The organism is Paenibacillus sinopodophylli (assembly GCF_005930355.1).
Classification (GTDB): domain Bacteria; phylum Bacillota; class Bacilli; order Paenibacillales; family Paenibacillaceae; genus Pristimantibacillus; species Pristimantibacillus sinopodophylli.
The window spans coordinates 519,312-576,982 of record NZ_VDBO01000001.1 but is presented as its reverse complement, the minus strand read 5'-3'; the positions used below and the strand labels follow the sequence as shown (position 1 = coordinate 576,982).

Below are 57,671 nucleotides of genomic sequence, written 5' to 3'. Positions count from 1 at the left end.
CAGTCGAAGTAATGTCCTTCCCAACGTGCTTTTGCCACATCCGGATTCTCCAACAAGACCATACGTTTCACCCTCATATAACTGAAAAGAAACATCATCAACCGCCTTAACCGGCTTAGAACGCCAAGCGCCTGGCTGCTTCGCGGAATAATACTTCTGCAGACCGCTTACCTTCAGCATGGGCTCTGGCTGTTTTTCGACAACGTTTATGGTCATGGACTCATGCCTCCTCTCTCTGTAGCTTCTCTGAATGCCAGCAGCGTGCCATCGAGCTTATACCAGGCTTCGCCTCTAATTCCGGCATGTCAGATAGGCATTGATCTTCTGCATACAGGCAGCGAGGAGCAAAGCGGCAGCCTTTCGGCAGTTGATGCAACGCAGGCACAAATCCGCGAACAGCTTCGAGCGGCTTAGAGCGATCACGATCAATATGCGGAATCGAGTGTAACAGGCCAGCCGTGTATGGATGCTGAGAATTACTGAATAAGGTAGCAACATCTGCTGTTTCGACGATCTGGCCGGCGTACATGACAGCTACTTTATGACAAACCTCCGCTACAACGCCAAGATCATGTGTAATCAGAAGTACACTCATGCCAAGTTCTTTGTTTAGTTTCACAAGCAAATCCATAATTTGGGCTTGTATCGTGACGTCAAGCGCCGTTGTCGGCTCATCAGCGATGAGAAGCTTAGGTTCACAGGCAAGAGCAATTGCAATCATAACCCGCTGGCGCATACCGCCAGATAGCTGATGCGGATATTCGTACACGCGTCGCTCTGGCGAAGGAATACCTGTCAATTGAAGTAAGCCAATCGCCTCAAGCAGAGCAGCTTTTTTTGACGTTTTTCGATGGCTGCGTATCGTTTCTGTAATTTGCTCGCCAATCGTAAGGAGTGGATTTAAGGAGCTTAGCGGATCTTGAAAGATCATCGAGATATCATTACCTCGCACACCTCTCATTTGTCGCTGACTTAGCTTAAGTAAATCAACACCGTTAAACCTCACTTCCCCTTCATAGCTGGTTAATGCTTTCTCATCAAGCAGTCTTAGAATGGACTGAGCAGTTACACTTTTCCCACAGCCTGACTCGCCTACAACACCAACGATTTCTCCCGCTCCGATCTTTAGAGAAATGCCATCGACTGCCGAGACTATGCCAGCTTCAGTATGAAAGCTTGTTCGTAATGATTGAATTTCCAGCAAGCTTTGGTTTGCCAACGGACCTTCCTCCTTTAAGATGCTGATTGGGCAGAGCCGCTTCTTTTTCTAGTTTTGCGACTGCGCTTTGTTTTGCCATAAGGGTCCAGCATGTCACGGAGGCCATCTCCGAACCAATTCATTGCCAGCACGCATATAATCAGCGCAAAACCGGGGAACAAAGTCATCCACCACGAATTATAAATAAAGGCCTTGCCTTCTGAGAGCAGATTGCCGAGGCTCGGCATTGGCGCAGGTATTCCTGCCCCTAGAAAGCTGAGTGCCGCCTCAACGATGATCGACTCTGCAAATACGAATGACCCTTGCACAATAAGCGCAGGCAACGTACCCGGCATAATGTGAAGCCATACAATCCGAGCCCTAGAAGCGCCTATCGCACGCATGGCTTCGATATAAGTCTGTTCCTTCACAACTAATGCGGAAGAACGAACGATTCGGGCAACTGCGGGAATAAATACGATGCTCAGGCAAATAATTAAGTTTGACACATTCGGTCCCAGCGCAGCCATCATCGCCATAGCGAGCAGCACGGCAGGAAATGCAAATATGCCATCCATGATTCTCATAAGCACTTGGTCAAGACGCCGATAATAAGCAGAGTACAAGCCTATCGCTAAGCCAGCGGTTGAACTTATTATCGCAACGGTTAAACCAACCTGTATTGAAATCCCCATCCCGCTAAGCGTTCTGCTGAACACATCACGGCCAAGATTATCCGTACCGAAATAATGCGTCAGGCTGGGCGGTTTAAGCCTTTGAATGACATCGACAGCCTGAGGCTCGAAGCGTGCAAGCCACGGCGTCAGTAAACTTGCTGAAATGAGCAGAAGCATCAGCCATCCACCGATTACTGCAGTACGGTTCGCAGTAAAGCGTCTTACCCGCTTGGATTGTATCATTCTCTTCAGGCGAGCTTGCTGCTTTCTTTCGCCCCATGCTGAATCAGTCAACGTATCTTCCTCCTGCTGCACATTTTATTGCAATCGAATGCGTGGATCGACAATTGCGTACATCAAATCCACAATTAGATTTACTGCTACGTATACAATGGCAATAAAGAGTACCATGCCTTGTATGACGGCGTAATCCCTGCGTTCCACAGCATGAACGAGCATCTGTCCTAAACCGGGTATATTAAAAATCGATTCTATCACAGCCGCGCCAGCCACCAATGTTCCGAATGAGCCGCCAATCACGGTCAGCACAGGAATAAGTGCGTTGCGAAACACATGTTTGTAAATAATTTTATTTGGATGCAGGCCCTTCGACCATGCTGTTTTCACAAACCCTTCGTTAAGCACCTCTAGCATGGAAGCCTTAACAATACGGGCTGTCAATGATGACATAACGATTCCAATAGAAAGGGAAGGTAAAAACATGTATCTCAGAAATGTGCCTAATCCATCCTGCAAGGGAACATAACCTGAAACCGGAAGCCATCTCAGCTTGACCGCAAAGATGAGTACGAAAAACAAACTAAGCAGAAACCCAGGAACAGATATGCCAAGCAGCGAATAAGCATTCAACACTTTATCCGCAATGCCCCCACGATTCACAGCTGCCCTGACGCCAAGAGGAATGGCAATCAGGACTGCGATGAATTGGGCGAGAATTGCGAGTGACAGCGTCGGTGCCAAGTGTTCGGCAATAGCAGTAGACACAGGCTGCTGTAGAAAGAAGGATCGTCCTAAATCTCCTTGTATGGCATGCCACATCCAGCGGCCATATTGTTCAACTAAAGGATAATCGAGACCCATTTGCTCTCTCAGCTCTTGAATCGTAGATTCATCAGCACCGTCTCCGAGCATAACTCGCGCGGGGTCACCAGGAATCAAATAAATAATAAGAAATACGACGATTGACATAACCAAGACTACGGGGATCAATGCTAATAGTCGTCTCAATATAAAGATGGGCATTTAAGATTTCAATACCTTCACGTTGCCAAGATTCGGATAGCCTGCATATAGAATCAAACCTTGCAGCTCTTCGCGAATGGCATAATAAGTGAAGGTGTCTCCGATTTTGGATACGGCCAAATACTCCCATGCATATTGCTGCAGAGCATCATTCGCCGCTTTAATATCTTCCGGTGTAATAGCAGCCGTTGAAGCCTTGAGCAATTCAGCCAGCTTTGCATCATCGGCAAAACCGTACGTTGGATTAAAATAAAGCAATTGAGATGGTGTCGTCGGTACGGTAAATCCGCCAACATAAATATCCCATACCCCTTGATCAGCGCGCTTTGTCAGCATAGTCGCATAATCATACGTATCAACCCGTGTCTTGAAGCCAATCTTCTCCAGCTGCGATTGCACAACGAGTGTGGCATTGTAGAACTTGCCGCCTAGATCCTTCGTAGTGAGGAATACGATTTCCCGTCCATCATAGCCTGACTGCTGCAGAAGCTCTTTCGCTTTGTCTGGGTTATTCAAGTTGTATTGGTCGCTTCCAGCATCGGAATGCCAAGTCGCATTATCTTTGAACATGTAGCTGGAATTCAATTCAAACAGCTCAGGCGATGATACGGTGCCAAGTAGAATCTCTTCCACATTCAGTGCGTTATTGACCGCTTGTCGGTTAGTCAGATTAGAAAATACCGGCGATTTTTTGTTGTAAACCACGTTATAATCACTTGAAATGGACTTGATGACTTCTATGCCTGGTTGTCCTTCAACCTGTGGCAGATCATCTAGGCTGACATCTACAAAGCTATATTCACCCGTTACAAAGGAATTAAATCGTGTCGCAGTATCTGTTACTAGAGAGAAACGTAGTTTCTCAATCTGCGGCTCTTTTTTACCGGAGAAGCCGTCAGGCTCACCTGCAGCCGATTGATAATCCGCGAATGTTTCAACATCGATATATTGATCTTTTTTCCATTCAACGAATTTGTACGGTCCAGTTCCGATATATTCAGTAATGCCTTCCGGCGCAGCGCTGTCGACTACTTCTTTCGGCATAATAGCTGCAAAATTAAGCACATGGCTGAGTTGAGCGAGTGTATCGTTCTGAGGCGCGTTTAGCTTAAGCGCCACCGTATAATCGTCAACTACCTCAAATGAGGATTCGCCGAAGGAGTTTTTCGCACGCGGTGCTTTATCCTTCCAGCGGTTCAAAGATGCGGCCGCATCTTCAGCCTTCATCTCTTTGCCATTATGGAATTTGATGCCTTGGCGCAAATGGAAGGTATACGTTTTACCATCTTCACTGACATCGGTTGATTCTGCAAGCATAGGAACAGGCTCAAGCTTGGAATTAAAAGCATACAAGCCTTCGAATATATTCAGAATGACCGCGCCATTGCTTCCGCCGACAGACAAATGAGGATCAAGTGTAGATACTGCTTGACCTAATGCGAATTTAAGCTCTTTCTCGCCCTCTTGCTCCGTGTCATTGCTTCCCGCTTGGTTATTGTTTTCCGCAGGTTTGTTCGTCTCTGTTGCCGTTGTATTATTGGTAGAGCATCCGTATACAAACAATAATGCGCTTAACAATAAAATAATGAACGTAGATTGACGTAATTTCGTCATATAAATCCCCCTCAGCAATTATACATATATTTCCGATCGTTTTTATCGGATTAATATTTAACCATCATAAACGATCGGCATTGAAATGTACATTACAACCTTTTAATCGATCAGTTTACTTTTTTTAATAATAGTCCTCTTCTATTCCTACTTGTACAGAAGCTTATCTGCTACACGAAGGAATAGGTTGATACCATTCACTAAGGATGATTCATCAATCGTAAACTTGGGATGGTGATGAGGAAACACGATGCCCTCTGCTTCGTTTCCAGCCCCAATGTTGACGAAAGTGCCCGGTACGCGCTGTTGGTACGCAGAGAAGTCTTCCCCTCCCATGCTAGGTGGTGTCGCAATCACGAGATCAGAACCTACTAACTCTACAGCTGCTTCCTTTACAAGATTCGTCAGCCACTCATCGTTTATGACGGGTTCATAGCCATATACGAAATCAACCTCAACCGAAGCGCCATATACAGCAGCAATTCCCTCCGACATTTTACGAATGATATCTGGAACCTCTTTGCGAACGGAAGACTTAAAGCTCCTAACCGTTCCCTTCAATGTTGCGGAATCAGGGATAACATTATGGGAAGAGCCCGCGGTAAACTGCGTAACCGAAACGACCAACCGCTCCAGCGGATCGGTTAACCGGGATACGATATGTTGCAAATGTCCGACAAGCTGTGAACCAATTGCAATGACATCGACAGCTTTGTGGGGAAATCCAGCATGCCCGCCATAGCCTTTTATGACAATTGTGAAATTGTCAGGTGATGCCATCATCTCGCCATGCCTAATCCCAATCTGCCCGACAGGCAGCAAGGAAGCCAAATGGACACCGAACACAAAGTCGACCCCGTCCAGTACACCGGCTTTTACTAGCTCAATGGCACCACCAGGCGGAAGCTCCTCTGCGTGTTGGAATATAAAACGGATCTCTCCGTGCAAACTCTCCCGCTTCTCGGACAATAATCGGGCTGTTGCGAGCAGCATAGCTGTATGACCATCATGACCGCAGGCGTGCATGACTCCTGGGGACTTGGATGCAAATTCGAATACATTCTCCTCATGAATCGGAAGAGCATCCATGTCCGCTCGAAAAGCGACTACCGGCCCAGGTTGATCGCCCTTCAGAATGGCCACAACACTTGTTGGTGTAGGTCTACTGATGGTAAGTCCCTTCCATTCCCGTAACGTATGCTCAACAAATGCTGCTGTTTCGTGCTCCTGGAACGACAGCTCGGGATTCTGATGCAAATATCTCCTCCACGCTATAACCTGGTCTGCAACCCAATCGGGCAGTTGCTCGAATGCGAACTGCTTATCACTCATATGGGAAACCCTCCTTTAAGCTGAATTACTCACGATCAAAAGCTTGCTGCGCATTCACGCGATGAGCCAGAGCGGAACCGGCCTTGAGTACAGTTGCAACGAGAATCGTCTCTGATAGTTCTTCCAGTGAAGTGCCTGCTTCTTTGGCTTGTCTTGCGAATATATCGATGCTATAAGCATTCCCTGTAATATGTGCCGATGCGAGTGCAATGAGGATTTTCTCTTTCCCTGTAAGCAGACCAGGTTGAAGTGCGCTGTGAACAAAACCAGTGAAGGCTGTGTATTGTGTTTCATTCAGCTTCTCTATTTCTTCTATTTTTTCTAAGTTGCTACGTGGGTATAAATCCTCTTCTGCCCCACTGCTGTTATAGGCATTCAAAGCATTAATCGCATTGTAGAACACGGAATGGGCGTTTACGGCCGTTGCAACAACGATAGATTCTACGAGCTCTTCGAGCGATGTATTCTGATCCTTAGCCTTGCCCACATGTGCCTCAATGCAATAAGGGCATCCCGTAATGTGAGCAACCGCTACTGCGATCAATTCCTTCGTTTTCACGGAGAGCTTGCCGGCAGCCAGCGCCTGCTTATTGAATTCCCCGAATGCTTTGAACGCTTCTGGAGCATACCCAAAGAGCTTAGCGGAATACGCTTGATTATGGCGAATATACAAACTTTCGTTAGACATGATATAAAAACCTCCACGTTTTATTGGAATACCAAGTATTCCTCTTTCAATAGTTATGAAACTTCTGTTATCATAATAGATATAGGCGTCATTGTATAATTAAAAATTGTAAACCGCCACATTATGTTTATTAAAGAGACGGAGGGTACCTGAGTGGAAATACGCCTGATCAAAGCATTTCAGACCATCGTGAAATTAGGCAGCTTTCAGCGCGCAGCAGAAGCCCTGCAATATTCGCAGCCAACCATTACCATCCAAATAAAAAAACTCGAAGAGGAGCTTGGCGTTCGATTGTTCGAGAGGGGCAAGACGATTACGCTAACTAATGCGGGTCGGTTATTTCTTGAGCGTGCTGATTCCCTTCTTCAGGAATACGATGTGCTTAACAGCACTTTAAGCGACTTTATAAATGGAGATGCAGGAAGCATCCGTTTGGGTGCTACGGAGCCATCTGCCAGCAATCGGCTGCCAGCCATCTTAGCGGAATATGCGATTACCAAACCTAAGGTACAGGTCAATGTATCGATCGGCTCGACACGGGATATGATTCGAATGCTGCTGGAGGATCAGATCGATTTCGCCATATGCAACCAGCCAGAGCCTCATCTTGAGCTCGCATTCGATTCGCTTCGCCATGAAACCTTTACTTTACTTCTTCCAGCCAATCATTCACTTGCGGATAAGGAAGAAATTCGATTGCAGGATCTCAAAAACGAGAAAATGCTATTTACGCCAGGTACCTGCCCTTTCCGTATTCGCATTGAAGAAATGATTACCAGCCAGATCGGTCAATTGCGTCACGCAGGTATGGAAGTAACCGGAATTAACGCAATCAAATATTTCGTACAAGCAGGCATGGGTATCGCGATTTCACCGGAGGTAGCGGTGACGCCTCCGATTCCCGGCACAATCGTCAAAACCGTCAAAGATTTGATAAGTGGACCTCCACTTGGCTTACTGACGAAACGGAATCTCGATGCCCAAAGCCGAATTTCGCTCGATTTGAAGGATGAAATAAAACGAAAGCTTTACGTTGGCGTTTAAGTCTGTTATTCCATCCGTACTATTACATTTATTAAATTAATTCTTTATATTTATCAATTATACAAGGCTGCTGTTTTCCGATATGATCTGAACACTAGGCTGTTGCAGCAGCCATCTGTTCAGGAGTGATACACGATGAAAAAAATTCATTTGGGCATCTTTGATATTCAAACCCCGAACCAAATGACCCAAGGTGTCTGGGCTCATCCGGAAAATCAATCAACTCGCTATAAGGATCTTTCATTCTGGATCGAAATTGCACAGCTGTGTGAACGCGGTCTATTCGATTTCATCTTTTTCGCAGACTCCTATGGTTATCCTTCGAACAAGCAAGAGCTTGCCTATCGTGAAGCTGTATATACGCCTGGACTGGATCCGATGCTCAGTATTTCTGCCCTTTCGGCTGCAACGAAGCATCTCGCTTTCATAACTACAGCCTCTCCTACCTATGAAGCACCGTATGCGAATGCTCGCCGCTTCTCTACGCTTGATCATTTGACCAATGGACGAATCGGTTGGAATGTAGTCGCTGCTGGCGGCAAAGCAGGAGCGGCTTGCTTCGGGAGGGATTCTACCCTTTCACATGATGAGCGTTATGATCAAGCTGAGGAGTTTCTTGAAATCAGTTACCGGTTGTTCGAAGAAAGCTGGGACGATCATGCTGTTCATGTCAATCGTGAGAAACGCTATTATGCAGACTCCTCCAAAGTAAAGCTCATCTCACATGAAGGCAAGTACTTCAAAGTTACAGCCTCGCATGCCTGTGAGCCTTCCATTCAGCGTACGCCTGTTCTCTTCCAAGCGGGAAGCTCTGATCGGGGTAGGGATTTTGCAGCTAAGCATGCAGAAGGCGTTTTTCTCAAAGCACCTACTATGGAAGCATTGAAAGCTCAGGTCGAGGATATACGCAATCGCGCTGCACGTTATGGTCGCAAATCAGCTGAGATTAAAATCTTTACAGGTTTATCCGCCATTGTCGGAGAAACAACGGAGCAAGCAATTGAAAAGCTGGAATCTTTCAAAGCCTACAGAAGCCGAGAGGCTGCACTTCTTACGTATGAGAATGCTACGGGAATTGATTTAACCGCTATGGACCCTGATGCACCCTTTGAGAACTTTCGTACAGAACAAGGTCGCACGCATACCGAACGCTACACCAAGCATCAAAAAAACACGTTAACCGCTCGTGAAGTTGCCGACCAATTTGCTGAGAAGGAATTTCGTGGAATTACTTTATGTGGAGATGCAAGCACAATAGCTGATCAGATGCAGCAATGGGTTGAGCATACCGGTATCGATGGCTTCAATCTTGAACGATACATTTTGCCAGGCACCATTACTGACTTTGTCGAGCTCGTCGTGCCTGAGCTGCAGCGAAGAGGCATCTTTCGTACTTCTTACGAGGAAGGCAGCCTGCGTGAGCGATTATTCGGAGTTGGGAACACTACATTGTCACAGACACACCCAGGTGCCCGCTTCCGAAATAACGGCAGCCAGTAGATCGATTTGTTACCTATCTCCCAAGGTGAATCGGCTGTCGCCGTCCTTTGGCGGCTCAGCGCGTTTCAGTCCGAGAAATATAAGCGGAGTATAAGGCTGAAACTTATACTTTCTTATATTTCAAGCAAAAACGCCTTCGGCGTCCTGTAAGACGCTAAAGCAGCTTTGACGGTGAAATATAAGCCTTTTATAAGCGAACAAACTTATACATTCTTATATGTTAAAAAAGCGAACCAGCCATCGTGGCTGGTTCGCTTTTTAACCTTTGCTATCTTTAACGAATGGCTGCTTCAATCGACGAACCTGTTCGTCATCTGCAAATTTATCACCGTAACGAACCTCTTCATACACATCAACCATTTGCTGTATTCCCTCTGTATTCGGCTTTCCAGCCTGCCAATTAACTAGATCATCGACTGTTTCTCTCGGTGTCAAATGAGGCTTTGCTACATATCCTTGCTTTTCACCTTCACGTATATAATGGGCATACAGAAATCTAATTTTTTCCGAATTTGTAGCTAGCCCTTCCCACTCTTCAGCGAAAGTTCGTTTCTTCATAAAACGTTTCCTGAATTGATTGCCCATTTGTTCGCGCCAATGATGAATGGATACGAGACTTTCAACCTCGTCGGTATAACCCTCACTTTGATCACGATTATCGGCTCCTCGCTCTTGCAGCTTTGCCACAATAACGCTTATCCATTGCATCACTTTTTTGATGATGAAGTAGAGCAGAATACAAATGGCAATGACCGCAATTACAATGCCAATTATTTTGAAAATTTGCTCAATCAGAAGCATCCAGTCGGAAGGCGGCTTGGCGGCTTCAACTGGCATTTGTGGTGGTGCAGCCTCCGGCAGCTCCTCAGCGGGAATCTGCTCCTCTTTCGGTCGGTTCATCCAATCCATGAAACGATCGATGATGTCGTGAAAGAAGCGCTCGACGGCCTGCCCTATTTGACGGAATAAAGCAATGAAACCGATTAAACCGACAATGATAAGCATCATTATACGGTTTTGGCGCTTAAAAGCGAACGTGGCTGAAGACTTGCCTACGTCAGCTGTCTCACTATTCATATGCCGTTCATTCGCGAAGAAGAAAAACAGAATGACGCAGGCGATTCCGCAAATGATCAATAAACCGTTATAAGGTATTAATTGCTTAAAGACCATAAGCTTTAAAGGCTGCATCAGCACATAGATCAGGATGCCAATAAGCAAATGGGTGTTTGTGAATGAGGTAGACCAGCCCTTAATATATCCTGACATCCCTCTCATCGTTATCACTGCAGTGAGAATGAGACCTGCTGCCATAGCTGCGATTCCCACGCTCGATGCTGGGGGGAACAGGAGTAAGCTGCTCTGTACACCACCAACTGCTGCAGCAAGCAACAATCTTACAACATATCGCATGTTTGTGAATTTCCCTGCTAGGAATGCACCAATCCCGTAACAGAGAGGCAGCGTCGCAATCCAAATCCATAGGCTTGAATCCGCAAACAGGTATACAGCAGGTATAAGGAAGATCGGCAAATAAAATAAAAGCTCAATGATGCCTTTTCCCATTGCCTTAACGATCATGGTTTGCTTGAGGAGCCTATTCATGCTGTTACCACTTCCTTGCCTGCTGAAGGTGAATCCATGTTATTTACAGCATTATTATCGAATGCACGCTCAGTCAACAGCCATATCGCTACGGCATTACCATTATAGCGGAGCCGGTCTGCATGCAACTCCAGCTCGTCATTCCAATAGGCGGTAATGATGAGCACGTCACGTTCGCTGTACCCGCTCCTTGCTTCTCGTTCAAGCAAGTGATGGAATAGCTCCGTTCGCTCAATCTCAAGCTTAGCCATGCCTTCAAAAATGCCGAGCAGATGTTCACTTCCTCCTCTTGGCTCCATATGAAAGCTCACGCTTTCGCCTATAATCGGCATATTGGCTGAGAATCCAACTTCCATACCTTGACGGATGACAGCCGCCGCCGCCCCTGCTGCCCATTCAATGCCGCGCTCAATTAAGGCGAAATCAGTCACGCTTCTCCACATGCCTTCTGCGTCATCAACATTCAAGTAAATCATAAGTCTGCGATCAGCTGTGAAATCATATTGATGTACTTGAAGATCGCCGGTCTTCGCCGTTGCTTTCCAATTAATCTGCTTAAAGGTATCGCCGGCTTGATATTGCCTTACGCCTGCAATGATAAAGGGATCGTTGATGATCCATCGGCTTACGGACTGATCACCTTGCCAGCTATGATAAGGCAGCTCCTGGATCGGAACCTCTGCTAGCTTAGGATAAACGATCAACTCGCTATTCAGCGGTAGCTGCTTAGAAGTGTGGGACATGCCTAGCAGATCTCCGCCTGTAAGCGTTACCGTCTGAAGCTTATACCAGCCGCGCTTAGCACATGTCATTCGGTGTGTCCGTTTAATTCTCGTGTACGGAGCCAGACTGAAGAAGCTTTTGTGATTCTGATATAGCTTACCACTGCTTACAGAGAAATTTTCTTGCTTCTGGAAGTGCAAATGGGTCGAAAGCTGAGATTCTACGCGAAGCCAAGGAACAGGCAGCCACTTCGCATTGACCATCTCTTCAACCAATTCGACCTGCTCACCACTATAGCAAGTCTTTGAAGTGAAATGTCGTTCATATTTCATATGTCTGAGTACACGCTTTTGAAAGATACGGCCTTGCAACCCCAATATGGCAATCGCTGCAACGATAAACCAGAATAAAATCATCTGTCTCCGCCTATCGTATCGCTGCGCCGGCTTCTGCGGGCACAGAAGTCAAACGAATAATGTCATCGATAATGTGTTCAGCTTGGTTAGCCGTGCGTTGCATGCCTCGGATAGCCAGGCGATGGGCCAATACAGGCCTAGCCATCGCTTTAATATCATCAGGGGTTACAAAACCACGACCACGAAGAATAGCATATACCTGTGAAGCGCGCAGCAACGCTTGACTTCCCCTAGGACTTACACCAACCGATACTTCATCCCTTTTGCGAGTCTGCTCTACGATTTCCAGCAAATATTGAAGAACATCATCCGAAACCTGAACCGCGGAATACGCTTGCTGTGCCTCGTGTATCAAATCCATTCCTGCAACAGGCGTAAGCTCTGCCAGTGGATCATTAGACTTGAAACGTTTAAGCAGCTGCAGCCCCTCTTCCGTCGTCGGATAACCCATTTTGATTTTGAATAAGAATCGGTCAAGCTGTGCTTCAGGCAATGGAAAGGTTCCTTGATTCTCAATCGGATTCTGAGTAGCAATAACCATAAATGGACGTGCGAGAAGCTTCGTCTCTCCATCAATACTTATTTGTCGCTCTTCCATACACTCCAGCAGGCTGGATTGCGTACGCGGTGTTGCGCGGTTTATCTCATCGGCCAGAAGTAAATTCGTGAATAGAGGACCTGCACGGAACTCGAATTCACTTAGCTTCTGATTATAGAAATGAATGCCGCTTAGATCAGAAGGCAGCAAATCAGGCGTGAATTGAATACGTCTAAACGTAAGATCAAGCGACTTCGAAAGCGATTTGGCTAATAACGTTTTCCCTGTACCAGGTACATCCTCAAGGAGTACATGTCCTGAAGTGATGAGTCCAATGAGCAGTAAATCGACAACGTCCTCTTTACCGATAATAACGCGTCCGATATTTGTTTTCACCTGCTCAGCTAGCTGTTTGATCGTATGGAATGACATAGTTCAGCTCCCTTATTATGTGTTAAATCCAGTACGCTCTCTTTGAAGCTTCTGAAGCTCACGCCAGCGAATCATGCGAATCCCTTCATCTTGAAGCGTCTGCTTAATCATTGGATCACGGAAGAGCTCAAGCTCCATACCGCGTTTCAGAGGTTGCCCATGAAAGGCAATGAGTTCATCAGTAACAACTGATGGATGGATAATTAGCTCGGTAACACCAGGGTGAAGACTACTTAACAGCTGCTGCATGCTTGACCTTAACACGTTATAGTCTTCGCCTTCCTGCAAGTGAAAAGGCAAACCGACCAAATAGTCGAGAATGACGACGCCTTTCGAGTCAGCAAGCTGGGCAAGCTGCTTCGCCTGTTCGGCAAGCTCCGGCGGTGCAATCTGTCCGTTTTCTTGCAGCAAGTACCTAGGCAAACGAAAAGGCAATCCGTAGGAAGCGCATACATCGAGAACAGCGGGGAGAAAATGGCGACCAGTCGCAAGTCCATATAAACTGCCCATATGATTATCTGCATGAGATGGCTTCATGCCCATCGACAAAGCCATTTCAACTTGAGCAATCAGCTCTGCTTGTACTTGCTGCTCATCTGCTTGCTGCTCAAACGTTTTACAATCCTTTGGGAAATAATTTTCGGTTGTAACTAATGATTCGGTTGATCCTTTGCGATTAACAGGGCCCCAGCGATACGAATCCCATTCACTCGTTAACGTGAAATGAACGCCTACATCGATTTGAGGATGTCTAGCACTCCATAATGCGGCTTCCCTTGCCCAAGCACAAGGCATCATCAAAGTTGCCGAACTTACCGCTTCTTCAAGCAGCAGCTGTTGAATGCCTATATTAGCGGAATGGCATACGCCATAGTCATCTGCATTGACGAGAAGAAGCCTCTCATTTTCTCCATATCCGAGCTCTTTGGCCAAACTCATGCAATCTCATCCTCCCAATGTTCATTTATCCACTCACACCCAAATGCGGATTGCTCCACAATCTGGCACAATACTTCTTCTTGATCGAGCCCTTCATTCAAGCGGACTGCGAAATGCAGGGCAACATCGATTAACCTCAACTTCATACATGCAGGCAAATACTGCAGCTCCAGATCTGTCAGCTCGCCTTTGTTCAAGTACCCCTTTAGTAGCAGCTTGATCTTAGCGCTCAGCTCTCCATCATTAGGCTTTAGGAGGTCGACTACAATAACAGCGAGCTCCATCACCCTAACATCCATCGTCGCAAACTCGAAATCAAGTACACCGATGATCGCATCACCTCGCGAAACAGTATTATTGAATACCAGATCGCCATGAATCCATTGCATCGGCCAGCTTGCGAGCTCTGCACAAATTTCTGCTAGACCATCCCGCTCTCGTTGAAGCATCTCGAAGCTTGATTGTCTAGCAGCAAGTGCCACTGAGCGGCTCGCTATTGCTAGAAAAGCTTGAACATCCATAGATGCATAGGTTTTATTCAGCTCATAGTAAGGGCTATAGAGCGGTTTTCGAATAGGCTGTATCTCACGTAAGGAAGATGTAAGCAACGCTGCAGTTTCACCTAAGGCATGAACATGCGCAGGAATGGTTACCTCTGGACGATCACCTTCAATATAATGAAATAATGCCGACAGCGTGCCGTCCTCCGAGATACTTAGTGTATCACCATTTTTGTTCAGAATCGGAACCGGAATGCGGAATGGAAGCTCCTCCTGCTGCAAGGCTGATAGAACCTCTTGCTCCAATCTTACAATATCAGCATCTTTATGGTTATTGTATATTCTAAGAACATAACGTTCATTTCTGGAAGTTATGATCCGCGTTGTATTGTTCATTCCGCTCTCACGCTGCTCGACCTCATAGGGCTCTGCCAGAAGATAGGCATTCAAATAGGCTGTGAAATCAATGCTGTTCATGCTGCTTTCCATCCCCCTGCTTATCCTGTAAAAGCTTCTCTAGTCTAGCTCCAAGCTGATCCTGCCAGCTTGCTGCCAATTCTTTAACTGCAAGAAGCTTACGAATGCCTTCTATGTCGTCTTTGTTCTTATACATGACGCGATTCGCTTCAGCGATCGTTATGCGAGCTTGGTGTCGGCTAGCAATGATAAACGGCGTTCCAGCAGCTATGGTGCCTTCTTGCAGCACGCGGAAATAAAACCCCGTAAAGCCCTGTTGTTGGACACGTACAGGCAGCTCGGGCAGTGAATGCCTTAATCCAAGCTTATAACAAGGCTGTCTAGGCTGGCTTACCTGGACAATAATATCACCAGCATGAATGATATCTCCGATGCACAAGTCATCCTCCGTCCATTCCGACAAAGTGAAATTTTCACCAAATGCTCCGAATGCAAAGGATTGATCAAATTGCTCATTCCAATAATCATATCTTTGTTCAAAGTACACGCAGACCGCTTTGTCAGGTCCGCCATGATTAATGAGATCGCCTTGCCCATCGCCTTGTATTCCTGTTATGGATAACCGATGTGCTGACGATGAAGGGCTCTTGAATATACCCGATTGTATTTGCTTGGAGCCATGGGCTATTGCGACAGGCTCGCCTACGTTTAGCGAAAGGAGTCTGGCACTACCCGTTTGCTGCGTCATATCCTTCTTGCCCCCTATGTTGTTCTCAAATCCTCATATCTGACTATTATAATCTTCATAGGGAGATGTTGGCAAAGAGATATAACAACATAAAATATTAATATCATTAAATTTATATATATAAGTGCTTTCGACAAGACTTCCTTCCTTTATCTTTCTGCATGTCGAAAAGCTCTCTTTCCTGTTGCTTATTGCGCTTCCCCGGGAAATGTTTTGGAATTGTCCGAATATTTCCTACCATCCTCCTCTATATTTCCCACATATGAGATGCAGATTATTTCGTTATTTTCCGCTACTGAATCAGCTTGCCATGTATGAAAATAATCAACAGGAGTGCTGTCACCACGATTACTCCACCTGTCTGGATGAACCAAGCTGCCAAAATCACAGAGAATAGAAACCACGCCACAGAGATGCATTTAACTGTTTTGCTCCAATTTCCCATATGCCAAGGACCATTCAGCAACCGCTTTGTTTTAACCTGATCTCTAAGCTTTAGCGCAATTGGAATCGCATAGGAAAGCTGCAAGGCAATGAATGAAGATGTGCGCAGCAGAAGAGATGATTTTTGTAACTAATAACAGTGCGATAGAAACACTCGCACATAACAAGATGACTAACCTTGAACCATCCTTGCTTTCAAAAGATAGGTTACATTTAACTGATTCGTGATAATGGATATAAAAAAGCCTCCCTTCATTGAAGAAAGGAGGCCATAGTATCAGATACGATTAGATTGAGCGCTGCATCGTGTGCTTATCTATCAATTGAAGAACATCATTCTTTAGCTCGATAATATCAAATGGTTTTGTATAGCACTTGCTAATTCCGAGCTCCAGAGCTTCCTCCAGCTTATCTGGCGAAGCATATGCCGTAATAAGTACCACCGGAACCGATTCGGATATCGAACGTATACCTCCCAATATTCCAATACCGTCCATATCCGGTAATTTCAGATCAAGCAAGATGCAATGTAGCTGCTGTTCTCCGCATATAGCCAAGGCTTCAGCCCCGGATTCCGCTTCAAAAACACGGACGCCGGTTGCCAAGAACAATTCGGTGAGCATCAGTCTTATGGAATATTGGTCATCTACGACAAGCAGATGAACGTCATCGCCATAATCCCTGCTCCTTCTCTCCGTTTGGAGCTCTTCCTTAACCGTTGCTTTAGCCTGAGTACCGACTGATGAGGTCAACTTCACTAATTCAGCAGGAATGTGAAGAGCAGACTCCCTTTCGGTGCTGCGCTGTCCCTTTTCCATTTTACGCTGCTGGTAGAAGACAAACGACACGGCAGCAAGCAAAGCAGCGATAAAAAGAATAAGAAAATAGGTCAATGGGTAGGGTCGTCTCCTTGAACGCTTTGCGGCTGAAAAGCAGCAATGCAAAAGTTAGCGTGCTCGTATTCAATCATTAACAAGCATAGCACCAAGCGGGCCGTCCTCATTGATGATATCTTGCAATACATAAACTGAAATTGGAAAATAAATGAATCCATACACATAAGCCGCGAGCTCATACAACTGAAAATAAACAACAAGTGATCTGTCCGCTACGTAATAGTCCTGATCCGGTCGAATCGATTTGAATGGTTCCAGTGTCTCAATCTTTCTTTCCTTGATTTGAGCGCTTACGATTGCGCTAATTCGGCCTATATAATCAGAACCCGGCTTGAACAGCTGAGCCAGCGTATACGTTTGACCTGTAGATTGTTTAAAAGTAAGCGATTGCTGCAGGGTCATGCCATGTGCCCCGCCTGTATAAGCATAATTGTACAAGGAAAGACTCAAATAATCCTTTTGATTATTTTTCTGTTCGAAATAACCGATCATTTGGGCATTCGGATCTTCTAAAGAGCCTTGGCTATGAACGAGTTGCTGCACCGTTTGATGAATCTTATGATTTATTTTCTTATCTGCATTCTCACTTTTTCCACCGCTGACATAAGGCAAAGACAGCTCTGCTTTTGGAAAATCAGCTTTAGCGGTTTGAATGACAAGTGGTGATTGAAATGGCATATGGAAGACACCTTCCTATTCGGTAAGATGCTTCATCCTATGCAGGTCACGGCTCATCTCATACCAGATGATTCCACCATGTGTAGACGAAGATAAACCTCTCAACTCAAAATGCTCTGCTTCATAGAACGGAATGAGATGCTTCTCGCACATCAGTATGATGGAATCGATGCCAGATGTCTGGCACTGCTCGACTAGCTTTCGCAGCAGCATGACCCCAATGCCCTGTCTTCTATGGTTGCCATCCACAGCAACTGTGAGAATACAGAAATGGCTGCCTTCTAATTGATCGGCATGGCTGCCCTTCATCTCGTCGCCGCAAGCTGTCTGATTTGTACGAACGCCATTCGTAATGCCTACTAATTGTTCCCCGATCCAAGCAGACCAGAAGAATGATCGATAGTGGTTATATCGTGTATGAAAACCCTCAAGTGTCGCTGCTGCTTCCGGTGTATAGCAACGCTGCTCAAGTGCTATCGCTTCATCCAGCTCTTCCAACTCAATCAGGCGAATTTTGACCGCACTCATAGCAATGCTTTCTCGCGCTCAGTCAATCTCCGGCCTCTGACATCAAGCACCAGCTTGCCGCCATTCAAGCCCAGGATTCGGTCGGCAAAGCGTTCTGCCCAATCACCCTGATGCATAACCGCAATCACAATAACGCCTTGTTCCTTGCAAAGCGCTTTCAAATCCGTCAGTACTTGGTCTGCTGTATGCGGATCGAGTCCTGCGACCGGCTCGTCTGCAGCAATAACCTTAGCACCATGCACGAGCGCTCTTGCAATCGCCATCCTCTGCCGCTCGCCTCCGCTTAGCGTATTAGCCTTCTGATGTGCTTTATCGATCAGACCGCGTTTCTCGATCATATCCATCGCGCCCATGTAATCATCGCTTCGCATCATGCCCGTCCACCTGCGCCATGCTGGCGTTTGTGAAACGGAGCCTATGATGACATTTTTGAGACCTGTCTTATTCGGAAACAAAAAGGGCTTCTCCTCTATATAAGCAACCTCCTGACGCACTTTCAGCTTGCCGGAAATACCTTGCTTGAATATATCTTTTCCGTCGAACTGATACGTTCCTTCCGTCCATTTCTCCTGAAGAGCAAGGCAGCGAAGCAATGTAGATTTCCCGCTTCCACTATCCCCCTTGATCGCAATGAAATCGCCTGGATAAGCTTCAAAGCTAATATCATTCAGTACCTTTGGTCCGCCTGGAATTTTTCTAGATAAGTTCTTTATTCTAATCATATTCCGCTCTCCTTCTGTTTGCAGCAACTGCTTCTATGAATCTAGTTTACGTTAAACAAAAAACAGTTTCCATACGAACAAATGTTTGGTATAATAAAAACAAGAACAAATGTTCCATCGATCATCGAATTCAACCATTTGGAGGAGGCCTGATCACCATGAATAACATCTGCGAAAATTTCCGTTATGTAGAGAATCAACGTCCTGGACGTGACTTAACTTTTAAGTTTTATGCCGATGGACGGCTTATCATCATCGATAATGTTGCAGAGGAGGTGATCACTCCCAAAGATTTGAAGGGTGCGAGCAAAGATTTTTATGTTCGCAGACGAATCGCTTTTATAAAAAATCAATTAAGAGCCTCACAGCTTAAATATGCTTAAAGGTAGTGAACAGGAGAGCTGGACATCGCAATGCTCTCCTGTTCATCTCTCCATGCACTTCTATTTCTATGGAAGCTGTTTGTTTATACCATTAAGGCTTGGCGGCCGTTTAGCAAACTTATCTGTTTTAAGCTTTCCTGATACTCCTCGCAAGCTAGAATGATTTTGGGAACTGTCACCTCTATGTCCTCTGTTACTTACCATCTCAATCACCTCCACTAATAGCATGCCTATCTTATTGGATAATGATGTGAAAACCATACAACCATTTACTCATACATTGACGCACCCCCTCCACTTGCGGTAGATTGATCATACAGATCCAAGTTTCGCAAAGGAGATCGTATCTATGAAGCAACAAATTATGTTTGATCTTGACGATACCTTAATTCACTGTAACAAATACTTTTATTTGGTCATAGACCAGTTCATTGATGCGATGACGACTTGGTTCGGCGTCTCATCACTGGTATCTGTCCAAGCGATTCGTGACAAACAGATGGAGATCGATATTGCAGGTGTTGCCGTCTTCGGCTTCAAGAGTGAACATTTCCCTCAATCCTTTGTCGATACTTACATTCACTTCTCTCATATAACGGGCCGTAAGCGCTCCACCAGTGAAGAAAACTTTTTATGGAAGCTTGGCTTGAGCGTATATGAGCATGATACGGAACCATATCCGAACATGGAACAGACATTATTCTCACTTGCAGAAGCCGGTCATGAGCTTCATTTGTATACGGGCGGCGAGCTGCTTATTCAACGCCGTAAGATAGAGAAGATGAATTTGGAGCGCTACTTTGAATCACGGATTTACATTCGCCGCCTCAAAAACAGCGATTCACTTGAGAACATTTTGGCAGCCGGTGTATTTGATAGAAACAGTACATGGATGGTCGGCAACTCGATTCGTACGGATGTTGTCCCTGCTTTGACAGCTGGCATACATGCCATTCATATGCGCGCTGTATCCGAATGGGAGTTTAACGTCATTGAAATCGAGGTTGAACCGAAAGGTGCTTTTTTGACGCTTGATCATCTAAGAGACGTACCTGATGCCATTCATGGTTACGTTAACCGCTAATCGAATGCATCACATGAATAGACCCGGATCGCTCTCCTATACGATGAGTGCGATCCGGGTCTTTGTTGTTGTCATCTATTGTTCAACAGCGAGCTCACCTGTTTCTACATTTCTAATGACGATTCTGCCTTCGGAAGGCGTACCGTCAGTCAATTGCAGCTTGAGCTTCATCGTTTTCCCCTTCTCCACAAGTGACTTGACCTGTGAATCCGTTAAGCTGCGACCGAAACTGTCCTTCCATATTACGAACTTACAGCCCTCTTTATAATGCGAGCAGCCATAGCCCTTGCGTCCCATAAATATCGATCCGCCGCAGCCTGGCCGTGGACATTGCGTAATCATCACCGGACCTTCTGAAGTCAGCACAGCAGCGGTTGATGGTTTCGAGACGGCTGCGGAAGTTTTAGCCTTCGTTGTACGCGAACGAGGTGCCGATGATTTATTGCCTGCAGCCCCCTTCTGTACAGCTTGGGCTTCGCTTTCGAATGATGTCTTTGCTGCGCGAGATTGAACCTTTACCTTGTCAACAATCATCGTCGCAAATTTTTTTACATTTTCCATAAACTGCCCATCTGATGCGGTTCCTCTGGATATCTCATTAAGCCGTCTCTCCCATAAGCCAGTCATTTCGGGAGACGTTAACAAATCTATACCAGCCCCACGGATAAGCTCTATGGCGGTTCTGCCCTTTTGCGTAACTTGAATTTTTTTGCCTTGCATTTCGACATATCCTACATTTTTTAATCTTTCAATCGTTGCAGCGCGCGTGGCCGGCGTACCTAAGCCCGAATCCTTCATTGCATCGCGTACATCCTCATCCTCAATCTGCTTTCCTGCGCTTTCCATCGCTTTGAGCAGCGTACCTTCTGTATAGTGCTTAGGCGGCTGTGTGTCCTTCTCCTTAACAACTGCATCTGAGCAGACGACGTCTTCATTCGCCATAACCCCGAATGGTTCATTTACTTCTATTTCTTCCTCTTCAACGTCATCCTTATCCTTGCTTTTGGCTGTTGACTTGGCCTTCTCTTTCTTCTGATCAGCATAAATGACCTTCCAGCCTAAGTTCAGCAGCTCCTTCACCGTCGTTTTAAACTGCTCATTCTCGACTTCAGTCAATACGGTATGCACTTTATATTCCGCAGGTGGGTAGAATTGCGATAGAAAGCGTCTGACGATCAGATCATACAGCTTTTGCTCATCTGGATTAAGCCCGTTTGCCTTCCGATTCGTCGGTAATATAGCATGGTGATCCTCAACCTTCGAAGGATTGCAAATAAATTTGTTCCCCTTATGTACGAGCGCGCGATTGGCACCTTTGACGAGATCATCATACATCGTACCATGAAGAGCGTTAAGTGTTTTATGCATTTCTGGAATATTCTGCTCCGTAACATAATTCGAATTCGTTCTAGGATAAGAAATGACTTTATGCTTCTCATAGAGCGCTTGTGCGGTATCCAGTGTCTTTTTCGCAGAAAATGCATATTTCCCGTTCGCTTCGCGCTGCAATAAAGTTAGGTCATAAAGCTTGAAAGGATACTCCTTCGTATCCTTTACCTCGTACGAAGCAATTCGTCCTTGTTTTCCCTTTACCTTCGCCGCAATCGCTTCAATCTTCGCTTGATCGGTTGCCCGTTCGCCCTGCCACATCCCTTTGTAGGTCATGTCTGACTGGATGAAATGTCCTTCCAGCTCAAAAAACTTCAAAGAAGAAAACGCCTCAATCTGCTTCTGCCGATCATAAATTAGTGCGAGAACTGGGGTTTGAACGCGCCCAACTGACAATAGGACGTTGTGCTTGGTCGTAAAAGCGCGTGAACCGTTCATGCCAATCAACCAGTCCGCTTCGCTTCTTGCGGTTGCCGCACGAGTCAAATTCTCGTACTCTGCTCCCTCTTTGAGCTCATCGAAGCCTTTGCGAATCGTCTCTGGCGTTAAATCAGAGATCCAAAGTCGCTTAACCGGCTGATTGAGCTTCAAGTGGCGTTGAATAAGAGAGAAGATATATTGTCCTTCCCGCCCTGCATCACAGGAATTAACGAGTAGATTACTTCGTTTGGCAAGATCACCAATTACTTTAAGCTGATCAATCGTTTTTTTGTTCGGCACCAGCTTAAACTGTGATGGAATAATCGGCAAATCATTAATATTCCATTTCTTGTAGCGGTCATCATAAGCATCTGGCTCGGCTAGCCCAATCAAATGCCCAATGGCCCAAGTAATAATATAATGCTCCCCTTCCAGGTAGGAACGGTGATTTTTTGCTTTCGGATCGATTGCGGCTGCAATATTTCGCCCCATATCTGGTTTTTCCGCAATGATTAATGTCTTCAAAAGAAATTCGCTCCTTCACTGCGCACTGGGCATATCGCATGCTGAGCAGTCAAACTACCTTTACCCGCGTACGCTAGCTTTATACTTGATTTCATCAGCATACCCAACAGATTATGTAGTCTATCAAGTAATAATAAATGTCATTAAGGATGAGCAGGGGATTCCAAATAGGCTATTATTGTATTGAATATCGAGCGTACACCGTTCGACCAGTTCGGATCCTCTGCATACTCCCGATTGATCCATTGGAACGGGTCTGTTTCCGCTGGTCGATCCTTACTGAGTCTAGCAATGGTACGTGATGCAATCTCAGCTGATTGTTTAATATCAGTATTAAATTCCTGCCAGCTATGGAACACATTAAACGGATTATTCGCGATTTGCAGGTGCTGCTTGTTCGTTACCGGTACAAATCCCTGCTCTTGCCCCGTAATCGCAAACAAAATAACAGGATGAATATCGAATGACTTGGCAGCATCTACAATAGCTCCGAAATACGGCTGCTTCGCTAGTACAGACGACTTTGTTTGCAGGTATGCCACTAACCGCTTCTCATCAACGGCATGATAACGAAGCTCAGCTGGAAGTCCATCCATAACGTTTGGAAGCGACTGAGCTGGCTGCATGGCTGCAGGTGGCTGTAATTTGTTGTCCGAAGGCTTGCTCAGTGACCATCCATACAGGAGCGACGCTGCTATCAAGCATAGTGATACAAAGCCATAGCCAGCATTTCTCAGTCGTCTCCTTGCTGCAGCATTCTTACTCCAGCCTGATTGCGGAAGGGTAATCATTTGAGCTTGTACCAAAGCATCATGAAGATTCACAACGCCTTCTCCCACAAGTCTTACTTTCAGATGCGCGAGAACGCCCTTCTCAGCAGCTAATCCCTGTTTACCCAATTGATCCATGTGCGCGGATATATCGTTCATTATACGCTGCATGAGAGGCCTCTCGCAGCTAATAGCGAGCTGCTGCTCAACCCATTCATGCAAAGGACCGTATATCGCCATATCGGTTCGATCGAGCGGCCAGCATGCGACTAATATATCTTCGGCTCGGAGCGGCCTCTGCTTCTCCAGTATGGTATCTCGGATAAGCTTTTCCGCAATCATCTGCTTTAAGCTGCTATCGAAATTCGGCAATTGCTTATGTATAATGCGCTTAACGGCATCCGCTACAATTTCTACATGCTCGTCCTGCGGCAAAGCCGCGTATTTATGCTGAACGTAGCTGCGAATATTACGTACATCTGTCGGAGACAGCACATAGGCTTCCTCGGCTTGCATGACGAATCTCCCCTTCACGTCATCTTACACCGATTCTACCACATCTTTCCTTACGATTGGATACTTGAATCTCTAATCTTCTGTTGTATATGCGGCTCCATTATGAAAGCAGCAATTAGAACTCAAACAGCAAGAAAAGCGCCCTAAGGCGCTCCCTATGCTGTTTATACGATTGTAAAGGCTCTTTCAATCCCATCCTTTAAGGAAGCATTGAAGTACCCATCAAATATTTATCAACCTCGCGAGCCGCTTCACGGCCTTCGTTGATTGCCCATACGACAAGACTTTGTCCACGGCGCATATCACCTGCAGCAAACACTTTATCTACGCTTGTTACATATTTCCCGTATCTTGCTTTTACGTTCGAGCGTTTGTCCTGTTCAAGGCCAAGCTGCTCAATAATTGGTGTTTCCGGTCCTTCGAAGCCTACAGCGATGAATACAAGATCCGCTGGCCAAACTTTTTCTGTTCCAGGAATTTCACTATAAATCTTGCGGCCAGTCTCATCAACCGTACGCTCGATTTGAACCGTGTGAAGCTCCTTCAAATTACCGTTGCCGTCTCCAACGAATTTCTTCGTAAGAACAGAGAATGCACGTGGATCTTCACCGAACAATGCTTTCGCTTCCTCATGTGCATAATCGAGTGTGTACACATTAGGGAATTGCGGCCAAGGGTTGTTCAGGCTGTCGCGCTCAAGCGGTGCTTTCGCATGCGTACCGAATTGAGTAACTGACTTACAGCCATGACGGAGTGCAGTTGCTACACAGTCTGAACCAGTGTCGCCGCCTCCGATTACGATAACATCCTTGTCTTTCGCCGAAATATATTTGCCGTCTTCCAAGTTGGAATCCAGGTAGCTCTTAATTGTACCGTTCAAATAATCCATTGCCATGTGAACGCCGTTCAACTCGCGGCCTTCCATTTGAACATCACGAGCTCTTGTTGATCCGCCGCAAAGAACAACTGCATCAAAGTTCTCAACGAGCTCATTTGCTGTAATGTCTTTGCCGATTTCTGTGTTTGTAACGAACTCAATGCCTTCAGCCGTCATTAGATCCACTCGACGCTGAACAACATGCTTCTCAAGCTTCATCGTTGGAATGCCGTAAGTGAGCAAGCCACCAATGCGGTCAGCACGTTCATACACGGTTACAGTATGTCCAGCTTTGTTCAACTGAGCCGCAGTTGCCATCCCAGCAGGGCCAGAGCCTACAACAGCAATTCGTTTACCTGTACGCATCTTAGGAGGCTGAGGAACGACCCAACCCTCGTCAAAGCCGCGGTCAATAATCGCTTGCTCAATCGTCTTGATTGTTACTGCGTCTCCAATCAATCCTACCGTACATGAACCTTCGCACGGAGCCGGACATACACGACCCGTAAATTCAGGAAAATTGTTCGTTTTATGCAGACGGTCCAGCGCCTCGCGCCACAACCCACGGTAGATCAGGTTATTCCATTCCGGAATCAAGTTATTGACCGGACAACCCGAAACTGAGCCTGCGAGCTCCATGCCCGTATGACAGTAAGGCGTACCGCAGTCCATGCAGCGAGCTCCCTGTGTTTTGAGCTGTTCGTCCGAAAAATGCTTATGAAATTCTTGCCAATCTTTAATACGCTCCAGCGGGTCGCGATCGGCCGGCAGTTCGCGTTGATATTCCATAAAACCAGTAGGTGTAGACATGATCGCATTTCCTCCATCCATATTTCCCGTTAACCAATGCTACGATTCTCTTCAAACTATATCGGGAATTCAGCAAATATTCAATAACAAACTTTCTCAGGAAACGACTATTTTGTCTAAAGCACTCGATTACTATTTTACAACATCCTAGCATTCAAAGGCTTAGATCGTTAATGGATTATACGTACAATCATTTGCACTTTATGACATATCGTTCGTCAAACGTTCGGTTTTGGCCAAAAAAAGCTAACTCGTGCGCCTTGTGAAGGTCTGAAAAGTAAAGGCATACTTATTTTTCTCATCACTCTCACGCGGATCGCTTTCCACAAGTTTCCAGTCCGATTCAGCGAACGATGGAAAGAATGAATCTCCGCCTTCAATCTCTACATCTACTACCGTAAGCAGCAGTTTGTCTGCGAGCGGTAGAAACTGAGCGTATATATCTGCACCGCCAATGACGACCAATTCTTCATCTTTAAAGCGCTCAATTGCCTCTGGAATAGCATATACAAGCTCACAGCCAGCGGGATGGTAATCGGTTTGGCGCGTTAGTACGACATTCCGACGGTCGACGAGCGGCTTAGGAAGTGATTCGAACGTTTTGCGTCCCATAAGAACCGTTTTGCCAATCGTCATTTTTTTGAAAAAAGCCATTTCTGCTGGCAAACGCCACGGCAATTTGTTATCTATGCCAATCGTTCGATTCCGATCCATTGCCCCAATTAATGTAATAGACATTTGTATTTCACCTCTCTATCGATAAGCACAGTTATTCTACACCGCTACCGGCGCTTTAATCGCTGGCTGCGGATTGTAATTGTCAATGCTCAAATCCTCAACTGTAAAGTCGAATATTGATTTCTTATCTGCATTCAATGTAAGCGTTGGCAAAGCACCCGGCTCACGAATCAATTGCGTTTGAATTTGAGCCAAATGATTCGTATAAATATGAGCATCTCCAAGTGTATGAATAAACTCTCCCACCTCGAGCCCGCATTCATGCGCAACCATGTGCGTAAGCAGAGCATAGCTTGCAATGTTGAATGGAATGCCAAGGAAAATGTCAGCGCTGCGCTGATATAGCTGGCATGAAAGCATTCCGTTCGTTACATAAAATTGAAACATGGTATGACATGGAGGTAGGGCCATATTGTTAGGAACATCCTCCGGATTCCAAGCTGACACAATCAATCTTCTTGAATCAGGGTTATGCTTTATTGTGGCAATAACATCTTTCAATTGATCGATTGTATCACCCTGAGACGTCTTCCATTCCCGCCACTGCTTGCCGTAGACATTGCCAAGCTCGCCGAACTCCTCAGCAAATTGATCATTTGTGAGAACGTTCTGCTTGAAGATCTCCATCTGTTCGTTATACTCCGAAGCAAACGCGGAATCAGTTTGCGAACGCAGCCCGAAATTTGTCATGTCAGGCCCTGTATATGCAGAGCTCTCCACCCATCTCTTAAAAGCCCATTCATTCCAAATATTATTGTTATGCTGCAACAGATAACGAATATTGGTATCTCCTTGGATAAACCAAATCAATTCACTCGCAATAAGACGAAACGGCACACGCTTCGTTGTAAGCAATGGAAAACCATCGCTTAGATCGAACCGCATTTGATAACCAAAGACAGAGATTGTACCCGTACCCGTTCGATCTTCTTTTTTATTGCCATGCTCCAACACATATTTTAACAATTGCAAGTAAGTTTGCTCGCTATTGCTCATATCTAAACCGCCCCCGATTCTAAACGAAAATCGTAAAAATAACAATTTATTATACCACTATTCAAGTAGTCTGTCCTGCTTTCGTTTCTTTCTAAGCGCATAGCGCTCAGGTGCTGTTGCATGCAGTTTCTTCTCTTCTTCCGTTACAGGGACAACCGTTGGAACAATTGCAGGCTTGCCAGACTGATCTAATGCGACAAAAGTAAAAAATGCCGTAACTGTCGTTTTGCGATTCCCGCTAATCAAGTTTTCTGAGCGAACGGCTACGTAAACCTCCATTGAACTTCGGTTCGTCCAGGTTACGAAAGCTTCAACCTCTATCACTTCGCCTACTTGGATCGGGGCGAGAAAATCGAGGCTGTCAGTAGATGCCGTCACCGCTTGCATGCGGGCATGACGCATCGCCGCTATAGCTGCTACCTTATCCATATACTCCATTACCTTGCCGCCGAACATCGTATCGTAATGATTCGTATCCAGGGGAAAGATCAACTGCGTCATAATTGTTCTGGATTCGCTAGCCGGCTTCATCAGCTCTTCTGTCAGGATAAACACCCCTTTTCGTTGAATCAGATGCTGCAGATGCACAAAGAGGCCCCGTCGGCTGGAAAGCCGCGTGACCTCTAATCGTGCAAGTTGATTGCAATTATTTAATGAAAGTATGAATAGGATGACCAAGCGCAACTTCAGCAGCATCGAGCACAATTTCGCCAAGTGTAGGGTGAGCATGGATCGTAAGCGCGATATCTTCAAGTGTAGCGCCCATTTCGATTCCAAGCGCTAGCTCAGCAATCATATTGGAAGCTTCGATACCGATAATTTGCGCGCCTAATACAAGACCGGAGTCTGCATCAGCGACAAGCTTAACGAATCCTTCGTTTGCATTAAGTGACATCGCACGTCCATTGATTGCAAACGGGAATTTGCCCACTTTAACGTTATAGCCTTTGTCTTTCGCTTCCTTCTCGCTGTATCCAACGCTTGCGCATTCTGGATCAGAGAAGCAAACGGCAGGCACACATTTGTAGTCAATAACGCTTGAATGGCCCGAAATGACCTCAGCAGCTACACGGCCCTCATACATGGCTTTGTGCGCAAGCGCAGGTCCAGCAATGATGTCGCCAATTGCAAAGATATGTGGAATGTTCGTACGGCATTGTTCGTCAACTTCAACAAGACCGCGATCCGAAAGCTTCACGTTGATCAAATCAAGACCAAGCTCACCGTCAGTGTTCGGACGACGTCCAACCGTTACAAGCAAGTAATCAGCTGTTACTTTTTCTTCTTTGTCGCCAACTGTGTAAGTTACCGTAACCTCTTTATCCGTTTGCTCAGCACCTTTAGCTTGAGCGCCAGTAATGATATCAACGTTCGTGCTTTTCAATTTCTTCGCAACGATGGAAGACATGTCTTTATCGAAGCCAGGAAGAATCGCATCGGAACCTTCAATTACCGTTACTTTCGTACCGAATTTGGAGTACATTTGGCCAAGCTCGATACCGATATAGCCGCCGCCGATTACGACAAGGCTTTTTGGAATTTCAGGCAAGGACAGCGCGCCAGTTGAAGATACGATACGGCCGCCGTAAGGGAATGCTTTAAGCTCAATTGGGCGTGAGCCCGTAGCGATGATACAGTTTTTGAAACGGTAGCGCGGCGCTTCTTGGTCGTTGAATACGCGAGCTTCGTTCTCGTTAATGAACATCACTTCGCCTTGGAAATATTGGACTTTGTTTGCTTTCAATAGAGAAGCAACGCCGCCTGTCAATTTTTTGACGATACCTGCTTTAAACTCTTGCACTTTTGTAAAATCAACCTTTGCTTCGCCAACTTCAATACCAAAGGCTGACGCATGGCTGATGGATTCATATTGATGAGAAGCGGAGATCAATGCTTTCGATGGAATACAGCCCACGTTCAAGCATACGCCGCCTACATATTCTTTATCCACGATAAGTACATTCTGACCAAGCTGAGCAGCACGGATCGCCGCTACATAACCGCCGGGACCTGCACCAATAATTAGAGTGTCAATATCTAGGGAAGCATCACCTACGACCATGTCTTATACCTCCATTATGAACAGTTCCGGTTGCCCCAGAAGTGTTTTGATGTAATTCATAAAGTTTTGTGCCGTTGCGCCGTCAATGAGACGGTGGTCAAAGCTAAGTGAAAGAGCCATTACTGGAGCAGCTACGATTTCGCCATTGCGAACGATCGCTTTCTCAGTAATTCTGCCAGTACCTAGTATAGCAACCTCAGGGAAGTTGATAACTGGAGTGAAGAACATTCCGCCAGCTGAACCAATGTTCGAGATGGAGATTGTGCTTCCTTTCAATTCGCTTCCTGCAAGCTTGCCATCACGGCCGCGAGCAGCTAGATCACGGATGGAATCCGCAATTTTGAATAGATTTTTACGGTCTGCATCCTCGATAACCGGAACGATTAGTCCGTTATCTGTATCAGTTGCAATACCGATGTTGTAGTATTTGCGAAGCACGATTTCTTGGTTTGCCTCATCAAGCGTAGCGTTCAAAATTGGGAACTCGCGGCAAGCAGCCACAAGAGCTTTCACGATGAACGGCAGATACGTAAGCTTGGAGCCTTTTTTCTCGGCATAAGGCTTATATTTAGCACGAAGTGCAACCAATTCCGTAACGTCAACCTCATCCATAATCGTAACGTGAGGTGCTGTGTAAACTGATTTGGACATTGCGTTCGCAATGATTTTGCGAATGCCTTTGAACGGAACGCGTTCTTCTGGACGGTAAGGCGTACCAGATGCTGTATGTGCAGGCTTCGCTTCGCCAGCACCTTTCGCTGCCACTTCTGCGTTGCTTGATTGTTCAGCAGCAGGTGCTGCATCGACCGCAACAGCAGCAGGTGCACCGCCAAAACCAGTTACGTCATCGCGAGTAATACGGCCATTCTTGCCTGTTCCGCCAACTTGCGTTAGGTCTACACCTTGTTCACGAGCAAACTTGCGAACGCTAGGTGTCGCCAGAACAAGACCGCCAGTTGCACTCGGGGCTGTTGGAGCAGGAGCAGCAGCCGGAGCTGTCGCTTGTGCTTTAGGAGCTTCCGCTACTGGAGCCGGGGCCGCTTCTGCCTTTGGAGCTTCTGCTTTAGGAGCTTCCGCAGCAGCAGGTGTCGCTTGCTCAGGAAGTTCGCCTTCGACGTCAATGATCGCTACGATCTCGCCAATATGGCATACTTGACCGTCCTTCACAAGCACTTCCAATACTTTGCCGTTAACTGGGCAAGGTACTTCTACGATTGCTTTATCATTCTGTACTTCCATAATAATATCATCATCTGTAACCGCATCGCCGACTTTGATGTTCACTTTGACGATTTCGCCTTCGTGCAAGCCTTCGCCAAGCTCTGGGAAACGATATTCGAATTTAGCCACCGCTAGTAACCTCCTTTAAAAGTTCAATACTTTTTGAACTGCTGCAGAGATACGAGCTACCGAAGGAAGCCACGCATCCTCAACAAGCGCAAACGGATATACGGTATCCGGTCCAGCTACGCGAAGTACTGGAGCTTCCAAATGAAGAATTGCATGCTCGTTGATTTGAGCGATAATTTCTGCTGCTGCGCCAGATGTTTTTTGTGCTTCTTGAACGACAATCGCACGGTTCGTCTTCTGAATCGATGCAACGATTGTTTCAATATCAAGCGGTACAAGCGAACGAAGGTCAATGACTTCTACACTTACACCTGTTTTTTCAAGCTCTTCAGCAGCTTTAACCGAAGTATGAACCATCATTCCGTAAGTAAGAATTGTAACGTCCTTACCTTCGCGAACAACGTTTGCTTTACCGATTTCAACCGTGTATTCACCTTCCGGCACGTCTGCTTTAAACGCGCGGTAAAGGTTAAGATGCTCCATGAAGAATACAGGGTCATTATCGCGGATAGCCGCAATCATAAGTCCCTTCGCATCATAAGGATTGGATGGAATAACGACTTTAATACCTGGTGTTTGAATAGCAAGACCCTCAAGAGAATCCGTGTGCAGCTCAGCCGCTTTCACGCCGCCGCCGAAAGGCGTACGGAATACGATTGGTGAGTTGTAACGACCGCCTGAACGGTAACGCATACGCGCTGCCTGTACAAACATTTGGTCAAGTGCTTCATATATAAAACCTACGAATTGAATTTCTGCGATTGGACGGAAACCTTGAAGTCCCATACCAACTGCCATACCTGCAAGAGCGGATTCAGCAAGCGGTGTATCAAATACGCGCTCCTCGCCAAACTCTCCTTGCAATCCTTCTGTTACGCGGAATACACCGCCGACCTTACCTACGTCCTCACCGAAAATGACAACGTTTGAGTCGCGTTTAAGTTCTACGCGCATCGCATCGCGAATTGCTTCCAACATATTCATTTGAGCCATGATCGTCAGATCCTCCTCTACTATTGAAAATCGGCCTTTTGCTCTTCCAGATATTTCGGTGTTGTTTCAAACATGCTATCGATCAATCCTGCAACAGTCATTTTCTCAACTGCTTCGGCTTTTTTGATTTGCTCGTTCACTGTTGCTTTTGCTTCTTCTTTCACGCGGTTTGTGTCTTCTTCTGACCACAAGCCCTTTTTCTCCAAAAACTTGCCGAAGCGAACCAATGGATCTTTAAGCGCCCATTCTGCCTCTTCTTCTTTAGTACGATATTTCGTTGTGTCATCCGCCAAGGAGTGCGGACGGAAACGGTAAGTCAGCATCTCGATCAGCGTAGCGCCTTCGCCATTACGTCCGCGTTCTGCTGCTTCTTGAACGGCTTTGATAACAGCTAGTACATCCATACCGTCTACTTGTACGCCTTTGATGCCGGCAGCAACAGCTTTGTGTGCAATCGACAACGCGCCTGTTTGTTTCGAATACGGTGTTGTAATCGCGTAACCGTTGTTTTGTACAGCGTAGATAACTGGCAGCTTATAAGCTCCAGCAAAGTTCATGCCCTCGTAGAAGTCGCCTTCAGACGAACCGCCGTCACCTGTGTAAGTGATCGCAACGCGCTTCTCATTCTTCTTCTTGAACGCCATTGCAACGCCTGTTGCGTGCAAAATTTGTGCGCCAATAATAATCTGTGGCATAAGGACGTGTACATCCTCAGGAATATTTCCGCCCTCTTGGTGACCGCGGGAATATAGGAATGCTTTATACAACGGAAGACCATGCCAAACGATCTGCGGCATGTCGCGGTAGCCAGGACAAATGAAATCATCTTTATTCAGTGCATATTCACTGCCGATCATGGACGCTTCTTGACCAGATACTGGTGCGTAGAAGCCCAATCTTCCTTGACGGCCAAGATTAACTGCGCGCTCATCCCATGTACGTGTAAATACCATGCGGTACATAACTTCTTTTAATTGATCATCAGACAATGCCGGCAATAAGTCCGGGTTAACAACTTCCCCGTCAAGTGACAAGACAGAAAGCGGAGTAACCGGTTCCGTTTGAACTTCGTATGGCAATTTGCTCATTTTGAACGCTCACCTCAATCGAAATATTTGAAAATCGTTTACCTCTGTTATAGAATTATTATAAACCTGTTTAACGAAAATGGTCAAAGCAAAAAACAAAAAAACCGTTGTTTTTTCGCTGATTCTCATCATTCTTTTAAGAAATTGTATATGCTACAGTGTTATTTTTTCTATATAACAGCATAATACAACAACACAGAAATAGATGTGATTCCCTGTTTACCTTACTATTGTTTACCCACAACCGTTGTTTTCCATTCAATCATTCCAATCATGAGGAGATAAAGAAATGACAGATGAGCGTTATTTGAAAAGAACGATCGTGAAAGAAACCGTACCTAGCCGGTACTTGCCTGAACAAAACCGCAGTCTGCGCATCTTTTTGCCGCCAGGCTATAATGAAGTTTTGAGTTATCCGGTTGTTTATTGCCAGGATGGCGAGGATTTCTTCAATTTCGGACGTATCGCTACTACAGCAACGAAGCTGATCTTGGACGAGGGTCTCGAGCCTTTCATTATTGTTGGTGTTGATGTCGACAAAAAACACCGTACATCGGAATATGCACCTGACGGCGATCGACACGCAGGCTATCTGCGCTTCTTCGCTGAAGAACTTATCCCATTTGTAGAAGAACGTTACGCGGTAAGAAGTGATCCTGATCATCGCTTGCTGGCTGGCGATTCGCTAGGCGGCTCCGTATCACTGCATTTAGCGCTCGAATACCCTCAGCTCTTTACTCGCGTAATGTCGCTATCAGGCGCTTACTTCGGCGTTTCTCAACATATTATCTCCCAAGCTGGTGATCTGAGCTGGCTGAACATCTTCATGATTGTCGGATTGCAAGAGGATGCCTATGAGACAACAGATCGCGGCGTATTCGACTTTGTTGCATTGAACCGTAACGCGAAAGCACTGCTGGAGCACAATGGAGCGACGGTCTTCTATGAAGAGAAAGACGGTAAGCATCAATGGGGCTTCTGGCAAAAAGAGCTCGACCGTGCCTTATCCTACTTTATCGATATAGAGTAATACAGAAAAGAAGCTTCCCCTCCTCCGCTATTGGAGTGTCGAGGAAGCTTCTATTATTTTTGAGAACATACCTAGTTATGATTTAAGTCTACCTGTATGTTGTGAAGCAGCTTCTTGCAGCCGTTCTCCACAAGTTCATAAACGAATGAAAAATTACCGTCGTAATACGGATCAGGTACGTCCGCGAACCCCTGCTCAGGCAGAAGCTCCATAAATGTGAACAGCTTGCCTTGCTGACCTTGTGTCTCAGTAAGCAGCTTTCGTACATCACGAAGATTGTTATTATCCATGCATACGATATAGTCAAAAGCGTCATAATCAGCAGCGGAAACGAGACGAGCCTTCATACCCTCGTATGAAACATGATGCTCATCTAGCTGCTGCCTTGTTCCTTCATGAGGTGGATGACCGATATGCCAATCGCCAGTTCCGGCAGAATCAATGTCAATTTGATCAGACAAGTGGGCGAGCTCGACCTGATGGCGCATAACAGCCTCAGCCATTGGGGATCTGCAAATGTTGCCTAAACAAACGAATAATACACGTTTCTTCATGAGTTTCCTCTTTTCTGCTGTTCGGACGTCGTGTCAATATGCAGTGAACGCCTCGGCAGCTTCCATTTAAAGTATACAGACAACATTCTGAAGCTGATGATTACGACGAATAAGAAAAGCAGCTCCAGTGTCGATTTTAGCCAGCCAAGTCCGATAATCAAGCCAGCAAGCATAGCCCATACGGCATAGATTTCATCCTTCAATACGAGCGGCTTGCGACCAGCAAGTACATCACGGATTATTCCTCCACCAATGCCTGTAAGCATCGCAGCAACGAGTACAGCACTAAGCGGATGCTTCATCTGTGTAGCATAGAGCGCACCTTGAATTGCAAATGCAGACAAGCCTATCGCATCGAAAAAAGCTTCACTTCTCCGCCAGCGCTGAATCCATATAACGGGCAGTAGAAACGCAATAGTCATCGCTATCATCGCAATTTTGAATAAATGACCTTGGCTCCACAGCGATGTTACCGGTATGCCGATCAACAAGTTTCGAACGACCCCACCACCGAATGCGGTAACAAGTCCAAGCACGAATACTCCTAAGATATCGTACTCCTCTTCCATAGCTACAATTGCTCCACTGACAGCAAAGGCAATTGTACCAATAATACTGAAAACCCCAAAAATGTCCATATCCACTGCTATTGCTCCTCGCTTCCGTCCATGAACCAGCCGCTTTCGCCGATTGTTTCCTTCATTATTTTAGCTGGGCGCCTACAGTTACGCAACGACAAATTTCGCAGTTAAGTTTCTCAAATGATTTCTATTAAGGTTTAGCTCTGGTCTTTATAGGCTACAAAGCTTTATACTTGAAATGTTTGTTAATGAGTCCCCTATTGAGAAAGGATATTTGATCATGCAACCAAGAATTATCATTTGCACAGGCGGCCAGCTTGGTAGCTGGGCACTTGAACATATAAAATCCGCTGATTTGCTTATCGGAGCCGACAGCGGTGCACGTTTTTTGATTTCTCATGGCTTCCGTCCCGATATTGCGATTGGTGATTTCGATTCTGTAACGGAGGAAGAGCTGCAAACTATTCGTGCAAACAGTGTTAAGACGATCGCTTGTGACCCTATCGACAAAGACTTTACCGATACCGAAATGGCAGTACGACTCGCTCTTGATTTGCAGCCTCGTGAGCTGGTGCTTCTAGGAGCGCTTGGCACGCGTTTCGATCACTCACTCGCTAATGTACATTTGCTTGCCCTTGCAGCCGAGCAGAACGTAAAGGCAGTGATCATTGATTACCATAACAAAATCTCACTATCGAAGGAACATTTGACCATTGAAGCAGAAGGCTATCCGAACGTATCATTGCTTCCGCTCTCTATGCGTGTTGACGGTATTACACTGGACGGCTTCCAATATCCTCTCCGTGAAGCGGTATTAACGATTGGTCAATCGCTTGGCATTAGCAATGTTCTTATATCTGAATCAGGTACGATTGCATCGCGTAATGGATTGCTGCTCGTTATTCAGAGCCGAGATTAGGAAGCAAGCTTCCGCTTTGCTTTCTACTTATAGTGAGAGTTCTTGAATGCTCCCTTGCTATTGCAACCATATGGTGCAAAATAACCAATAGTATATGCAGTCAGCGAACGCTGCCCACTCTCCGAAGGGTGAGCGGGCAGCGTTCGCCACATTGTTAATATTGATCTTCCTCTGGTGTCTCGATCATAAGTCCTTCCACATGCTTTCGGTTTAGCAGCTTGCGTTTCTTTCTATTTTCCTTGGATTCAAAAACAATATCGAGGTCATATTGCTCATCTGGATATAGTTCTTCCTTAGGGATGTAGAGCTTCATTCTTTTTTGATTAAATGTATGCTTTTGTCTCTGAACCTGAACGATGATGTTACCTCGCTCGTCTGCGGGACGATAAACGACCCCTGTTCTTTTCAATGGGTAAAGCCATACCACATCACCTTTAACGAATGGTTTTCTGTTCTCTTTGGCTGGTCGAGATTCAGTCTCCTGTGACTCCTCAACACGGGATTTAGGCTTCAACCCCGTATCAAGAGCTACACTGGATACAGTTGACGCAACTTCAATTACCTCTGCCCGATTAAAATGCATTCCCGATTTACGCTCTAGCAATTGCTCTGCTCGCTGCATCACTTCCTCAGTCAATCCAAATCGCCTTGCAATCGCAAAAGCATGACTGTCGCCAGCCTCGCCCATTTCCAATCGATATAGCGGTCTGAGCGTATCGACGTCAAAGGCCATCTTCCCGTTCTGACAGCCCTCCGTGCGAGCGGCAAATGCTTTTATTTCATTGAAATGTGTCGTAGCTGCTGTCAGCGCTCCCCGTTTCAATAACTGCTCTAGCAATGCGATCGACAGCGCAATTCCCTCTGTTGGATCGGTACCGGCAGCAAGCTCATCAAGCAACAGAAGAGACCGTGGACCCGCAGCCTCGAGCATTTCTTTAAGCACCGTAATATGCGACGAGAAAGTGCTTAGTGATTGTTCCAAACTTTGTCCATCACCAACGTCAGCAATGACATGCTTGAACAATCCCATTTCACTGCCCTCTCCGGCAGGTACCAGCAGTCCTGATTGCACCATAAGTACAAACAGACCGATCGTTTTCAAAGTAACCGTTTTGCCACCTGTATTCGGCCCCGTAATGATCAATTGCTTCCACCCATATCCGAGTTCGGCATGCAATGGTATGCTATCCTTGCCAAGCAGTGGGTGACGAGCGGCTACGAGTCGAATGACAGGCTCAGGCGACAGCTTCATCCTTCTGCCCTCAAAGGAGCGTGAGAGTTTGGCTCTAGCGGTAATGAAATCAAAGGTTGCCATCACCTCTACATTCTGAAACAATTCTTGAGAGAAAGATTCTGCAAGAGCTGAGAGCCTTGCCAAAATGACGGTTCGCTCTCGTTCCTCTTCTGCCTTCCATTGTTGAAGCTCCATCTGCAAATCCGCAGCATCCAGCGGCTCAATGAACAAGGTTTGCCCGCTTGCCGACTCATCCCATACCGTCCCCGGCACCTGTTTGCGAAGCTCACGCTTCACAGAAATCACGAAACGTCCATGTCGCTTGCTAAGCACAGGCTCCTGTAATGAGGTACGGTATTTGCTTAGTGCATGCTCCATTTTTTTCTGGATTTTGTCCTCCGTAGCATAAACATGTCTGCGAATAAAGGCTAAGTCTGCACTAGCTAGATCTGTAATAAGTCCATACCGAATAGAGCGATTCAGTTCCTCCCGCAGCTCCGGACAATCGTACATGGAATCCGCATAAGCTGCGATTGTTGGTGCAATTTCGTGTTTGCTATGCATATATTTTTTCATCTGAACGACGGATGTGAGCCAGACAGCTACAAGCTCCAGCTCCTGCTCATGATAGATTCTCCCTTTACCAAGTAGAGTAAGAAAAGAATCAATCCCTTCCATGGCCGACAACGGCATGCTTGCGCCGCTTCCAAGCAAACAAGCCGCTTCTTCGGTTTCTTGCAGCCAAGCCTCTACTTGCCGGATGTTCGTACTTGGATCATGCTTCTCCGCTAATAATTTTCCTGCAGGTGAAACCGTATAGCTTACTAGCTTCTCTTTTACCTTGGTATACTCTAATCTTCCCCATGATGCTTGATTCATTTGAAATACCTCCTCTAATTTTGGGTATTAAGCTTAACGGCTTAAGCCGCCCTCTGACGGCTATTCTCACGTTTCGCGTAGACGTATAGTGAAAGGAAGTGTAAACTCATATCCTTTCCTGTACGTAAAAAAAGACAGGAACAGAACGCGGGCGCGTTCCATTCCTGTCTTGTTCGACTTTTGCCCTTAATACCCGCTTCCATCGTTAACAGAATCGTCAACATAGAAACGGGTATAAAAAAACCGTGCTCCGAGAGCACGGTGATTGGGCCGCTGTCGCAATGCTACAGGCGGAAATCCTCATGTCCTTAACTCTTGGCGCCAGATCACGAAATAGAGCCTTGCTGCATGGCGCAATTTGCACCTTGCAATAGCTGCAAGACCATCAGTCATCTGACCATATCCAATTTATGAGTTAAAGACACCAGCAAACATTAAGATTTCCCCTTTAAGCATAATCACATTCCAAATAAAGTTACTTCATCACTGTACAAAAAAGATAAGCTTATTGTCAAGTCATTCCTCTTTGTCATTCAGCTCTTACATTTCAATAGTCATACCGGCAACAGCAAGTACTACCTGCTCTGGCAGACCATATTGCTTACGCAAATCAATATCATGAGACATATGCGTAAGCACTGTTTGTTTCGGTTTCCACTTATGAATCAGCTCTAGGGCTTCAAGCACATCATATACGGATCTCGTTTCATAGGCGAACGGCTCATGATAGAAGCTCGTTCCGAGCACGAGAAGATCCAGATCAACAAGCGGCTTCTGCTGCTCGCCAGTCAGACCAATGGAATCAGAGCAATAAACCCATTTACATCCCGTTTCCAAGTGCTCGAACCGAAAGGCATAGGCATAGCCATTCTTCCCATGATGCACTCGCCAACTGAATACCTTCCACTTCCCGAGTTTAATCGATTCATCGAAGGCACGAAAATCAATATGGCTGCTAAGCCACGGAAACCGTGCCAGAATTTCGGGAATAACCTCAGTAGGCGCATAAGCTATCCCTTTTTTCTGCTGCCAGCGGCAAGCGTCCGCCCACTCAACCAAGCCGCCAATATGATCAAAGTGCGCGTGGGTAATGAGTAATGTATCGATTTCCCGCAGCTTGGCCGCTTCCAGTTGTTCACCGAAATCCGGACCGCAATCAATCCATATATGACCCGCTTCCTCATCCCAAATATGTAATGAGGATCGCAGTCGACGGTTCATACCGGTATCTCGTGCTTCTGTACATACTCCACAATCGCAGTAAAGCCTGGGGACACCCATGGAGTCTCCTGTTCCTCTGAAAATAAGTCGAGTCATAGGGGATGCAACTGCAGGGAAGGAATATAACGAATTTGTTCCATCATTTGCAGCCATTCAGCAGGTTTATTCGGCAAAGCCGAATAATATCCCTCTAGAAACTCGGCTACAAGTGCACTATCGATGGTTGAAAGCTCTTCATCCTTAGGCAGGAAACATAGATCAAGCTCCGCAACCGCTTGGCCTTCATGATCCCATGACGGATGCACATAACGAATGTCGATACGCTTATAGCCGATATGCGACAGCACTTCACGACGGACATACGGATTCATCGGTGATACACCGCCAAAAGCATGCTCTTCCGCACGATAAGGGTCATATACTTCTGCAAACATACCAATAGGTACCGTTCCCGATTGCAAAGCAAGCTTCTCTAAATCACGTTCTCTATTTCTCAGCAAGAAACGTCCAATGCCAAGGGAAGGTTTTCCAATAATCGTAAAATCAGTCATAGCCACTCGCAGTTGTGGATAATAACGATATTCCGTTGATCCTACAACCTCGCCTTCATGAATCGCAACATATACATGAATGGACGGATCTTCAAGAGGTTCTCTCCACAGCTCGTAGGCTAGAACTTCCTCCGGCGGGAAAATGGATTGCAAAAGTTTATGTAGTGCTCCAAAATGGGGATCTTCAATACTGCTAATACGATGATAAATAAGCATAAAACATCTCCTCTAATTAAATGGATTGCGCCACTCCATGATGGCTGCACAGTTATTCGATTCCTCATCGTCTAAATAATGGCGAGCAACACCTACAGGCATTCGGCCGCATCTAAGCAGGAAGGAAATGACCGGATCCTTCAGCTCACCTGCTATTACTTGATCCAAGTAGGTTTCTGGTGTCATTTCATGAGCTTTTGCTCCATAGCCAGGCATTCGCCCTCCGCCAAGCAGCCGTTTCAGCCCCAGATGTACAACGGTCTCATACATGGATTGCATAAGCCATTTGCCTATGCCCGATTTGCGGTATTCAGGAATGACGCAAATATCAACGACATAGAGTGTGTCTCCGCTTGGATTATGATTGCGGATATATCCGCTGTCTGCAATCGTATTCCAGTCATGAGCGTGGCTGTAATCTGCCAGGTTCACGAGCAAGCCTGTCATAGAGCCAATCAATCGGCCGTCAACTTCTGCACATAAGGCGCCTGCATGGAAACGAGATATATGCTCCAGCAGCTGCTCCTTATTCCACCATAGCTCAGATGGATATGGTGGCGGGAAGCTATCACGCTGTACATCAATCATGGCATCAAAATCTGTCTGATTATAATTGCGGATAATCGATTTTACCGGCTTCCCTTCAGCAATCAAATAGAGCTCTTTGCGCATCGCTGCCCGCCTCTCTGCATGGTCGTTCTACTGCCAATCTGGATACAGATCTGTGCGGCGATCACGCCAGGTTGTCACCGAGCCTCTAGCCCTTACATCTTCAAGGAGCGCCAAATCCAGGTCCGCAACAACGAGCATATCATCATTAATAATTCCTTCGCTCAAGATGCCTGCGGGTGGAAACGGAATATCATTAGGTGCGATTATAGCAGCCTGTCCAAAGTTAGCGCGCATCAGATCCACTTTGCGCAGCGAGCCTACTGTACCTGTCGTTACGATGTAGATTTGATTCTCCACAGCTCTTGCATGACAACAATATCTGACCCGATAGAAGCCATGCCTGTCATCGGTACAGGAAGGACAGAATATGACGTCAGCACCTTTTGCACGCGCCATACGGACGATCTCAGGGAACTCAATATCATAGCAAGTTAACATCGCAATCATGCCATATTCAGTCTCAAACACCTCAAGACCTTCACCCGCAGACATATTCCATCCTTCTACTTCAGAAGGTGTAATATGAATTTTATGCTGGACATCAATCTTGCCGTTTGGATGAAAGAGATGGGCTGCATTGCGCAAGCTTCCGTCATCCGTCTTAATAACATGAGTTCCGCCTACGATATATAAGGAATATTCGCTCGCTAGTGTCCGGAACAAATCCAGATAGCTATCTGTGAACTCTGGAAGACGGTCAATCGTAAGCGCATTTCCCTGCTCATCCCCAATTGACATTAATTGCGTTGTCAGAAACTCAGGGAATAATAGAAACTGAACGCCATATTCAGAGGCGTTACGCACGTAATGCGTCACCTGCTCGGCGAATTGATCAAAGGTATCAATATCAGCAAGCTTATATTGTACGGCTGCTGTACGGTATTTCATGAAGCCTAAGTCTCCTTTCACGGTTATGATTTACGCTGTTTGAATTGAAGCGTGATGGTCGTACCTAAGTCTGGCAAGCTGAATACATCAACCTTACCCTCATGCAAATCAATGATTCGCTTAGCAATTGAGAGCCCTAACCCGACGCCGCCGGTTGCCCGGCTCCTTGCACCGTCTACACGGTAGAAACGCTCAAATAGATGGGGAATTTCGTTCTCTGGAATACCCATCCCTTTATCTTTAACCTCGATTTTCACAATGTTTCTGACGAGTGTAATTGTAATATCGATCGGTTCCTTCGAATATTTGATTGCATTGTCCAGTAGAATAACAAGCAGCTGCCTAATCTTGTCCTTATCCCCTACCATACGAACGACTTTGGACATCGCTTTCACTCTGATCGGTCTACCGAATGTCGTCTGAAGCATCGTCGCAAGCTCATCAACGACTTGAACAACGTCAAAGAGTTCTTGTCTAAGCCAATCCTCTTGTTCTGCTTCAGCCAGCATCAGCATGGACTTCGTCAAATTCTGCAACCGATTTGCTTCCTTATCAATCGCCTCAATCGCTTCATCGCGCAAATTCACGTCATCGCGTCCCCAACGCTTTAGCATGCCAGCATAGCTGCTTATAACAGTAAGCGGCGTTTTGAGCTCATGCGACGCATCTGCTACGAACTGCTTTTGCTTAGCGAAGGTTCGGTCCAATCGTTCAATCATCTGATTGAACGCACGGACAAGCTGCAGCAATTCAGCTGATTCCTCGCGGTTGCTCAGTTCAATTTGTCTAAGCTTGCCGCTGCGATCAATTTCTCTCATCGTATTGACCATCTGCTGAATTGGCGCCGTTAGCCTAGAGGTGAACCAGTAGGTTCCGAATATCGCGAATAGGATAGCCCCTCCACTGGTTACGCTGAGAGCTGCAACCAGCACTTGCAAATAATTATCCAGCTCGTCCAAGATTCTGTTGATCTCAAGCATCGCAATGACACGGTTGCCATCATAGAGCGGCACTCTCATAAAAAGAATGCGCTCGCCGCCCTTCATAATCATGCCGGTGTGGTGATGTGTTTCGAAGGTAGCAGGCAGCTCCTGTAGTAGCTCATCTGAGCCTGTAATATTAACGACTCTGTTATTAGGCGCAATAATCCGAATCATTTCGTTTACGTTATAGTATTCGTTGAGCAGCTCTGGATAATTAAGCCCGCGGCCGCTCTGAATTCGGGGGTTCTCCAGCATGATATTTACCTTGTTCGCAATGACCTCTTCTTCACTTTCTGTCGTGATTTTGATCACGTAGAAATATACGAATATATTAAAGAGAATCAAGATAAATATAAGCCAAAAAATTGTAAAAAGCGTGAACCGTTTGCGTAGTGTCATGCATCCGGCTCCTTAACCATATACCCTACACCACGAACGGTGTGAATAAGCTTATGCCGATACCCCTTATCCAGCTTTTGACGCAAATATCGAATATAAACATCTACTAAATTGGTCTCACCAATGAAATCATAGCCCCATACCTCAGATAAAATATCCTCACGTGATTTTTCATCATTTTTGTTCTCAACCAAATACACGAGCAGTTCAAATTCACGCGGCGTCAATTCGATCAGTATATCCTTGCGATAGACTTTGCGAGTGCGCAGTTCAATCGTCAGATCACCGACCTTGATCATATCTGAGCCTTCTGCTTCCTTCGGATATTGCTGGAATATTCGCAAAATATTGCGTACACGTGCCAGCAATTCCTCCATGGCGAACGGTTTCGTAATATAATCGTTGGCGCCATGCTCAAATCCGCTTACCTTATCGGGTACCGTGTCACGGGCCGTTAATAATATAATAGGTACAGGATTGCCTGCCTGACGCAGCAACCGCAGCACTTCGATACCGCTCATTTCCGGAAGCATCACATCAAGCAGCACAAGCTCCCACTCGCCCGTTGATGCCATCTCATAACCCGTACGACCATCAGCAGCCGTTCCAACTGTATAGCCCTCATGCTCTAATTCAAGCTGCAATATGCGGGATATACCCGCTTCATCTTCTACGACTAGAATGCGTTCTTTCATGTTGTCGGTACACCTGCTTCCAATTAGAAATAATGGATTACATTCAACCGTCCAAGCTGCTTTCTATGCAAGTACGGATAAATTTATCATAATGAAGACGTTTCACAAATGCAAGTAAGCCGATCTACAGAAAGCGTAGACCGGCAATTACCGCAACACATGCGGTAGAGCTCAGCAACAGGCTGACACTACATTTCGGTTCGTTAGCTGCCTTGCTTTTGCATAGACCAAGCTTCCACGTCCCACGTTTTGGTTACCCAATCCTCATAAAATTCCGGTTCATGTGAAACGAGTACAACAGTTCCTTTGTATGCCTTCAACGCACGCTTAAGCTCTGCTTTGGCGACGACGTCCAGATGGTTCGTAGGCTCATCAAACAAAATCCAGTTGCTGTCACGCATCATCAGCTTGCACAGACGAACCTTCGCTTGCTCGCCACCGCTCAATTGATTCAAGGCGCGAGTAATGTGCTCGTTCTTCAGACCGCATCTAGCAAGTGCTCCCCGCACTTCACTTTGCGTCATGAAGGAGAACTCATCCCATACATCCTCAAGCGGAGTCATCGTAGGCGCCTTTGCTTCCTGCTCGAAGTATGCTGGATTCAAATAATCGCCAAGATAAGTTTTACCATCAAGAGGAGGAATAACGCCTAATATTGTGCGGAGAAGCGTTGACTTACCGACGCCATTGCACCCAACAATCGCTATTTTGTCACCTCGTTCAATGAGCATACTCATTTCAGGCAGAAGCGGCTTGTTGTAGCCGATTACCATGCCTTCTGCTTCGAACACGGTTTTGCCGCTTGTTCTCGACTCCTTAAAGTTAAAGGTCGGCTTCGCCGCTTCCTCCGGCTTGTCGATTCGGTCTATACGGTCAAGCTGCTTTTCCCTACTCTTGGCACGGCCTGAAGTAGAAGCACGGGCTTTGTTTTTATTAATGAAATCTTCCTGTTTCTTGATGAAATCCTTCTGTTTCTCGTACGCGTCGATATGCTGAGCCTTGTTCAAATCAGCCATCTCTAGAAATTTATCGTAATTAGCCGAGTAGCGGGTCATCTTCGTGAACTCAAGGTGATAAATCACGTTGACAACCTGGTTCATGAAGGCCGTTTCATGAGAGATGAGAACGAATGCGTGCGGGTAGTTTTTCAAATAATTGGTCAGCCAATTGATGTGCTCTTCGTCCAAATAGTTCGTAGGCTCATCGAGCAGCAGCACGCCTGGTTTCTCCAGCAGCAGCTTAGCAAGCAGTACCTTTGTCCGCTGACCACCGCTTAGTGCCGTAACATCGCGGTCCAGTCCAATCGCATTAAGGCCTAATCCATTCGCCATCTCATCCACTTTCACATCAATGAGATAGAAATCGCCGATCTCAAGCTCCTCTTGGATTTCACCCATGCGTTCGAGCAGCGCATCAAGCGTATCAGCATCAGCATCGCCCATTTGGGCAGCGATATTATTCAATTCCTCTTCCAGCAGCAACATAGGAAGGAAAGCATCCTTGAGTACATCACGTATGGTTTTGCCTGCCTCAAGCTTCGTATGTTGGTCCAAGTAGCCATAGCGAACACGAGGCGTCCATTCCACCTTGCCCTCATCCTTCAGCAGCTTGCCTGTCAAAATATTCATAAGCGTTGATTTGCCTGTACCATTGGCTCCTACAAGCCCAACGTGTTCTCCCGCCAACAAACGGAAAGATACGTTTCGGAATAAAACGCGATCGCCAAACGTATGCGATAATTGCTCAACTGTTAACAAACTCATTTTCTTTTTATCTCCATTCATTTATAAACCGTAGTCAACAATAGCGGATTCACTTTTTTACCCGTATCATTGTACCACATAAACAGTCATCCTGTGTTCATTTCATTGCAAAGGAGCTTTAAAATAGGCGCAGCAGCTTTGCGTACTGTACGGGCAATCTGTTTATCGTCTGTCGCCCAGCGGCCTTTCCACTGCAAAGATAGCAATGTAGCATCAGAAAGTCTCGGCACGACAGCGAGTGGCTCGGCCGGAAATAAAGCGAGCCATTCGCGCCTGCCAGTGAAAGCGACTTCCTTGTTCGCAAGATACAACAACTCGGATCCTGCTGCTCTAAGCTCTGCGTTCAACTCAGACAAACGTTTAAGATCCGATGCACGCCACTTTGCCACGACAGGATCTCCCACGGCAATCACGAATCTCGCACCTTGCATCAAACGCTGCGCCTGCGGCTCCTTCCATTTTTGTGATAAGTCGATCAGATGAAGCGAAGTACGACTATGCTGAAGCATCTGATCAAACCTAACATCCACTTGCTCTGCCTCCATATCCTGTTCGTTATGCAGCGCAAACCAATTCACTTGCGGTTGCATCTGACTGTATTGATAGTAACGTCTATCGAGCGCCTTTGTAACGATGCCTAGTCCATCTTTCATGCCGCGAATACCATTAAGCCATGCATGCCATTCAGGTCTAGCATGTTCATATTCGGCTGCAGCTACAGAAATGCCGTTTGAGCTTAGCAGATTGGCAAAGCAATGCGTTAGAAACGTTGAACCAGCTCCCGGTGAGATCGACAGCACACAGACCGTGATAGGTTTATGAGTCCGAAAACTATCAAGTTCTGAACCAAGAGTCCATTCATACGGTGAATGAGAGCGATTCATATAGGGAACGAGCGCTTCCTCTACATCCTGCATTGTACGATAACGCATACGTGGATCAGACTGCAATAAGCGTCTAAGAACCGACTTGAATGAAGTCGGAATATCCTTCGACATAGATTGGAACGGCTCGTCTTGATTCATATGTTCTTGCGGCTGTTTATAAATAAGTCCGCCGCTTGACATGTAATAGAGCAGCGCTCCCAAGCCGTAAATATCCGTTCGTTCATCGCTTTGTCCACCGCCCGCTTGCTCAGGAGCAGCAAAGCCATATGTACCAAGCAGGGCGGTGTCCTGCACCACATGAGGCTTATAATGTCTAGATATGCCGAAATCAATAAGCTTAACCTGAGCATCAGCGTCGATCATAACGTTGGAAGGCTTCAAATCCCGATGAATAATCGGTGGTTCGTTCGCATGCAAGTATCGCAGAGCAGCGCAAAGCTGCTTTGCGACATGCATCATTTGCTCGAATGTCATCCCAAATCGAGAGGAACGATAATAATCGCTTATCGTCTGACCCTCAATGTAAGCCATTACGAATGTCTCAAAGCTGTCTTCAGATGCCGGATAATAGTCTAATATAACTGGCAAGTTCGGATGGTTGACCGTCATGAGTAGTTTTGCCTCATCAGCGAATGTTCCTGTACCTGGCTGCGGGGCAATGACTTTAATGGCCCTCCGTTTATTCGCAAGCCTCAGATCTTCTGCTGCATATACGATTCCCATGCCGCCTATTCCTAACGTGCCAACGATGCGATAGCGGCAATCAAGCACCATTCCCGGTTCATAAGGATCAAACTGATCATTAGCAGCTCCCATTTGCTCCTCCTTCATAACAAAAAAGCATCCCGACGGCATATGTGGGTACATATGCCATCAGGATGCTTTCCTGAGCAATTCTTTAAAATATAGGAAAGGATATGTTTGCCCAATCCTTCTCTAAATTTCTCTGAATGAAATACGCCGTGCCGCCAAAGGACGGTAACAGCCGTTTCACCTTATAATTGTAACTTTACCATAAAGCTTTGTATTGGAGCAAACATCAATTAGAATACACGTTTTTTGGCGTTTAGAAGCTCGGCAAGGAATGCAAGCGCTAAACCTTGTCCCCAGCCTTGTACACGCTTATGCGCAACATCACGATAGCCCTGCTGATCATTCATGACTGCCGTTCCTGCTGAGACGTTCATAACCGAGCCATCATCTGTAATTCGACTCAAAATACCAGCAATCGAACGTTGTATATACTTATTGTATAAGGAGCCAAAGGCGAACAAGCCGGTCGCAATTCCTGCCGAACCCGAAGTCTCATGATAAGAGGTGTCATCGTTTAGCACCGTATGCCATAAGCCATTATCGTCCTGCAGCCGAACGAGCGTACTTAGCTGGTCACGCATGGACCCTTCTATGATCATAAAAGCCGGATGCTGGACCGCGATATGCGGCAGCGCCTTGGCCATTGTCAAGGCTGCCCATGAATTGCCGCGTGCCCAGAAAATCGACGACATATGGTTCTGTGCGATATTGTCCCAGCCATGGTAATACAAATTCGTCGTCTCATCTTGAAGGAAATGCTCATGACCATGATATTGCTTGATGCCATCCTCCAAGTAATCAGCTCGATCCAGTAAATGCCCCATGCGAACGAGGAAATATCCCGCCATCATCATCGTATCTACCCAAGCTTGTTCAGGGAAATTATAGTTTTCATCATTGACCGTATGTTGGAATACACCGTCTGCAAAACGAACCGCATCGTTTTTTAAGTACTCGGCCATTTGAATAGCCACATCCAAATATTTTTCATTATCAGTCACTCTGTAAAGCGAGATAAGTGCATGTCCAATTGACACACCATTCACTGACAGCTTAGGAAGTCCATCCTCCAGCTTCTCATCCACCCATTCTTGCAGAAGCTTGATATAACGCTCGTTGCCTGTTGCTTCGTATGCTTCTGCAACGCCGTAGAACGCTACTCCCCCCGGCCAATCCCAGCTGAAGTCCATCCTAAAGGTACGATCGACGACCCTGTCTATTACTTCCCGGATATGTTGATCATCAAATTGAAGCTGCGGCATTTCCATCTCCCTCTTTCCCATTTCGTAGATGTGGCTATTTCAAACCACTAGTGCTGATGCCCTCAACAATGTATTTCTGGAAAGCAAAGAATATAGCGAGTACAGGGATCAAGCTAACGATTGACATGGCGAACATCGCACCCCAGTTAGAGACGGTATCACTATCTAGGAACATTTTGAGTCCCATCGAAACGGGATATAAGCTTGGGCGGTTCAAGTAAAGCACCGGTCCGAGCAAATCTTCCCATCTCCAGTAAAAGGAAAAAATCGAAGCCGTTGCAAGTGCTGGCACGACAAGCGGCAAGATGATTCGGAAGAATAACCGAAACTTCCCACAGCCGTCAATCGTTGCGGCTTCATCCAGTTCGTTCGGAATGGTGCGAATAAACTGAACGAGCAAGAAGATGAAAAATGGAATTCCAAAATATTGTGGAACCACGATCGGTTTTATGGAATTCAGCCATTCGATCTTAGCGAACAAAATATACTGTGGTACAAGCACAACGTCATGTGGAAGCATAAGCGTTACCATCATGATGCCAAACCAGAATGTTTTGCCGGTAAAGTTAAGTCTAGCGAAACCAAATGCGATAAATGCCGAGGACAGTACAGCCCCTATTGTCGCTATAATAACGATTTCGAGTGAATTCATAATGAAAGTTCCGAAGGATTGACCAGCAATGCCGATCCAGCCGATCTTGTAATTCTCCCATATCCAAGGCTGCGGAATGAGTGAATCTGCCGTGGCGAATATAAGATTACTTTGCTTGAATGAGCTCATCAACAGCCATAATACGGGATAAACCATAACCAATGCGAGAGCAGCTACAAAAATGTGGTAAATCGGCCACTTCAATTTTTTAAATATCATGATTAATGGCCACCTTTCGACTCATAATGCACCCATTTTTTGGATGTATAGAACAGGATGCCTGTCAGGATTGCGATAATGATCAGCATGATCCAGGCCATAGCAGAAGCATAACCCATATCAAAGTAAACGAATGCTTGACGGAACAAGTACAAGGAGTACAGCAGCGTACCATCGAGTGGACCACCCTCGCCTTTGGAGATGATATAGGCAGGAACAAATGTCATAAATGCACCAATGGTTTGCATGATCGTATTGAACAAAATGATAGGACTAAGCATTGGAATCGTAATTTTGAAGAAACGAATAATCGGGCCTGCACCATCTACATTCGATGCTTCATACAATTCTGGCGGTATGTTTTTAAGTCCAGCAAGGAAAATAAGCATGGAAGAACCAAATTGCCATACGGACAATGTAATTAACATCCAAAGTGCCGCTATTGGTTCAGCAAACCATCTAACGCTATCTAAACCGAGTGAATTCAGAAGAATATTTATTACCCCTTGGTCTCCGAACAGGTTGCGCCACATGATTGATACGGCAACGCTGCCACCAATAATAGAAGGAAGATAATAAACAGTCCGATATAACCCGATTGCTTTCGAGGCTGTATTCAATATCATTGCAATAAACAAGGCAAATGCCAATCTAAGCGGTACACCGATGAATACGTATAAAAAAGTAACCTTTAACGAAGCCCAAAACTTGGAGTCATCTGTAAACATAGATGAGTAATTCTCTAATCCAATAAAGGATGGTGTCGAGAGAAGATCATAATCCGTAACGGAGAAATATAACGATGCAGCCGCTGGAATTAACGTGAAGAATAGAAATCCAATGATAAATGGTCCAATAAAAGTGTAACCAATCAGGTTGTTTTTAGATAATAGCGATTTCATCTTATCCAGCTCCTATACGAAGTCTAGCTTGCCTTTTCTATTGTATCCAAGCAAAAACGCCTGTGGCGTCCTTTAGACGCTGAAGGAGCTTTGACGGTGAAACGGCGGTCGCCCTCCTTTGGGGGCGCGGCGCGTTTCTTTCCCAGAAATATAGAGAAAGAATGACGGAATGATATACTTTCCTATATTTCAAGCGAAACAGCTGATGCTGCGCTTAGTGACACAATTAATCGAATGATAAGGCTGAAAGTAGAAAATGCGATGGCCGATCTACTGACCACCCATCGCATCTACTCAAACAATATTACTTGTTTTTCTTAAGAATGGAGGTTGCTTCTTCTCTAAATTTCTTAGCCGCATCTTCCGGCTTGATTTTGTTGTAGTTCATTTGTTCTGCAAGGCTGGTCAACGATTTGAATACCTCTGCAGAACCGATTGGATCTGCTGGATCCATTGGGGAACTGTTCTCTTCAGCCCATGCCACATAATCATATACTTGGATTTGAGCTTCAGTAGACACTTCTTTCAATGCTTCTTTCACTTTTGCAGCTACTGGAACGCCACGATCGCCCAAGATCAATTTATTAGCTTCAATATCGTTGACGAAGAAGCTGATAAATTTAGAAGCCTCTTCTTTTACTTTCGAATTCTCAGAAACGGAGAAGAACATACTTGGTTTCAAGAACAAACCTTTTGTCATTTCAGGGCCAGGCATTGCTGCAAGGGCAAGCGGACGATTAGCTACTTGCTGCAAGCCTACGAATTGGTTAGACCATTGCCATACGCCGATACCTTGATTAAGTACGAGATGGCTGTCTTCAGCGCCTTTGATTTGAGCAAGAACATCTGGAGAAGGAACAGCGCCGTCAACTACAAGCTTTGCCAGCTTTCCGAAGAAATCAGTGAACATTTGATCGTCTTCATAGCCTAGTCCATTACCTTCCGCATTAAACAATGTTTTGTCTAGTGTACGGAGATAATATCCGAAGAATACTTCAGCACGCATACCGCTATCGAAATACAAGCCCGCAGCCTTTGCTTTTTCTGCCATTCCGACATAATCATCCCAAGTGAAGTTTTCAGGAATGGAATCGATGCCTGCTTTTTTCAGCAAAGCCGGATCATAGTTGAATCCAAGCGCATTGACACCTAGGTTTATCCCGTATAGCCCATCGCCTAGTTTACCGCCGTCAATCGCATTTTGGCTGATGTCGCTCACATCGATTTGATTGCCAAGGAATGGTGTCAAATCTGCTAGTTGGTTCCTGCCTGCATATTGGGAATAGTTTTGCGTATCAATTTGGATAATATCAGGAAGCTCATTCGCAGCCGCTTGTGGAGCCAGCTTCTTCCAGTAATCATCGTAGTTCGCATATTCCATTTCGATCGTCACATGCGGGTTTTTAGCTTTGTACATCTCAATGACCTTCATCGTGTAATCATGTCGTGGCTGACCGCCCCACCATGCAATACGGAGTGTTACTGGCTTTGCTTCTGTTGATTCTTTCACTTCGGTTCCTGTTGAAGGTGTGTTAGTGGAGTTAGTTGCGTTACCATTGCCGTTATTCCCTCCGCAAGCGCTTACGAGAACCATTGCAGCAGTCATGAGAGTCAAAAGCATTTTCTTCGGTGCTTTCATTGTGTTACGCCCCTTCCAAACTCTTTAATGTTGTTTACAAGCTTTATTATAGGCCGAATGTCGAATCATCGGAATTCAAAAAACCGCTTTCTTTGTTAAAAAAACAGAGGTCGCCATTATGGCGACCTTTTAAATTCCGATGGCGTGAATCCGGTATGCTTTTTGAATACTTGGCTAAAATATTGAGGATTATCTCCGAAACCAAATCTCTCCGCAAGCTCGAACACCTTTACGTCACCGGTCTTTTCGATTTCTTCCATTGCCCGCTCCATCCGCAAACGGACCACATAATTTGAAAACTTCTCGCTCGTTTCTTTCTTGAACAATTTGCCTAAATAATCGGCATTCATATACAAGATTTCGCTGGCTACCCAGCCTAGGGACAGCTCAGGATTCGAAATTTGCTCTTCGATTACGCTGATCATCTTCTCGATAATAAGGGAGTGCTTCTTCGTATACGTCTGAAAATTTCGCATGCAAATTTGCTCAGCGCTTTCCGTAACGAATTGCTCGAGAGCCCTAAGTGTGTAGAAGCTATCGAACTCAGCAATTCGAGTGAGGTATTCATTGATCTCGTCCGGTTTTCCTTGCCGAACAAGCGAAATATAAAGTGGAATGACATACGACTTAGAGAGATGTGTATCCATCCGACTGTCTGCCAGCAAACCAAAATAATTTTGCAGCTCCGCTTGGACAAATACCCAGTCTCCTGACTTCACATGCATACAAAGCGGCTCTTCATCGTAGATAAATGCTTCTAAAGCGTTTTCATCGCCGCGTTCGACATCAACCTGCGTAATGATGCTTCCCTCACCCAAATAAAACTGGTAATTTAAACATTCAAGTGTATCACGGTACATTTTGCGAGCATCTGTTATTGGCCCTCCATCACTAACAGCAACAGTCGCATCTAGCTTATAGTAAGTGGAAAATGTCTGCTTGATGGCTATGAGCATGGGGAACAAACTGTCTTTTTCTATTATTTCCTTAATGAGCAGCAAGACATGCTTTCCAATCGTAGTGCTTAAGAGAACAGTGGCTTTGCCTAGAACATCTTGGGCAATATTTTTGATGGCAAACATATGCTCGAATTCAAACTTGCCTTCGATTTGGAATAAGAGCAGCTGTACTTGATCATCCTCAACCGTTATATGGAATAAGTTACCGTAATCATCCCAATCCCTCTGTCCATAGGTTTTGTTCGTAACGAGCTCCTTGAGGAATTGTTCCTTGGCATGTGGAAGCACCTTGGAGAGCTCCTTCTGAATATTGTGCATGAATTTCTGCTGCGACTGCTGCTCTTCCAGATCAGCAATAACTTCGGATAATGCATCCGTTATCGTATTCTCATTGCATGGCTTCAGCAAATAATGCTTAACCCCGAATTGCATCGCGGTTCTTGCATAATCGAACTCACTAAAGCCAGACAAAAGGATAAAGGCGATATGCGGGTATTTTTCGTGCACCTTTTCTACTAATTGAAGACCGTTCATGCCTGGCATCTTAATATCGGATATGACAATATCGGGCATATGACTTTCGATAAAGGCCATGGCTTCAAGACCGTTGCGCGCCGTACCAGCAAGCTCCGTATTATAGTTTTGCCATTTGACGGTTAAAGATATGCCTTCAACGATGATGCGTTCATCATCAACCAACAATACCTTATACATGAGAATCCCTCATTTCGTAAGGAAGCATCAGCTTCACACATGTGCCTCCGTTTGGATCGCTCTCGACCGATAACCCATAGGCTTCGCCATATAGAAGCTTAATCCGATCTTCTATATTTTTGAGACCAAGTCCTGAACCTTTCGTTTTCACTTGACCGCTTAGCAATTGAGCAACGAACGACTGCTCCATACCCGGCCCATTATCCGCTACGGTTATGAACAGCCAGTTATCCTTTGTATAAGCACCAATTTTGATCATGCAGGTGTCAATCATTTGCTCCAGACCATAATTGATTGCATTCTCAACAAGTGGCTGCAGGGATAGCTTGGGGATACTGCAATACATCAGTTTCTCAGGTACATCCACATGGAAATCCAATCGTTCCTCGAAGCGGTATTTCTGAATGGTTACATAATGATTAATAATATCCAGTTCTTTACTCATCGGGATAAGCGGTTCCTTCAAATTGATAGAAGTACGCAGCAGCGAACCTAATGCTTCAACCATTTGCGATATATGAGTTTGATTGCTAAGCTTAGCTGACCAATTAATGGATTCCAATGTATTATACAGAAAATGCGGATTGATCTGCGCTTGCAGCGCCTTAAACTCCGTATCGCGAATCGTTAATTGCTTCACATAATTTTCATGGATGAGCTCATTGATTCGTTCTACCATAATACGGAAATTTCGATGCATTTGTCCAGCTTCGTCCATGGCAAGCGTTCGTTCATTCGGTTCTTCGATGTATTCGAAATGGCCGAGTTGTACTCGTTTCATTTTGGCATTCAATCGCTCAATCGGCTCCGTTATACCTCGTGCGAAGCTGACCGCAATCAACAGAATGACGATGAACAACACAGCGAATATGAGAAGAATTGTATTCTTAACCTTAGCTACTCGATCAAAAATATCATCAAAAGGAATGAACGTGAAGTAGGTCCATTCTGTATAGGTTGAAGCAATGTACGTGACAAAATATTGCTTCCCTTCATACTTGATTACCTTGTAGCCTTCTTCACCGGATACAGTTGCCAAGGTATCGATTGGAAATGCCGACGCCTCTGGATAGATAGCTTCATTATTTTTCATGATGATGAGGTTTGCATCGTTGCTGCTCATCCCTTTCGCAAAGTCGCGAAACAGCTTATTCATATCGATTCGCAGTGCAATGGTGCCGATGTGATCCAATTTCAATTGTTCGAAGGACCGGACTTCTCGTGCAGCAACTAAGGATTTATCATTGCTAGTCGGAGCAATCCATGTGCTACCCCCTTTATTAACAGCCGTCAATTGCTTGAATTGGTCCAGACGATCCTGGAATACCGTAATAGAATTGGCACCAACGGCGTATTCATTATCATTTACATCATAAAGCTGAGCCGATAAGACGTACTTGTCCAATGCGCCGATATTGACCATTCGTTCTTTGACCGTCAATTGAACGACATAATTATCGTAATCGGATAAGCCGCTTTTAATAGATCGCAAATAACGCTGAATGGTTGAATCCGTAGATAACATAAACGTTAGTTTTTCCATCCTTTTGAGCTCGTTCTCAATACTTATGGAAGATAAACTCAATGCTTTGGAGGATTGCTTATAGATCTCTTGGTCATAGAAGTCGAAAGCGTATTGCTGAATGATAATCGCAAGAATGGAAACCACGAGCATAATGACAGAGATGAGCACAAACATTTTATGCTTGATTCTAAGATTTGTGTAAAGCGCTTTCAATTTGAACATGTTCAAATACCGCCTCCCATCACCACACTGATTGCCAAAATAAGAGCGCCCTGCCTAGCGGCGGGCGCGGTTCCTCTTATTTTTTTATCAAATATAACGTAATTTCTTCACGATTGTGGAAAAGCTGCTTTGCTTTCTGAAGGACGAACTCTGTCGATAATCTCGAAATGACGTCTCTGATGGTTTGCAGCGGTTTACGATGCATAAGCTTTACCGTTATGATTGCTGTTGCACCGCTTTTAAGCGCTTGCTCCAGATCAAGTACCAGCTTGCACATAAGCATAGGGCTCCAGCTCATATCACATACTAATAAATCAAACGTTTCAGGGCCCAACTTCACCTCAGACGCATTTTTCTTCAAATACGTTAATGTCGGATAAGCCATCAAGGATGGGTGTAATTCAGCAGGATCGATTGCTGTTACTCGCAAGCCACGCTCAAGAAGCAGCGAAGTCCATCCTCCAGGCGCTGCACCTACATCAAGCGCTTGTTGAAATCCGGCATAATTCAATTGAAATGCACGTTCTGCCTCAAGTAGCTTGAATTTCGCCCGCGATACCTGTCCTTCTTCTCGTTGGAAACGTACAGCCCCGCCTGGCCAGTCAGAGAGCATGTCTGCTGGAGCACCGAATCCCGCATACAGTTTATCTGCTGCAGCATAGATAGCTATAATAATATCCGGTTGTTGTACAACGGGCTCTGCGCCTATTTCCTCCAGCACCGCGTCAATAACCGCTTTCGTATCTGCTGCTGTGTATACGAAGGCTGTCTTGGATGTGCGTCTGATATGAACGGATACCCGTTTATTCTCAAAGGACTTAACGGCATTACGTACCATATTGGACAAATCCTCTAGGTCGTTCGCACTTCCTGCAATGTCAATTGTACGATCTACCGGCTGCATATGACGTAGAAAGATTGGCTCCTGCTGATGAATAGCTTGCAGCGTATCTTTGCGGTCGAGCGAGCTTGTCCATAAAAAAACCTCGCCGGCAGCAAGCTGCGTGAAGGCAGCGCCATCGACAATCCGGCGGAGCTCCTCCATCGCGTATGATGCATAAGTTTGATTAGCTGTTCCGATCCATTGACTCACGTATGTTAAACCTCTTTCATTATGAATTACTCTTTGATCCTTCATGGAGAGCAGTACTCTATCTGATAACAAGTCACTCGCTCTGCCGAATACCTCCTAGCATGAGGCATTCGGCAGAAGGTTCTCCAAGATGTCAGCGTTCGGCTATTTCGTTAAGCAGCGTATCTGGCATCGGGCCGTTGAACAGCTTCGTATCCGTAGGCGCGCTGCTTGACAGCAAATGATACATCTGAATACGTCCTGCTGCGCTTGAGGTATGCAAGTAAATCTGGCGAGGGAATCGACCTGTTTCGACAATGTGACGAACTACCTCATACCCTGTAGGCTGCGCCCATCCCAGATCATAGTCCAATGATAGAATATCTATCTGCTCCAGATCCAGAAGCTGCTTGCAATCCTCAGCATTACTAGCAAGTACAAATCCCTTAGGGCATACTCGGTAATCATCGAGATAGACATGAATCATAAATAACCCTCCATTCAACGGAATTTCATTGGATGCCGGCTTAATGCTCTTTTTGACAGTTTGAACATACAAATGCCTTTTTGGCCGAAACCTCGATTTTCTCAATTGTTTGTCCGCAGCCTGCACAAGCCTGACCCTCGCGGTCATAAACTTGAAAAGATGTCCTGTAATTCCCTATGTTTTGCGCCTCTGACGTCAACGGCTGTTCACCAGCCCCGCCGCCTGCAATCGCTTCCTTTAATACCTTATGCATGGCTGCATATAGGCGTTCCCAGCTTTCCTGCTCGAACATAGGAATCTTTGCATCTGGGCGGATGGCAGCTGCATAGCAAATTTCATCTGAATAAATGGTTCCGATTCCGGAAATAACGTTTTGATCCATTAAAGCAGCTTTAATAGCGCCTCTTTTTTTGGAAAATCGTGCGGAGAAACGCTCCAACGTCAAATTTTTATCCAGCGCATCCGGACCCATCTTTCCGAGCTTGCCTTCCACTTCTTTCACGGTCAGAAGCTGCAGATCATCTGCCCGCAATCCAACTGCGAATAAGATAACATCCCCGAATACAAGCTTTAGCTGCGCACTGCGGATAGGTTGGTCCGTTTCACTTCCGATATACAAATAAGCGGCTTGCCCCAAATGAATCATCAGACGTTTCCCGTTGTCCAGATGCAGCAGAAGATGCATCCCGCGCCGCTCAACAAACCATACCACTTTCCCAATTAAATCTCTTTGGATCTGTTCCTCGGTTGCTTGCAAGATTTTTGAGCTTGATACCGCAGCTCCAGTCAGTTGAGCGCCTGCTAATTTCTCCGTTAGCAATCTTTTGTAT

Annotated in this window: 53 protein-coding genes (2 of these 53 cut by a window edge); 6 read left to right on the top strand and 47 right to left on the bottom strand. The window is 45.7% G+C overall.

The genetic code is table 11. The features are described 5' to 3' along the window. The 7 genes from FGT79_RS02475 to FGT79_RS02445 all read right to left on the bottom strand — a co-directional run. Positions 1-216, bottom strand: partial view of an ABC transporter ATP-binding protein gene (locus tag FGT79_RS02475; protein WP_138751199.1) — the 5' portion only. The gene continues 771 nt to the left of window position 1, outside the view; 216 of the gene's 987 nt are visible here — the first part of the coding sequence; the start codon lies at positions 214-216; the stop codon falls past the left edge of the window. Between the two features lie 4 nt (positions 217-220). After that, complete coding sequence (locus tag FGT79_RS02470; RefSeq protein WP_138751198.1) at positions 221-1,219, bottom strand: ABC transporter ATP-binding protein; 999 nt, start codon at positions 1,217-1,219, stop codon at positions 221-223. A gap of 14 nt (positions 1,220-1,233) precedes the next feature. Further along, on the bottom strand, positions 1,234-2,169 hold the full coding sequence (locus FGT79_RS02465) for an ABC transporter permease (RefSeq protein ID WP_246096107.1): 936 nt from the start codon (positions 2,167-2,169) through the stop codon (positions 1,234-1,236). 24 nt (positions 2,170-2,193) lie between these two features. Beyond that, positions 2,194-3,138, bottom strand: coding sequence for an ABC transporter permease (locus FGT79_RS02460; RefSeq protein ID WP_138751197.1), 945 nt, complete (start codon positions 3,136-3,138; stop codon positions 2,194-2,196). Beyond that, entirely contained in the window at positions 3,139-4,752 is a 1,614-nt protein-coding gene (locus tag FGT79_RS02455; protein WP_138751196.1) for an ABC transporter substrate-binding protein, read from the bottom strand. It abuts the gene before it with no gap. A gap of 147 nt (positions 4,753-4,899) precedes the next feature. Next, a complete protein-coding gene (locus FGT79_RS02450; RefSeq protein WP_138751195.1) occupies positions 4,900-6,084 on the bottom strand; it encodes an amidohydrolase in 1,185 nt (394 codons plus the stop codon). A 25-nt stretch (positions 6,085-6,109) separates the two neighbouring features. Next, positions 6,110-6,772 carry a carboxymuconolactone decarboxylase family protein gene (locus FGT79_RS02445; RefSeq protein WP_138751194.1) on the bottom strand — a complete coding sequence of 221 codons (663 nt, stop codon included), beginning with the start codon at positions 6,770-6,772 and terminating at the stop codon, positions 6,110-6,112. A gap of 153 nt (positions 6,773-6,925) precedes the next feature. Between FGT79_RS02445 and FGT79_RS02440 the strand changes: the two genes are divergently transcribed. Both FGT79_RS02440 and FGT79_RS02435 read left to right on the top strand, forming a co-directional pair. Then, entirely contained in the window at positions 6,926-7,816 is an 891-nt protein-coding gene (locus tag FGT79_RS02440; RefSeq protein WP_138751193.1) for a LysR family transcriptional regulator, read from the top strand. 135 nt (positions 7,817-7,951) lie between these two features. Then, complete coding sequence (locus FGT79_RS02435) at positions 7,952-9,316, top strand: NtaA/DmoA family FMN-dependent monooxygenase (RefSeq protein ID WP_138751192.1); 1,365 nt, start codon at positions 7,952-7,954, stop codon at positions 9,314-9,316. Positions 9,317-9,574: 258 nt separating this feature from the next. On the opposite strand, the gene FGT79_RS02430 is transcribed toward FGT79_RS02435, so the two are convergent. The 10 genes from FGT79_RS02430 to FGT79_RS02385 form a co-directional block, all read right to left on the bottom strand. Then, positions 9,575-10,921, bottom strand: a complete 1,347-nt coding sequence (locus FGT79_RS02430; protein WP_138751191.1) for a DUF4129 domain-containing protein — start codon at positions 10,919-10,921, stop codon at positions 9,575-9,577. Further along, a complete protein-coding gene (locus FGT79_RS02425; protein ID WP_138751190.1) occupies positions 10,918-12,060 on the bottom strand; it encodes a DUF58 domain-containing protein in 1,143 nt (380 codons plus the stop codon). The genes FGT79_RS02430 and FGT79_RS02425 overlap by 4 nt, the downstream gene beginning before the upstream one ends. A 10-nt stretch (positions 12,061-12,070) precedes the next feature. Then, positions 12,071-13,030 (bottom strand): AAA family ATPase, encoded by a 960-nt coding sequence (locus tag FGT79_RS02420; protein WP_138751189.1) that lies wholly within the window; start codon positions 13,028-13,030, stop codon positions 12,071-12,073. Between the two features lie 15 nt (positions 13,031-13,045). Continuing rightward, positions 13,046-13,969, bottom strand: a complete 924-nt coding sequence (locus FGT79_RS02415) for a polysaccharide deacetylase family protein (protein ID WP_138751188.1) — start codon at positions 13,967-13,969, stop codon at positions 13,046-13,048. Next, positions 13,966-14,946, bottom strand: a complete 981-nt coding sequence (locus tag FGT79_RS02410; RefSeq protein WP_171056045.1) for a phosphotransferase — start codon at positions 14,944-14,946, stop codon at positions 13,966-13,968. The genes FGT79_RS02415 and FGT79_RS02410 overlap by 4 nt, the downstream gene beginning before the upstream one ends. Further along, complete coding sequence (locus FGT79_RS02405) at positions 14,933-15,634, bottom strand: MOSC domain-containing protein (RefSeq protein WP_138751186.1); 702 nt, start codon at positions 15,632-15,634, stop codon at positions 14,933-14,935. Before FGT79_RS02405 ends, FGT79_RS02410 begins: the two co-directional genes overlap by 14 nt. Positions 15,635-16,365: 731 nt before the next feature. Beyond that, positions 16,366-16,971, bottom strand: coding sequence for a response regulator (locus FGT79_RS02400; protein ID WP_138751185.1), 606 nt, complete (start codon positions 16,969-16,971; stop codon positions 16,366-16,368). Between the two features lie 69 nt (positions 16,972-17,040). Continuing rightward, a complete protein-coding gene (locus tag FGT79_RS02395) occupies positions 17,041-17,652 on the bottom strand; it encodes a DUF3298 and DUF4163 domain-containing protein (RefSeq protein WP_138751184.1) in 612 nt (203 codons plus the stop codon). A 15-nt stretch (positions 17,653-17,667) separates the two neighbouring features. Next, positions 17,668-18,180: a GNAT family N-acetyltransferase gene (locus tag FGT79_RS02390; protein WP_138751183.1), complete on the bottom strand. Its 513-nt coding sequence runs from the start codon at positions 18,178-18,180 to the stop codon at positions 17,668-17,670. Further along, positions 18,177-18,902: a phosphonate ABC transporter ATP-binding protein gene (locus tag FGT79_RS02385; RefSeq protein ID WP_138751182.1), complete on the bottom strand. Its 726-nt coding sequence runs from the start codon at positions 18,900-18,902 to the stop codon at positions 18,177-18,179. Before FGT79_RS02385 ends, FGT79_RS02390 begins: the two co-directional genes overlap by 4 nt. 158 nt (positions 18,903-19,060) lie before the next feature. Between FGT79_RS02385 and FGT79_RS02380 the strand changes: the two genes are divergently transcribed. Further along, positions 19,061-19,285, top strand: a complete 225-nt coding sequence (locus FGT79_RS02380) for a hypothetical protein (protein ID WP_138751181.1) — start codon at positions 19,061-19,063, stop codon at positions 19,283-19,285. A gap of 349 nt (positions 19,286-19,634) precedes the next feature. Continuing rightward, positions 19,635-20,369: an HAD family hydrolase gene (locus tag FGT79_RS02375; RefSeq protein ID WP_138751180.1), complete on the top strand. Its 735-nt coding sequence runs from the start codon at positions 19,635-19,637 to the stop codon at positions 20,367-20,369. A 75-nt stretch (positions 20,370-20,444) separates the two neighbouring features. Here the strand turns inward: FGT79_RS02375 and FGT79_RS02370 are convergent, their stop codons facing one another. The 10 genes from FGT79_RS02370 to pdhA all read right to left on the bottom strand — a co-directional run bounded on the left by FGT79_RS02370 (position 20,445) and on the right by pdhA (position 32,903). Further along, complete coding sequence (locus FGT79_RS02370) at positions 20,445-22,703, bottom strand: type IA DNA topoisomerase (RefSeq protein ID WP_138751179.1); 2,259 nt, start codon at positions 22,701-22,703, stop codon at positions 20,445-20,447. A 143-nt stretch (positions 22,704-22,846) separates the two neighbouring features. Beyond that, positions 22,847-23,989: a glucosaminidase domain-containing protein gene (locus FGT79_RS02365; protein ID WP_138751178.1), complete on the bottom strand. Its 1,143-nt coding sequence runs from the start codon at positions 23,987-23,989 to the stop codon at positions 22,847-22,849. A 199-nt stretch (positions 23,990-24,188) separates the two neighbouring features. After that, complete coding sequence (locus tag FGT79_RS02360; RefSeq protein ID WP_138751177.1) at positions 24,189-25,676, bottom strand: glutamate synthase subunit beta; 1,488 nt, start codon at positions 25,674-25,676, stop codon at positions 24,189-24,191. Between the two features lie 246 nt (positions 25,677-25,922). Then, positions 25,923-26,414, bottom strand: a complete 492-nt coding sequence (locus tag FGT79_RS02355; protein WP_138751176.1) for a dihydrofolate reductase — start codon at positions 26,412-26,414, stop codon at positions 25,923-25,925. A 36-nt stretch (positions 26,415-26,450) separates the two neighbouring features. Then, the gene (locus FGT79_RS02350; protein ID WP_138751175.1) at positions 26,451-27,410 is read right to left on the bottom strand and encodes a thymidylate synthase; all 960 of its coding nucleotides are present in this window, start codon (positions 27,408-27,410) and stop codon (positions 26,451-26,453) included. A gap of 57 nt (positions 27,411-27,467) precedes the next feature. Beyond that, positions 27,468-27,941 carry an acyl-CoA thioesterase gene (locus FGT79_RS02345; protein ID WP_138752896.1) on the bottom strand — a complete coding sequence of 158 codons (474 nt, stop codon included), beginning with the start codon at positions 27,939-27,941 and terminating at the stop codon, positions 27,468-27,470. A 115-nt stretch (positions 27,942-28,056) separates the two neighbouring features. Continuing rightward, complete coding sequence (gene lpdA / locus FGT79_RS02340; RefSeq protein ID WP_138751174.1) at positions 28,057-29,472, bottom strand: dihydrolipoyl dehydrogenase; 1,416 nt, start codon at positions 29,470-29,472, stop codon at positions 28,057-28,059. 3 nt (positions 29,473-29,475) lie between these two features. Next, positions 29,476-30,822, bottom strand: a complete 1,347-nt coding sequence (locus FGT79_RS02335; RefSeq protein ID WP_138751173.1) for a dihydrolipoamide acetyltransferase family protein — start codon at positions 30,820-30,822, stop codon at positions 29,476-29,478. Positions 30,823-30,837: 15 nt separating this feature from the next. Next, positions 30,838-31,815, bottom strand: coding sequence for an alpha-ketoacid dehydrogenase subunit beta (locus tag FGT79_RS02330; protein WP_138751172.1), 978 nt, complete (start codon positions 31,813-31,815; stop codon positions 30,838-30,840). A 20-nt stretch (positions 31,816-31,835) separates the two neighbouring features. Beyond that, positions 31,836-32,903 (bottom strand): pyruvate dehydrogenase (acetyl-transferring) E1 component subunit alpha, encoded by a 1,068-nt coding sequence (gene pdhA / locus FGT79_RS02325; RefSeq protein WP_138751171.1) that lies wholly within the window; start codon positions 32,901-32,903, stop codon positions 31,836-31,838. 289 nt (positions 32,904-33,192) lie between these two features. On the opposite strand from pdhA, the gene FGT79_RS02320 reads away from it, so the two are divergent. After that, entirely contained in the window at positions 33,193-33,933 is a 741-nt protein-coding gene (locus FGT79_RS02320; protein WP_138751170.1) for an alpha/beta hydrolase, read from the top strand. 71 nt (positions 33,934-34,004) lie between these two features. On the opposite strand, the gene FGT79_RS02315 is transcribed toward FGT79_RS02320, so the two are convergent. Continuing rightward, entirely contained in the window at positions 34,005-34,487 is a 483-nt protein-coding gene (locus FGT79_RS02315) for a low molecular weight protein-tyrosine-phosphatase (RefSeq protein ID WP_138751169.1), read from the bottom strand. Beyond that, positions 34,484-35,125, bottom strand: a complete 642-nt coding sequence (locus FGT79_RS02310) for a trimeric intracellular cation channel family protein (RefSeq protein WP_138752895.1) — start codon at positions 35,123-35,125, stop codon at positions 34,484-34,486. The genes FGT79_RS02315 and FGT79_RS02310 overlap by 4 nt, the downstream gene beginning before the upstream one ends. 223 nt (positions 35,126-35,348) lie before the next feature. Here FGT79_RS02310 and FGT79_RS02305 point away from each other — a divergent pair, with 223 nt between their 5' ends. Continuing rightward, a complete protein-coding gene (locus tag FGT79_RS02305; protein WP_138751168.1) occupies positions 35,349-35,987 on the top strand; it encodes a thiamine diphosphokinase in 639 nt (212 codons plus the stop codon). 154 nt (positions 35,988-36,141) lie between these two features. Here the strand turns inward: FGT79_RS02305 and FGT79_RS02300 are convergent, their stop codons facing one another. The 18 genes from FGT79_RS02300 to FGT79_RS02215 form a co-directional block, all read right to left on the bottom strand. Beyond that, positions 36,142-38,100, bottom strand: coding sequence for an endonuclease MutS2 (locus tag FGT79_RS02300; RefSeq protein ID WP_138751167.1), 1,959 nt, complete (start codon positions 38,098-38,100; stop codon positions 36,142-36,144). Between the two features lie 540 nt (positions 38,101-38,640). Next, positions 38,641-39,417: an MBL fold metallo-hydrolase gene (locus FGT79_RS02295; RefSeq protein WP_138751166.1), complete on the bottom strand. Its 777-nt coding sequence runs from the start codon at positions 39,415-39,417 to the stop codon at positions 38,641-38,643. Continuing rightward, on the bottom strand, positions 39,414-40,088 hold the full coding sequence (locus FGT79_RS02290) for a GNAT family N-acetyltransferase (protein ID WP_138751165.1): 675 nt from the start codon (positions 40,086-40,088) through the stop codon (positions 39,414-39,416). Before FGT79_RS02290 ends, FGT79_RS02295 begins: the two co-directional genes overlap by 4 nt. A gap of 12 nt (positions 40,089-40,100) precedes the next feature. Beyond that, positions 40,101-40,760, bottom strand: coding sequence for a GNAT family N-acetyltransferase (locus tag FGT79_RS02285; RefSeq protein ID WP_138751164.1), 660 nt, complete (start codon positions 40,758-40,760; stop codon positions 40,101-40,103). Between the two features lie 27 nt (positions 40,761-40,787). Beyond that, positions 40,788-41,648: a carbon-nitrogen hydrolase family protein gene (locus tag FGT79_RS02280; protein ID WP_138751163.1), complete on the bottom strand. Its 861-nt coding sequence runs from the start codon at positions 41,646-41,648 to the stop codon at positions 40,788-40,790. Positions 41,649-41,671: 23 nt separating this feature from the next. After that, positions 41,672-43,030, bottom strand: a complete 1,359-nt coding sequence (locus FGT79_RS02275; RefSeq protein WP_138751162.1) for a HAMP domain-containing sensor histidine kinase — start codon at positions 43,028-43,030, stop codon at positions 41,672-41,674. Then, positions 43,027-43,725 carry a response regulator transcription factor gene (locus FGT79_RS02270; protein ID WP_138751161.1) on the bottom strand — a complete coding sequence of 233 codons (699 nt, stop codon included), beginning with the start codon at positions 43,723-43,725 and terminating at the stop codon, positions 43,027-43,029. The genes FGT79_RS02275 and FGT79_RS02270 overlap by 4 nt, the downstream gene beginning before the upstream one ends. A 203-nt stretch (positions 43,726-43,928) precedes the next feature. Beyond that, positions 43,929-45,488 carry an ABC-F family ATP-binding cassette domain-containing protein gene (locus FGT79_RS02265; RefSeq protein WP_138751160.1) on the bottom strand — a complete coding sequence of 520 codons (1,560 nt, stop codon included), beginning with the start codon at positions 45,486-45,488 and terminating at the stop codon, positions 43,929-43,931. Positions 45,489-45,574: 86 nt separating this feature from the next. Beyond that, positions 45,575-47,191, bottom strand: a complete 1,617-nt coding sequence (locus tag FGT79_RS02260; protein ID WP_171056044.1) for a serine/threonine-protein kinase — start codon at positions 47,189-47,191, stop codon at positions 45,575-45,577. Positions 47,192-47,418: 227 nt separating this feature from the next. Beyond that, complete coding sequence (locus FGT79_RS02255) at positions 47,419-48,450, bottom strand: glycoside hydrolase family 88/105 protein (protein ID WP_138751158.1); 1,032 nt, start codon at positions 48,448-48,450, stop codon at positions 47,419-47,421. Positions 48,451-48,484: 34 nt separating this feature from the next. Beyond that, positions 48,485-49,321, bottom strand: coding sequence for a carbohydrate ABC transporter permease (locus FGT79_RS02250; RefSeq protein ID WP_138751157.1), 837 nt, complete (start codon positions 49,319-49,321; stop codon positions 48,485-48,487). 2 nt (positions 49,322-49,323) lie between these two features. After that, the gene (locus FGT79_RS02245) at positions 49,324-50,223 is read right to left on the bottom strand and encodes a carbohydrate ABC transporter permease (protein ID WP_138751156.1); all 900 of its coding nucleotides are present in this window, start codon (positions 50,221-50,223) and stop codon (positions 49,324-49,326) included. Positions 50,224-50,527: 304 nt separating this feature from the next. Next, positions 50,528-51,862: an ABC transporter substrate-binding protein gene (locus FGT79_RS02240; RefSeq protein ID WP_138751155.1), complete on the bottom strand. Its 1,335-nt coding sequence runs from the start codon at positions 51,860-51,862 to the stop codon at positions 50,528-50,530. 116 nt (positions 51,863-51,978) lie between these two features. After that, positions 51,979-53,535: a response regulator gene (locus FGT79_RS02235; RefSeq protein ID WP_138751154.1), complete on the bottom strand. Its 1,557-nt coding sequence runs from the start codon at positions 53,533-53,535 to the stop codon at positions 51,979-51,981. Continuing rightward, complete coding sequence (locus FGT79_RS02230; RefSeq protein WP_138751153.1) at positions 53,528-55,282, bottom strand: sensor histidine kinase; 1,755 nt, start codon at positions 55,280-55,282, stop codon at positions 53,528-53,530. The genes FGT79_RS02235 and FGT79_RS02230 overlap by 8 nt, the downstream gene beginning before the upstream one ends. 76 nt (positions 55,283-55,358) lie before the next feature. Continuing rightward, complete coding sequence (locus tag FGT79_RS02225; protein ID WP_246096104.1) at positions 55,359-56,375, bottom strand: SAM-dependent methyltransferase; 1,017 nt, start codon at positions 56,373-56,375, stop codon at positions 55,359-55,361. A 133-nt stretch (positions 56,376-56,508) separates the two neighbouring features. Beyond that, positions 56,509-56,841 (bottom strand): cyclic-phosphate processing receiver domain-containing protein, encoded by a 333-nt coding sequence (locus tag FGT79_RS02220; RefSeq protein WP_138751151.1) that lies wholly within the window; start codon positions 56,839-56,841, stop codon positions 56,509-56,511. A 40-nt stretch (positions 56,842-56,881) separates the two neighbouring features. Beyond that, positions 56,882-57,671: the 3' portion of an Fpg/Nei family DNA glycosylase gene (locus FGT79_RS02215; RefSeq protein ID WP_138751150.1), read on the bottom strand. Its footprint extends 26 nt past the window's final position; 790 of the gene's 816 nt are visible here — the last part of the coding sequence; its start codon lies off the right edge, out of view; it ends in the stop codon at positions 56,882-56,884.

Excerpts from the sequence above, each read along its gene's own strand:
- FGT79_RS02460 (WP_138751197.1), bottom strand. The coding sequence starts at position 3,138 with ATGCCCATCTTTATATTGAGACGACTATTAGCATTGATCCCCGTAGTC.
- FGT79_RS02455 (WP_138751196.1), bottom strand. The coding sequence starts at position 4,752 with ATGACGAAATTACGTCAATCTACGTTCATTATTTTATTGTTAAGCGCA.
- FGT79_RS02450 (WP_138751195.1), bottom strand. The coding sequence starts at position 6,084 with ATGAGTGATAAGCAGTTCGCATTCGAGCAACTGCCCGATTGGGTTGCA.
- FGT79_RS02445 (WP_138751194.1), bottom strand. The coding sequence starts at position 6,772 with ATGTCTAACGAAAGTTTGTATATTCGCCATAATCAAGCGTATTCCGCT.
- FGT79_RS02435 (WP_138751192.1), top strand. The coding sequence starts at position 7,952 with ATGAAAAAAATTCATTTGGGCATCTTTGATATTCAAACCCCGAACCAA.
- FGT79_RS02430 (WP_138751191.1), bottom strand. The coding sequence starts at position 10,921 with ATGAATAGGCTCCTCAAGCAAACCATGATCGTTAAGGCAATGGGAAAA.
- FGT79_RS02425 (WP_138751190.1), bottom strand. The coding sequence starts at position 12,060 with ATGATTTTATTCTGGTTTATCGTTGCAGCGATTGCCATATTGGGGTTG.
- FGT79_RS02420 (WP_138751189.1), bottom strand. The coding sequence starts at position 13,030 with ATGTCATTCCATACGATCAAACAGCTAGCTGAGCAGGTGAAAACAAAT.
- FGT79_RS02415 (WP_138751188.1), bottom strand. The coding sequence starts at position 13,969 with ATGAGTTTGGCCAAAGAGCTCGGATATGGAGAAAATGAGAGGCTTCTT.
- FGT79_RS02410 (WP_171056045.1), bottom strand. The coding sequence starts at position 14,946 with ATGAACAGCATTGATTTCACAGCCTATTTGAATGCCTATCTTCTGGCA.
- FGT79_RS02405 (WP_138751186.1), bottom strand. The coding sequence starts at position 15,634 with ATGACGCAGCAAACGGGTAGTGCCAGACTCCTTTCGCTAAACGTAGGC.
- FGT79_RS02395 (WP_138751184.1), bottom strand. The coding sequence starts at position 17,652 with ATGCCATTTCAATCACCACTTGTCATTCAAACCGCTAAAGCTGATTTT.
- FGT79_RS02390 (WP_138751183.1), bottom strand. The coding sequence starts at position 18,180 with ATGAGTGCGGTCAAAATTCGCCTGATTGAGTTGGAAGAGCTGGATGAA.
- FGT79_RS02385 (WP_138751182.1), bottom strand. The coding sequence starts at position 18,902 with ATGATTAGAATAAAGAACTTATCTAGAAAAATTCCAGGCGGACCAAAG.
- FGT79_RS02380 (WP_138751181.1), top strand. The coding sequence starts at position 19,061 with ATGAATAACATCTGCGAAAATTTCCGTTATGTAGAGAATCAACGTCCT.
- FGT79_RS02375 (WP_138751180.1), top strand. The coding sequence starts at position 19,635 with ATGAAGCAACAAATTATGTTTGATCTTGACGATACCTTAATTCACTGT.
- FGT79_RS02365 (WP_138751178.1), bottom strand. The coding sequence starts at position 23,989 with ATGCAAGCCGAGGAAGCCTATGTGCTGTCTCCGACAGATGTACGTAAT.
- FGT79_RS02360 (WP_138751177.1), bottom strand. The coding sequence starts at position 25,676 with ATGTCTACACCTACTGGTTTTATGGAATATCAACGCGAACTGCCGGCC.
- FGT79_RS02355 (WP_138751176.1), bottom strand. The coding sequence starts at position 26,414 with ATGTCTATTACATTAATTGGGGCAATGGATCGGAATCGAACGATTGGC.
- FGT79_RS02350 (WP_138751175.1), bottom strand. The coding sequence starts at position 27,410 with ATGAGCAATAGCGAGCAAACTTACTTGCAATTGTTAAAATATGTGTTG.
- FGT79_RS02345 (WP_138752896.1), bottom strand. The coding sequence starts at position 27,941 with ATGAAGCCGGCTAGCGAATCCAGAACAATTATGACGCAGTTGATCTTT.
- lpdA (WP_138751174.1), bottom strand. The coding sequence starts at position 29,472 with ATGGTCGTAGGTGATGCTTCCCTAGATATTGACACTCTAATTATTGGT.
- FGT79_RS02330 (WP_138751172.1), bottom strand. The coding sequence starts at position 31,815 with ATGGCTCAAATGAATATGTTGGAAGCAATTCGCGATGCGATGCGCGTA.
- pdhA (WP_138751171.1), bottom strand. The coding sequence starts at position 32,903 with ATGAGCAAATTGCCATACGAAGTTCAAACGGAACCGGTTACTCCGCTT.
- FGT79_RS02320 (WP_138751170.1), top strand. The coding sequence starts at position 33,193 with ATGACAGATGAGCGTTATTTGAAAAGAACGATCGTGAAAGAAACCGTA.
- FGT79_RS02315 (WP_138751169.1), bottom strand. The coding sequence starts at position 34,487 with ATGAAGAAACGTGTATTATTCGTTTGTTTAGGCAACATTTGCAGATCC.
- FGT79_RS02310 (WP_138752895.1), bottom strand. The coding sequence starts at position 35,125 with ATGGACATTTTTGGGGTTTTCAGTATTATTGGTACAATTGCCTTTGCT.
- FGT79_RS02305 (WP_138751168.1), top strand. The coding sequence starts at position 35,349 with ATGCAACCAAGAATTATCATTTGCACAGGCGGCCAGCTTGGTAGCTGG.
- FGT79_RS02300 (WP_138751167.1), bottom strand. The coding sequence starts at position 38,100 with ATGAATCAAGCATCATGGGGAAGATTAGAGTATACCAAGGTAAAAGAG.
- FGT79_RS02295 (WP_138751166.1), bottom strand. The coding sequence starts at position 39,417 with ATGACTCGACTTATTTTCAGAGGAACAGGAGACTCCATGGGTGTCCCC.
- FGT79_RS02290 (WP_138751165.1), bottom strand. The coding sequence starts at position 40,088 with ATGCTTATTTATCATCGTATTAGCAGTATTGAAGATCCCCATTTTGGA.
- FGT79_RS02285 (WP_138751164.1), bottom strand. The coding sequence starts at position 40,760 with ATGCGCAAAGAGCTCTATTTGATTGCTGAAGGGAAGCCGGTAAAATCG.
- FGT79_RS02280 (WP_138751163.1), bottom strand. The coding sequence starts at position 41,648 with ATGAAATACCGTACAGCAGCCGTACAATATAAGCTTGCTGATATTGAT.
- FGT79_RS02275 (WP_138751162.1), bottom strand. The coding sequence starts at position 43,030 with ATGACACTACGCAAACGGTTCACGCTTTTTACAATTTTTTGGCTTATA.
- FGT79_RS02270 (WP_138751161.1), bottom strand. The coding sequence starts at position 43,725 with ATGAAAGAACGCATTCTAGTCGTAGAAGATGAAGCGGGTATATCCCGC.
- FGT79_RS02265 (WP_138751160.1), bottom strand. The coding sequence starts at position 45,488 with ATGAGTTTGTTAACAGTTGAGCAATTATCGCATACGTTTGGCGATCGC.
- FGT79_RS02260 (WP_171056044.1), bottom strand. The coding sequence starts at position 47,191 with ATGGGAGCTGCTAATGATCAGTTTGATCCTTATGAACCGGGAATGGTG.
- FGT79_RS02255 (WP_138751158.1), bottom strand. The coding sequence starts at position 48,450 with ATGCCGCAGCTTCAATTTGATGATCAACATATCCGGGAAGTAATAGAC.
- FGT79_RS02250 (WP_138751157.1), bottom strand. The coding sequence starts at position 49,321 with ATGATATTTAAAAAATTGAAGTGGCCGATTTACCACATTTTTGTAGCT.
- FGT79_RS02245 (WP_138751156.1), bottom strand. The coding sequence starts at position 50,223 with ATGAAATCGCTATTATCTAAAAACAACCTGATTGGTTACACTTTTATT.
- FGT79_RS02240 (WP_138751155.1), bottom strand. The coding sequence starts at position 51,862 with ATGAAAGCACCGAAGAAAATGCTTTTGACTCTCATGACTGCTGCAATG.
- FGT79_RS02235 (WP_138751154.1), bottom strand. The coding sequence starts at position 53,535 with ATGTATAAGGTATTGTTGGTTGATGATGAACGCATCATCGTTGAAGGC.
- FGT79_RS02230 (WP_138751153.1), bottom strand. The coding sequence starts at position 55,282 with ATGTTCAAATTGAAAGCGCTTTACACAAATCTTAGAATCAAGCATAAA.
- FGT79_RS02220 (WP_138751151.1), bottom strand. The coding sequence starts at position 56,841 with ATGATTCATGTCTATCTCGATGATTACCGAGTATGCCCTAAGGGATTT.